Source organism: Achromobacter sp. RW408 (assembly GCF_003184165.1).
GTDB classification, from domain to species: Bacteria; Pseudomonadota; Gammaproteobacteria; order Burkholderiales; family Burkholderiaceae_B; genus Achromobacter; species Achromobacter xylosoxidans.
The window spans coordinates 2,082,309-2,138,816 of the sequence record NZ_QHHO01000049.1; the positions used below are offsets into that span (position 1 = coordinate 2,082,309).

The 56,508-nt window shown below is 63.9% G+C and carries 55 protein-coding genes and 2 pseudogenes (1 of these 57 cut by a window edge); 47 read left to right on the forward strand and 10 right to left on the reverse strand.

The annotated features are described in order from the left end of the window. The 3 genes from DK459_RS30890 to DK459_RS29015 all read left to right on the forward strand — a co-directional run. On the forward strand, positions 1-812 hold an 812-nt coding region (locus DK459_RS30890), incomplete at its 5' end, for a phospholipase domain-containing protein (RefSeq protein ID WP_199234315.1). Positions 813-1,121: 309 nt separating this feature from the next. Continuing rightward, the gene (locus tag DK459_RS29010; RefSeq protein WP_070541635.1) at positions 1,122-2,321 is read left to right on the forward strand and encodes a site-specific integrase; all 1,200 of its coding nucleotides are present in this window, start codon (positions 1,122-1,124) and stop codon (positions 2,319-2,321) included. Then, positions 2,318-3,484: a YhcG family protein gene (locus DK459_RS29015; RefSeq protein WP_070541638.1), complete on the forward strand. Its 1,167-nt coding sequence runs from the start codon at positions 2,318-2,320 to the stop codon at positions 3,482-3,484. Before DK459_RS29010 ends, DK459_RS29015 begins: the two co-directional genes overlap by 4 nt. A 98-nt stretch (positions 3,485-3,582) precedes the next feature. Here the strand turns inward: DK459_RS29015 and DK459_RS29020 are convergent, their stop codons facing one another. Both DK459_RS29020 and DK459_RS29025 read right to left on the reverse strand, forming a co-directional pair. Continuing rightward, the gene (locus DK459_RS29020; RefSeq protein WP_083301395.1) at positions 3,583-5,358 is read right to left on the reverse strand and encodes an ATP-dependent helicase; all 1,776 of its coding nucleotides are present in this window, start codon (positions 5,356-5,358) and stop codon (positions 3,583-3,585) included. Next, a complete protein-coding gene (locus DK459_RS29025) occupies positions 5,355-7,106 on the reverse strand; it encodes an ATP-dependent endonuclease (protein ID WP_110135219.1) in 1,752 nt (583 codons plus the stop codon). The genes DK459_RS29020 and DK459_RS29025 overlap by 4 nt, the downstream gene beginning before the upstream one ends. A 660-nt stretch (positions 7,107-7,766) precedes the next feature. Between DK459_RS29025 and DK459_RS29030 the strand changes: the two genes are divergently transcribed. The 5 genes from DK459_RS29030 (at position 7,767) to DK459_RS29055 (ending at position 15,308) form a co-directional block, all read left to right on the forward strand. After that, on the forward strand, positions 7,767-8,591 hold the full coding sequence (locus DK459_RS29030; protein WP_070541647.1) for a DUF932 domain-containing protein: 825 nt from the start codon (positions 7,767-7,769) through the stop codon (positions 8,589-8,591). 81 nt (positions 8,592-8,672) lie between these two features. After that, a complete protein-coding gene (locus DK459_RS29035) occupies positions 8,673-10,709 on the forward strand; it encodes a ParB/RepB/Spo0J family partition protein (protein WP_110135220.1) in 2,037 nt (678 codons plus the stop codon). Positions 10,710-11,166: 457 nt separating this feature from the next. Further along, positions 11,167-12,894: an ATP-dependent endonuclease gene (locus tag DK459_RS29040; RefSeq protein WP_083301396.1), complete on the forward strand. Its 1,728-nt coding sequence runs from the start codon at positions 11,167-11,169 to the stop codon at positions 12,892-12,894. After that, positions 12,887-14,284 (forward strand): UvrD-helicase domain-containing protein, encoded by a 1,398-nt coding sequence (locus DK459_RS29045; RefSeq protein WP_083301397.1) that lies wholly within the window; start codon positions 12,887-12,889, stop codon positions 14,282-14,284. Before DK459_RS29040 ends, DK459_RS29045 begins: the two co-directional genes overlap by 8 nt. 709 nt (positions 14,285-14,993) lie before the next feature. Then, positions 14,994-15,308, forward strand: a complete 315-nt coding sequence (locus tag DK459_RS29055; protein ID WP_070541656.1) for a DUF736 domain-containing protein — start codon at positions 14,994-14,996, stop codon at positions 15,306-15,308. Between the two features lie 74 nt (positions 15,309-15,382). Here the strand turns inward: DK459_RS29055 and DK459_RS29060 are convergent, their stop codons facing one another. Both DK459_RS29060 and DK459_RS29065 read right to left on the reverse strand, forming a co-directional pair. Next, the gene (locus DK459_RS29060) at positions 15,383-15,817 is read right to left on the reverse strand and encodes a VOC family protein (protein ID WP_070541659.1); all 435 of its coding nucleotides are present in this window, start codon (positions 15,815-15,817) and stop codon (positions 15,383-15,385) included. Position 15,818: 1 nt separating this feature from the next. After that, positions 15,819-16,103: a helix-turn-helix domain-containing protein gene (locus DK459_RS29065; protein ID WP_083301398.1), complete on the reverse strand. Its 285-nt coding sequence runs from the start codon at positions 16,101-16,103 to the stop codon at positions 15,819-15,821. Between the two features lie 243 nt (positions 16,104-16,346). Between DK459_RS29065 and DK459_RS29070 the strand changes: the two genes are divergently transcribed. The 4 genes from DK459_RS29070 to DK459_RS29085 all read left to right on the forward strand — a co-directional run bounded on the left by DK459_RS29070 (position 16,347) and on the right by DK459_RS29085 (position 19,117). Beyond that, positions 16,347-16,697: a DUF2958 domain-containing protein gene (locus tag DK459_RS29070; protein ID WP_070541665.1), complete on the forward strand. Its 351-nt coding sequence runs from the start codon at positions 16,347-16,349 to the stop codon at positions 16,695-16,697. A gap of 347 nt (positions 16,698-17,044) precedes the next feature. Next, positions 17,045-17,821, forward strand: a complete 777-nt coding sequence (locus tag DK459_RS29075; RefSeq protein WP_070541668.1) for a DUF2285 domain-containing protein — start codon at positions 17,045-17,047, stop codon at positions 17,819-17,821. Between the two features lie 115 nt (positions 17,822-17,936). Continuing rightward, positions 17,937-18,233: a helix-turn-helix domain-containing protein gene (locus tag DK459_RS29080; RefSeq protein ID WP_070541671.1), complete on the forward strand. Its 297-nt coding sequence runs from the start codon at positions 17,937-17,939 to the stop codon at positions 18,231-18,233. A 26-nt stretch (positions 18,234-18,259) separates the two neighbouring features. Next, positions 18,260-19,117, forward strand: coding sequence for a replication initiator protein A (locus DK459_RS29085; RefSeq protein WP_070541793.1), 858 nt, complete (start codon positions 18,260-18,262; stop codon positions 19,115-19,117). A gap of 162 nt (positions 19,118-19,279) precedes the next feature. Here DK459_RS29085 and DK459_RS30895 read toward each other — a convergent pair whose 3' ends face one another. Next, on the reverse strand, positions 19,280-19,420 hold the full coding sequence (locus DK459_RS30895; RefSeq protein ID WP_199234317.1) for a hypothetical protein: 141 nt from the start codon (positions 19,418-19,420) through the stop codon (positions 19,280-19,282). Here DK459_RS30895 and parA point away from each other — a divergent pair. The 7 genes and pseudogenes from parA to DK459_RS29130 all read left to right on the forward strand — a co-directional run. Further along, positions 19,419-20,057, forward strand: coding sequence for a ParA family partition ATPase (gene parA, locus DK459_RS29095; protein ID WP_070541673.1), 639 nt, complete (start codon positions 19,419-19,421; stop codon positions 20,055-20,057). The two genes, DK459_RS30895 and parA, sit on opposite strands and share 2 nt — an antisense overlap. Further along, on the forward strand, positions 20,054-20,338 hold the full coding sequence (locus tag DK459_RS29100) for a chromosome partitioning protein ParB (protein WP_070541676.1): 285 nt from the start codon (positions 20,054-20,056) through the stop codon (positions 20,336-20,338). The genes parA and DK459_RS29100 overlap by 4 nt, the downstream gene beginning before the upstream one ends. Beyond that, on the forward strand, positions 20,335-20,886 hold the full coding sequence (locus DK459_RS29105) for a DUF2840 domain-containing protein (RefSeq protein ID WP_070541679.1): 552 nt from the start codon (positions 20,335-20,337) through the stop codon (positions 20,884-20,886). The genes DK459_RS29100 and DK459_RS29105 overlap by 4 nt, the downstream gene beginning before the upstream one ends. Beyond that, positions 20,876-21,475 (forward strand): S26 family signal peptidase, encoded by a 600-nt coding sequence (locus tag DK459_RS29110; RefSeq protein ID WP_070541682.1) that lies wholly within the window; start codon positions 20,876-20,878, stop codon positions 21,473-21,475. Before DK459_RS29105 ends, DK459_RS29110 begins: the two co-directional genes overlap by 11 nt. 460 nt (positions 21,476-21,935) lie before the next feature. Continuing rightward, positions 21,936-23,927, forward strand: a complete 1,992-nt coding sequence (locus DK459_RS29120; RefSeq protein WP_110135221.1) for a relaxase/mobilization nuclease and DUF3363 domain-containing protein — start codon at positions 21,936-21,938, stop codon at positions 23,925-23,927. A 60-nt stretch (positions 23,928-23,987) separates the two neighbouring features. Next, complete coding sequence (locus DK459_RS29125; RefSeq protein ID WP_070541685.1) at positions 23,988-24,701, forward strand: DsbA family protein; 714 nt, start codon at positions 23,988-23,990, stop codon at positions 24,699-24,701. A 99-nt stretch (positions 24,702-24,800) separates the two neighbouring features. After that, positions 24,801-24,938 (forward strand): annotated as a pseudogene (locus DK459_RS29130) (ATP-dependent Clp protease proteolytic subunit); the annotation flags it as partial. A gap of 78 nt (positions 24,939-25,016) precedes the next feature. Here DK459_RS29130 and DK459_RS29135 read toward each other — a convergent pair. After that, on the reverse strand, positions 25,017-26,348 hold the full coding sequence (locus DK459_RS29135; RefSeq protein WP_070541688.1) for a PLP-dependent aminotransferase family protein: 1,332 nt from the start codon (positions 26,346-26,348) through the stop codon (positions 25,017-25,019). A 152-nt stretch (positions 26,349-26,500) separates the two neighbouring features. Between DK459_RS29135 and DK459_RS29140 the strand changes: the two genes are divergently transcribed. From DK459_RS29140 to DK459_RS29160, 5 genes are all read left to right on the forward strand, one after another. Then, a complete protein-coding gene (locus DK459_RS29140) occupies positions 26,501-26,947 on the forward strand; it encodes a DoxX family protein (protein WP_070541691.1) in 447 nt (148 codons plus the stop codon). A gap of 32 nt (positions 26,948-26,979) precedes the next feature. Next, positions 26,980-27,582: an ATP-dependent Clp protease proteolytic subunit gene (locus DK459_RS29145; protein ID WP_070541694.1), complete on the forward strand. Its 603-nt coding sequence runs from the start codon at positions 26,980-26,982 to the stop codon at positions 27,580-27,582. Between the two features lie 73 nt (positions 27,583-27,655). Further along, on the forward strand, positions 27,656-28,276 hold the full coding sequence (locus DK459_RS29150; protein WP_070541697.1) for a glutathione S-transferase family protein: 621 nt from the start codon (positions 27,656-27,658) through the stop codon (positions 28,274-28,276). Between the two features lie 61 nt (positions 28,277-28,337). Beyond that, positions 28,338-28,940 carry a LysE family translocator gene (locus DK459_RS29155; protein WP_070541700.1) on the forward strand — a complete coding sequence of 201 codons (603 nt, stop codon included), beginning with the start codon at positions 28,338-28,340 and terminating at the stop codon, positions 28,938-28,940. 2 nt (positions 28,941-28,942) lie between these two features. Beyond that, positions 28,943-29,635, forward strand: a complete 693-nt coding sequence (locus DK459_RS29160) for an alpha/beta fold hydrolase (protein WP_070541703.1) — start codon at positions 28,943-28,945, stop codon at positions 29,633-29,635. Positions 29,636-29,911: 276 nt separating this feature from the next. Here DK459_RS29160 and DK459_RS30675 read toward each other — a convergent pair whose 3' ends face one another. Further along, positions 29,912-30,064, reverse strand: a complete 153-nt coding sequence (locus DK459_RS30675) for a hypothetical protein (RefSeq protein WP_158288286.1) — start codon at positions 30,062-30,064, stop codon at positions 29,912-29,914. 135 nt (positions 30,065-30,199) lie between these two features. On the opposite strand from DK459_RS30675, the pseudogene DK459_RS29165 reads away from it, so the two are divergent. Beyond that, positions 30,200-30,965 (forward strand): annotated as a pseudogene (locus tag DK459_RS29165) (DUF3363 domain-containing protein); the annotation flags it as partial. A gap of 46 nt (positions 30,966-31,011) precedes the next feature. Here DK459_RS29165 and DK459_RS29170 read toward each other — a convergent pair. Together DK459_RS29170 and DK459_RS29175 are read right to left on the reverse strand one after the other, a co-directional pair. Next, entirely contained in the window at positions 31,012-33,231 is a 2,220-nt protein-coding gene (locus DK459_RS29170) for a TonB-dependent siderophore receptor (protein ID WP_083301401.1), read from the reverse strand. 37 nt (positions 33,232-33,268) lie between these two features. Next, the gene (locus DK459_RS29175; protein ID WP_083301402.1) at positions 33,269-33,802 is read right to left on the reverse strand and encodes a nuclear transport factor 2 family protein; all 534 of its coding nucleotides are present in this window, start codon (positions 33,800-33,802) and stop codon (positions 33,269-33,271) included. Positions 33,803-34,039: 237 nt separating this feature from the next. Here DK459_RS29175 and DK459_RS29180 point away from each other — a divergent pair, with 237 nt between their 5' ends. The 21 genes from DK459_RS29180 to DK459_RS29280 all read left to right on the forward strand — a co-directional run bounded on the left by DK459_RS29180 (position 34,040) and on the right by DK459_RS29280 (position 54,124). Then, complete coding sequence (locus DK459_RS29180; protein ID WP_070541705.1) at positions 34,040-34,978, forward strand: LysR family transcriptional regulator; 939 nt, start codon at positions 34,040-34,042, stop codon at positions 34,976-34,978. Between the two features lie 216 nt (positions 34,979-35,194). Then, positions 35,195-37,234, forward strand: a complete 2,040-nt coding sequence (locus tag DK459_RS29185) for an FUSC family protein (protein WP_233256874.1) — start codon at positions 35,195-35,197, stop codon at positions 37,232-37,234. Next, the gene (locus DK459_RS29190; protein ID WP_070541708.1) at positions 37,224-37,418 is read left to right on the forward strand and encodes a DUF1656 domain-containing protein; all 195 of its coding nucleotides are present in this window, start codon (positions 37,224-37,226) and stop codon (positions 37,416-37,418) included. Before DK459_RS29185 ends, DK459_RS29190 begins: the two co-directional genes overlap by 11 nt. Next, positions 37,411-38,340, forward strand: a complete 930-nt coding sequence (locus DK459_RS29195) for an efflux RND transporter periplasmic adaptor subunit (protein ID WP_070541711.1) — start codon at positions 37,411-37,413, stop codon at positions 38,338-38,340. The genes DK459_RS29190 and DK459_RS29195 overlap by 8 nt, the downstream gene beginning before the upstream one ends. 63 nt (positions 38,341-38,403) lie before the next feature. Continuing rightward, on the forward strand, positions 38,404-39,876 hold the full coding sequence (locus DK459_RS29200) for an efflux transporter outer membrane subunit (protein WP_320565766.1): 1,473 nt from the start codon (positions 38,404-38,406) through the stop codon (positions 39,874-39,876). 33 nt (positions 39,877-39,909) lie between these two features. Beyond that, complete coding sequence (locus DK459_RS29205) at positions 39,910-40,314, forward strand: hypothetical protein (protein ID WP_070541713.1); 405 nt, start codon at positions 39,910-39,912, stop codon at positions 40,312-40,314. 34 nt (positions 40,315-40,348) lie between these two features. Further along, on the forward strand, positions 40,349-41,293 hold the full coding sequence (locus tag DK459_RS29210; protein ID WP_070541716.1) for a LysR family transcriptional regulator: 945 nt from the start codon (positions 40,349-40,351) through the stop codon (positions 41,291-41,293). Then, positions 41,290-41,553, forward strand: coding sequence for an entry exclusion lipoprotein TrbK (locus DK459_RS29215; protein ID WP_070541719.1), 264 nt, complete (start codon positions 41,290-41,292; stop codon positions 41,551-41,553). Before DK459_RS29210 ends, DK459_RS29215 begins: the two co-directional genes overlap by 4 nt. A gap of 235 nt (positions 41,554-41,788) precedes the next feature. Further along, on the forward strand, positions 41,789-43,792 hold the full coding sequence (locus tag DK459_RS29220; protein ID WP_070541722.1) for a conjugal transfer protein TraG: 2,004 nt from the start codon (positions 41,789-41,791) through the stop codon (positions 43,790-43,792). Further along, on the forward strand, positions 43,789-44,265 hold the full coding sequence (locus tag DK459_RS29225) for a CopG family transcriptional regulator (protein WP_070541725.1): 477 nt from the start codon (positions 43,789-43,791) through the stop codon (positions 44,263-44,265). Before DK459_RS29220 ends, DK459_RS29225 begins: the two co-directional genes overlap by 4 nt. After that, positions 44,262-45,308 (forward strand): P-type conjugative transfer ATPase TrbB, encoded by a 1,047-nt coding sequence (gene trbB / locus DK459_RS29230; RefSeq protein WP_070541728.1) that lies wholly within the window; start codon positions 44,262-44,264, stop codon positions 45,306-45,308. Before DK459_RS29225 ends, trbB begins: the two co-directional genes overlap by 4 nt. After that, positions 45,305-45,688, forward strand: a complete 384-nt coding sequence (locus DK459_RS29235) for a TrbC/VirB2 family protein (RefSeq protein ID WP_070541731.1) — start codon at positions 45,305-45,307, stop codon at positions 45,686-45,688. The genes trbB and DK459_RS29235 overlap by 4 nt, the downstream gene beginning before the upstream one ends. Next, complete coding sequence (locus DK459_RS29240; protein ID WP_070541733.1) at positions 45,685-45,969, forward strand: VirB3 family type IV secretion system protein; 285 nt, start codon at positions 45,685-45,687, stop codon at positions 45,967-45,969. The genes DK459_RS29235 and DK459_RS29240 overlap by 4 nt, the downstream gene beginning before the upstream one ends. A 12-nt stretch (positions 45,970-45,981) precedes the next feature. After that, a complete protein-coding gene (gene trbE, locus DK459_RS29245; RefSeq protein WP_070541736.1) occupies positions 45,982-48,429 on the forward strand; it encodes a conjugal transfer protein TrbE in 2,448 nt (815 codons plus the stop codon). Beyond that, entirely contained in the window at positions 48,426-49,163 is a 738-nt protein-coding gene (trbJ, locus tag DK459_RS29250) for a P-type conjugative transfer protein TrbJ (RefSeq protein ID WP_070541739.1), read from the forward strand. The genes trbE and trbJ overlap by 4 nt, the downstream gene beginning before the upstream one ends. 12 nt (positions 49,164-49,175) lie before the next feature. After that, positions 49,176-49,478 carry a hypothetical protein gene (locus DK459_RS29255; RefSeq protein ID WP_070541742.1) on the forward strand — a complete coding sequence of 101 codons (303 nt, stop codon included), beginning with the start codon at positions 49,176-49,178 and terminating at the stop codon, positions 49,476-49,478. After that, a complete protein-coding gene (trbL, locus tag DK459_RS29260; RefSeq protein ID WP_070541745.1) occupies positions 49,475-50,869 on the forward strand; it encodes a P-type conjugative transfer protein TrbL in 1,395 nt (464 codons plus the stop codon). The genes DK459_RS29255 and trbL overlap by 4 nt, the downstream gene beginning before the upstream one ends. 24 nt (positions 50,870-50,893) lie before the next feature. Further along, positions 50,894-51,598, forward strand: a complete 705-nt coding sequence (trbF, locus tag DK459_RS29265) for a conjugal transfer protein TrbF (RefSeq protein ID WP_070541748.1) — start codon at positions 50,894-50,896, stop codon at positions 51,596-51,598. Then, positions 51,595-52,599 (forward strand): P-type conjugative transfer protein TrbG, encoded by a 1,005-nt coding sequence (trbG, locus tag DK459_RS29270; protein WP_070541751.1) that lies wholly within the window; start codon positions 51,595-51,597, stop codon positions 52,597-52,599. The genes trbF and trbG overlap by 4 nt, the downstream gene beginning before the upstream one ends. 2 nt (positions 52,600-52,601) lie before the next feature. Then, positions 52,602-53,885, forward strand: coding sequence for a TrbI/VirB10 family protein (locus DK459_RS29275; protein WP_070541754.1), 1,284 nt, complete (start codon positions 52,602-52,604; stop codon positions 53,883-53,885). Beyond that, the gene (locus DK459_RS29280; RefSeq protein ID WP_070541756.1) at positions 53,882-54,124 is read left to right on the forward strand and encodes a DUF2274 domain-containing protein; all 243 of its coding nucleotides are present in this window, start codon (positions 53,882-53,884) and stop codon (positions 54,122-54,124) included. Before DK459_RS29275 ends, DK459_RS29280 begins: the two co-directional genes overlap by 4 nt. 310 nt (positions 54,125-54,434) lie before the next feature. Here the strand turns inward: DK459_RS29280 and DK459_RS29285 are convergent, their stop codons facing one another. Further along, complete coding sequence (locus DK459_RS29285; RefSeq protein ID WP_233256875.1) at positions 54,435-55,301, reverse strand: LysR family transcriptional regulator; 867 nt, start codon at positions 55,299-55,301, stop codon at positions 54,435-54,437. Positions 55,302-56,070: 769 nt separating this feature from the next. Here DK459_RS29285 and DK459_RS29295 point away from each other — a divergent pair. Further along, a protein-coding gene (locus tag DK459_RS29295; RefSeq protein WP_070541765.1) for a glutathione S-transferase family protein crosses the window boundary here: on the forward strand, positions 56,071-56,508 show its 5' portion. Its footprint extends 174 nt past the window's final position; only the first 438 of its 612 coding nucleotides appear in the window; it begins with the start codon at positions 56,071-56,073; its stop codon lies off the right edge, out of view.

Consider the following 56,508-nt stretch of genomic DNA (forward strand, 5'->3'; position numbering starts at 1 on the left):
GCTTCGGCATGGGGCCGCGCGTGCCGATGCTGGTGGTGTCGCCGTGGAGCCGCGGCGGCTGGGTCAATTCGCAAGTGTTCGACCACACCTCTGTGATCCGCTTCCTGGAGGCCCGCTTCGGCGTGGCCGAGCCCAACATCAGCGCCTGGCGTCGCGCCGTGGCCGGCGACCTGACCTCGGCCTTCGACTTCGCTGGCGACCGCGCCACGCTGCACGCCGACAGCGCGCGCCACACCTGCGCCCTGCCCTATGCCCTGGAGGCCGTGGGCCGCATGACCGCCGACGGCGAACACTACCGCCTGACCTTCCGCAACCCGGGCACGGCGGGCGCGGTGCTGCACGTCTACGACCGCCGGGCGCTGGAGCGCGCCCCGCGCCGCTATACCGTCGGTGCCGGCGCGCGGCTGGATGACGGCTGGCGTCTCGACGCCGAAGGCGCCTATGACCTGTGGCTGCTGGGTCCGGACGGCTTCCACCGCAGGTTCCGCGGCGACACCCGGGATGCCGGCCTGTTGGAAACGCAGCTGGTGCCGGTGACCTCCGGCATTCGCCTGCGCCTCATCAACCACGGCGACACCCACCTGCCGGTGCAGATCGAATCACGCATGGGCGACGGTTGGCGCGCCATGGCCCATGTGCAGGCCGGCGGCGCGCTGGAACTGAAATACGCCGGTTGCGAAGGCTGGTACGACCTGGACGTCAGCGCCCAGGGCCTGCCGGCCTTCGGCCGGCGGCTGGCCGGGCGCATCAACGCCGGCAAGTCGGGCGTACCGGACCCGCGCCTGTGCCAGGGCGCCGAGTTGCCGCTGTAGGCAGCCGGACACGTAAAAAAACCCCAGCGCGCCGTGGCGCCTGGGGTTTTTTGCCGCCGGGCCGCCCCAAGGCAAAAACGCCCCCTCGGGGGGCAGCGACCCGCGCAGCGGCGACGTGGCGGGGCTTTTTTTTGTTTCACGATGACTCCAGTACCGCATTTCGCTGGACTACGCCAAGGCTCTATACAGCAGGTTTATCAATCACTTAGGCGAGTTCAACATATGCCGGTGCTTTCCGAAACTTGACCCGGCTTCCCCTCGCGTGGCTCCCATGCGGCTCTTGGAAACCGGGCTTTCCGAGGAGTCATCATGGCGAAGATCAAGCTCACCAAGTCCGCAGTTGATGCGGCACAACCCCAAGATAAGGCCATCGAACTGCGGGATACCGTGGTGCCCGGCTTCCTGTGCAAGATCACCCCGGCGGGCCGCAAGGTCTTCATGCTTCAATACCGCACGAACGCCGGTGAGCGCCGCAAGCCCGCCTTGGGGCAGTACGGGGAACTGACCGTCGAACAGGCACGCGCCATGGCGCAGGAGTGGCTGGCCGAGGTCCGCAAGGGCGGCGACCCCAGCGCGGCCAAGAATGCGGCCCGCAAGGCACCGACGATGAAGGAGTATTGCCACACCTTCATGGAGGACTACTCCAAGCAGCGCAACAAGCCCAGCACACAGCGCGGCTATCAGGGCGTGATTGACCGCTGCATCATCCCGATCATGGGCCGGATGAAGGTGCAGGACGTGAAGCGCCCGGACGTGGCCGCGCTGATGAAGAAGCTGGCCTACAAGCCGGCCGAAGCAAACCGCACCTTCGGCGTACTGCGCAAGATGTTTAACCTGGCCGAAGTATGGGGGCTGCGCCCTGACGGCACGAATCCGTGCCGCCATGTCCCGATGTATCCGCCTGGAAAGGAAACCCGGCTCATCGTGGACGATGAACTGGTGCGAATCTTCCGCCAGTTAGAGAAGCTGGAAGCCGAGGGGCTGGAGAACTACGTCATCCCACTGGCCATCCGCCTGCAATTCGAGTTTGCCGCACGGCGCTCGGAAATTTGCCCGCTGGAATGGGACTGGTTGGACTTTGAGAACCGGCGCGTGGTGTGGCCAGACAGCAAGACCGGCGGGGTCTCCAAGCCAATGAGCGAGGAAGCCTATCGGTTGCTGTCCTCTGCGCCACGCCGGGAGGACTGCCCCTACGTCCTGCCTTCGCCCAATGATCCGACCCGCCACCTTACCTTTGGCGAGCACTATTGCGGTTGGACGCGCGTGCTCAAGGCAGCAGGCGTGCCGCATGTCGGTACACACGGCATCCGCCATAGGGCGACAACCGACATTGCCAACTCAGGCATACCCACCAAGGTGGGCATGAAACTCACAGGCCACAAGACCGTGGCGATGTTCATGCACTATGTTCATACCGAGGACAAGCCGGTGCGGGATGCGGCCGAATTGGTGGCCAGCCGGCGACAGGCGATTACGGCGGCATCCCGTTCCATGGAGGTGACAGCATGACAAGGAAGACGCCTGTGGCAACGCGGAAACGGGCCACGTTACCGACTGGTTATGCCGGCATCCACGGCGACATCGTGGAACTGCTGGATGCGGCGCGCCAGGCAGCGGCGCGCAGTGTCAACGCGCTGATGACGGCCAGCTATTGGGAGATTGGCCGCCGGATCGTCGAAGCCGAGCAGAAAGGCAGGCGGCGGGCTGGTTACGGCGAACAGCTGATGGAGCGTTTGTCCACCGACCTGACGGCCCGATTCGGGCGCGGGTTCGGCGTCAACAACCTGGAGAGCATGCGGCGTTTTTACCTCGCGTACCCCCAACCAGAGATTTCCCAGACACTGTCTGGGAAATTGGGAAACGAGTCGCTCCCTGGGAAATCCCAGACAGTGTCTGGGGAATTGAGCCTGTCCGAGCTGGCTCAGGTCTTCACCCTGCCGTGGTCAGCCTATGTGCGGCTGCTGTCGGTCAAGGACGACCATGCCCGCCAGTTCTACGAGGCCGAAGCACTGCGCGGTGGCTGGAGTGTGCGTCAACTCGACCGGCAGATTGGCAGCCAGTTCTACGAACGCACGGCCTTGTCCAAGGACAAGGTGGCGATGTTGACCAAGGGGGCGGTGGCCAAGCCCGATGATGCCGTCACGCCCAATAACGCGATCAAAGACCCGTATGTGCTGGAGTTCCTCGACCTCAAGGACGAGTATTCGGAATCCGACCTGGAAGCGGCCTTGATTCAGCGGCTGGAAGACTTCCTGCTGGAGCTGGGTGAAGGCTTTACCTTCGTCGGGCGGCAGCGGCGCTTGCGTATCGACCAGACCTGGTATCGGGTGGATCTGCTGTTCTTCCATCGCAAGCTGCGCTGTCTGGTCATCATCGACCTGAAGCTGGGCAGCCTGACCCATGCCGATGTGGGGCAGATGCACATGTACTGCAACTATGCCAAGGAGCATTGGGCCTACCCGGACGAGAATCCGCCGGTAGGCCTGATCCTGTGCGCCGACAAGGGCCATGCCCTGGCACGATATGCGTTGGATGGCTTGCCGACCAAGGTGATGGCGGCGAACTACCGGACGGTGCTGCCGGACGCCGAGTTGCTGCAAAAAGAGCTGGAGAACACACGGCGTCTGCTCGAATCTCGCGGAACGCTGTCCCTCAAGGACGGAAAACGGTAAGCGCAGACTCAGAGCCTCAAATCATATACACAAAACACTTGCAACAATCAGCGCAAGAGTGGCGCCAGCGATAATCAATGTGGCATTTTGCCAAAGTGCTACAAGTCCCTTCTTGTGTATGGCACTTGACCTGCGATCAGCACGGCAGTGCATCGATCGGCAAAGGCGACGGGTACTGCAAGCGCTCCCAAGTGCTTGGCGCGCGTTAGCCCAACGTAGAGCACGCGTTTGGCCTCCGCATCTGCACGTAATTCCCAAGAGTCAAATAGAGCTTCAATCCGGTTTTGAGGCGCGCGATTCGGCGGAACAACGACGCACACCGCGCCGTACTCACGGCCTTTTACCTCATGAATCTTTGCGCATCTGAGGCCGAGATTAGTCGGAATTTGAAGATGGTTCGACCATTGCGCATTGGTCGGTCGTCGGAAAAAACTACGCACGGTCACGCCGTCCGGTAGTGAAAGCCCCAGTCGTTCCACCCCCTCATGCACATGGGCTATCCAGGAAAGCCGATCAGCATCGGTATCCCCGCACTCCATAGGAAGATTCATGAGGAAACTCAGCGAACGTCTTCGATGTGCTCGACGATCCATGCCAAGGCGTTCCACGGTTTTCAATAGATGCTCATTCGGTTGGCGTAGCCCCATGAGATCCAGCAGCGTCGTCTCCACTGCTTGAAGCACAGCCTCTCTAGATCGTGCCGTTGCTGCGGGCGACCGGAACTCTGCCACTTTCCGAGCCAATGACTCGATCCGCGAGCTTCCGTTCGAGTCATTGGTGGGCGCGCCAACAGCCCGCTGCGCAACTTTGCCTGAGTGCGCCAGGATAATTGCATTCGTCGAATCCAAGCCAAGTTCAGTAACCCGATCAAGGAAAGCCTGACCGACCATCGCTGTTGGGCCTCGGCCACCGTATGTCAGAAGCAAAACTGGATGTTCAACATTCGCATTATTACCGACAGGCTCATCCACCTCGCCAGCGTTCCTAAGTGTGGCGGCTAACCGGCAGACCGCAGGGCTACTGCGAAAATTGCCCGTTAACCTTCGATGCGATTCAACGGGGTACGTTTCCTTGAATTCCTGAATACCCGCAGGATTGCCATTGCGGAATTCGTAGATCGCCTGGTCAGGGTCACACACAAAGGTAACATGCACGCCGTGTGCTCTGAGCCACGAGAGAATCTGTAGATCGAGCGGATTGCAATCCTGGCCTTCATCTACCATAACCTCGTGGAAACGTGCCGCTAGTGCGCGGACTAGCGCTCCGCCATGCATTGGATCACGAATCAACCGCAGCGTTTGAACGCGGGCGTCGCCGGCACTCAGATAGCCTGCCTGCAGCAAGCCGCGTCGCCGGAGTGCCGCCACCTGTTGATATCGAGCTTGATGCTGGCGTACATGATTTTGCAATCCGGCGTGTCTGATCTTTGCTGGATCAATGACATTGGTTTCCGGGTCGAAGAGATCCAGACTTACCGGATCACCTCGGAAGGCGAATTGTCCAGACAATCGGATCTCGATGCCAAGAGTATCCCAGCTATCGAGGATGATTGGTCGCGTCGTGCTTGTTGCCGCGCAACTTGGTAGCACTACGAAACGCCTGACGAAAGCATCAAGTGTCCCCATGAAGCTAGGATGCTTCAAGAGAGAGTCGAGCCCTACGGCCTGGCAGCGTTCGCGAAACTCATCGACGGCAGAGTTTGTGAACGAGAGTACCGCCACACCACGGCGTGGTGGCAACGTGGCGGCAATCCTGGCTAGGCGAGCAATGATCGTGCGGGTCTTTCCGGCGCCGGGGCAAGCATGAACGAAGGTACCGCCAACGTGTGCAGCGAATGCTTCCTGCTCTACTGTTAGACCCTGAATGCCGATCATGCCTGAGCAGCGCCACGAATCGCATCTGCCAGATAGGGCGGGACAACAAAGGGCTCGCCCGCCGCAATACGTGAAGCCATGGCCTGGGCCAAGTCACCCTTGCGGGTCTTCTTCGCCTCTATCAGCCTAAGAAACGCATCGGGACGGTCCTGCACAGGGACTCTCTCGATCCGATCTTCCCAATCACGCCGTGAGTTGCGATGCAGACGAAGAAATGCGCTCTTAAGAAAGGCTTCGTTTCCAGCACTGAAGATCTCGTGCTCCAACGTGTGCTGATTGGTTAGCACGGTCAGTGCCTGCGGCGCGCCATGTATTGCGGCGAGGTTTTCCAGATCAACTTTCCGATTTCCCAACACAGTTGGGTCTGCGTCGGTGATCACAATCAGTCGATCAGCGATACGTGCATCGCCATGTGGGCGTAGCAGCACCTCTACGTAGGGGCGGAAGTCCACACCTTCGATCGGCACGATGACCGTTCCCTTGAACCGGAGCCATCCATCGGCATCACCGACGAGAACAATCTTCTGCGCCAGTACGGGCAATAGCAGCGCCTCCGCAATTCCTTCCACTAAGATGGCCCTGTTGCCGAACAGCAGCGCGGAGCGCGTCACGTCCAGATAGCGGCTGATCTTATCCAGTGTCTTTGGCTTGAGTCCGATTTCGGCAATGGGCACACTGACTGATTCTGAAACCGCCACCCCGTTTTGGTCGCGACGACGCGAACGCATGACCACTAGATGCGTTGGAGAGACCCATGCCGTTAGGTTCGGCGAATGGGTCGTCACGACGATCTGGATGCGGCCTTCCGGCTTGCCAGGATCGATGACACGATTATTCGATTGGCGTGCTTGGTCTAGCAGGAATTCGAGCACAAGCACCTGCAACTGCGGGTGCAGATGCGCTTCAGGTTCTTCGACGAGGAAAATCGTGAGGTCGGTCTCCTTGGCTTTGGCCAATTCAACCACTACCGTGGCCATATAGAGTAGATTGGAGTAGCCCAGACCAGAGGCCCGGATGTCTTCGGGAACCAGACCAGTGTCTGCCAGACGAAACCTCAAATCGCGGGCGACGTCGAATAGGGTTTCGGCGCCGAAGTCCAGCGCTGCCGTTTGCGGGCGAACCCCATTGGTCAGCAAGCCTAGGGCTGTACCGATCTCCGTGTTCATCGTGGTCAGGATGTCGGGCCGTTCATCCGCGCGCCTGACGCCAGCGAGGAAATCCTGTTCTTGATCCTTGGGTAGGAAGTTGCGCAGCAGCGCCATGACCCGTGTGCCACTGCCAGTGCCAAGCGCTTGATGCGCATCGCGTAAAGGAGGAAGGTAGACATGTCGGATCAGTTCAGAGGAGCCGGCCTCCGGCTCGTTGGTGTCGAAGCGCCCGGCCCAAACCGTGGTCTTCCCACGCGGCGCGCGCTCGGATCGTGACTCATACCGATAGCCGAATACTGCTTCGTTCGTAGTGGGATCTGGAACTGCCGAGATCAGCAGCCCTTTTAGGGTGTCGCCGAGTTCTCGGAAAACACCTTCGATCTGGAAGTTTGGCGCAGTCGCGTGGCGTCGTACATCTTCGTCCTCCGGATAACGCTCCCGTCGTCCACTCAGCGGTAAGGTAAGCAACCGGATTGCGTCTATGACGTTGGATTTGCCACCATTATTCTCACCGACCAAGACTGTCAGGTCGGGACGGAAACTGACGGTCACATTGTCGCAAGACCGAAAACGCGAAATTGTTAAACCGCCCAAATACATAAAGCCCCCCTGCTGACTAAACGAGCCTAGATATCCTATTTGCGTTGCCTTCTTATAGGCTGACAACGACAACTATCCGTCGTCAATACTTACATTTTAGAAGATTTACGCCTATTGGCATCTGACCTGTCGCGTCCGTCGCTGCCAATACCACTGGGCGTCCCCGGCCAAGAAATATGGCCGGTCGCGCTGTCGTGCGTGGCATCGAGCCTCGCTGCGCGAGTCTCGCCCCTGACGGGCTTCCATCGTTTCCTCGCTCCGCTCGGCTGACGCCTACGGCCCGGCTTCCAGATCCGGGCCTGCGCGCTTGCGCTTGCGTGCGGTTTGCACATCGCGGCGGCCGTTGCCATGTCCAGCCGTCTCTCCTGACTCCATCACCTTGCTCGCGACTGTAGCCCGTGGCCGCGTGCCGTCAAGGCGCGCCAGGCCGTGTCCTCGGCTGCGCCTGCGGGCCGCTCCACCCTGACGCTTTCCTCCTTGACGGCCCCCGTCCGTGGGCTCCTGACCGTCGCGGGCGATGAACTCAGGAAAGACGGTGGCAACAGGGCCAACCGGGTTCTTCGTGCCAACCGCACCGAACAGCCACAAAGGCTGGGCTCCGAATCTTGGAATCCGGTGCGCGGTTTGAACAGCAAACCCTTTTCGTCAGGAGTAAAGACCATGCTTGCATCCCGTTTCGCTTCCCATTCCCCGGTCCTGCGCAGCGACTATCCGCTGCCCGATGACCAGATTCACCGCGTGGCCCCGTCCATCTTCGCGGACGCCCCGCATGAGAGCCGTTCCGAGCGGTACAGCTACATCCCCACCGCCGCCGTGCTGACCGAACTGCGCAAGGAAGGGTTTCAGCCCTTCATGGTGGCGCAGACCCGCACCCGCGTTGCCGACCGGCGCGACTTCACCAAGCACATGATTCGCCTGCGCCACGCCAGCCAGATCAACGGCGCGGAAGCCAACGAAATTGTGCTGTTGAACTCGCACGACGGCACCAGCAGCTATCAGATGCTGGCCGGCATGTTCCGCTTTGTCTGCGCCAATGGTCTTGTCTGCGGCGACACCGTGGCCGATGTGCGCATTCCCCACAAAGGCGATGTGGCCGGTTCCGTGATCGAAGGCGCTTACGAAGTCTTGAGCGGCTTTGAGCGTGTGAAGGAAAACCGCGAAGCCATGCGGGCCGTCACGCTCGACGAGGGCGAAGCCGAGGTATTCGCCCGCGCCGCCCTGGCCTTGAAATACGACGACCCGGACAAGCCCGCGCCCGTTTCCGAATCGCAAATCCTGATGCCGCGCCGATTCGATGACCGCCGCCCGGACTTGTGGAGCGTGTTCAACCGCGCCCAGGAGAACCTGACCAAAGGTGGCTTGTCCGGGCGCAGCGCCAACGGACGCCGCCAGCGCACCCGCCCGGTGCAGGGCATTGATTCCGATGTGCGCCTGAACCGCGCCCTGTGGCTGCTGGCCGATGGCCTGCGCCAGTTGAAAGCCTGATTCCCCTACGCGGCAAGGGCAGGCAGCAACCCTTGCCGCGTCATTTGCTGCTGCATTCCCTCATCGCAAGGAGTTTTCACCATGAACGCCATCAACCACACCGAAGCCCAAGCCATCCACGCCGCCGCCAGCGCCGCGCCTGCCATGCCGCTGGAAGCCGCCGACCCCACCAAGAACCTGATTCTTGTCCCGCTGTCGCGGCTGGTGTCCCGCCCCAAGGGCCGCAACGTGCGCAAGACCCCGCGCATGTCCATTCCCGAACTCGCCGCCAGCATCCAGCGTGTCGGCCTGCTGCAAAACCTGATCGTCACCGCAACCGCCGATGGCGAACACTACGAAGTCGTGGCCGGTGGCCGTCGCCTTGCCGCCTTGAAGCTGCTGGCCAAGAAACGCCGCATCAGCAAGGAATGGGAAGTGCCTTGCCTGCGGGTGGCCGATGCCACCGCCCGCACGGCGAGCCTCACCGAGAACGTGCAGCGCGAAGCCATGCACCCGGCAGACCAGTTTGAAGCCTTCGCCGCGCTGGTGCTGGAAGGCCGCAGCATCGAGGACATTGCTGCGGATTTCAGCGTCACGCCGCTGGTGGTGCAGCGCCGCTTGAAGCTGGCGAATGTCTCGCAGCGCCTGCTGGCCGACTACCGGGCCGAAGCCGTGAGCCTTGACCAGTTGATGGCCCTTGCCATCACCGACGACCATGCCGCACAGGAAGCCGCGTTCTACGATGCGCCGACATGGCAGCGCAGCCCGCACAATCTGCGCGAACGCCTGACCGAGCGCGAGATTGACGCCTACCGGCATCCGTTGGTGCGCTTCGTCGGGCTGGACGCCTACGAAGCCGCAGGCGGCGGCATCCGCCGCGACCTGTTCGCGGATGATGATGCAGGCGTGTACCTGACCGACGCGGCACTGCTGGAACGGCTGGCGCAAGACAAGCTGGCCAGCCTTGCCGCCGAGGTGAAGGCCGAAGGTTGGGCATGGGTGGATGCCACGCCTTCTGTCACCCATGCCGACCTGCACGCCTTCCAGCGTGCCCCCAGGGAGAGCCGTGAACCGAACAAGCGCGAAGCCGCCCGCATCGAGACGCTGCAAACCAAGCTGCACGCACTGGCCGAAGCCGTGGATGCCGCGCTGGACGCCGAGGACGAGGACAAGGCCGACGCCTTGCAGGAGGAAGGGGAACGCCTGGGCGAGCAGTTGCAGGCGCTGGAAGATGGCTTGCAGGACTACAGCCCGAACGTGAAGGCCGCAGCCGGTGCCATCGTCACCATCGACCGCAGCGGCGCAGCCGTGGTGCATCGTGGCCTGATGCGCGAAGCCGAAGCCCGCGCACTGCGCACGCTGGAACGCTTGCGGCAGGGTTTCGGCAGCGACGGCGAAGCCGGGAATGACGACGAAGGCGAGGAAGCCGACGACACACCCAAAACCGCCGCTTTGTCCGACCGGCTGGCGCAGCGCTTGAGCGCCCACCGCACCGCCGCGCTGCAAATCGAAGTCGCCCGGCATCCGCAAGCCGCGCTGGCTGGCGTGGTGCATGGGATGGTGCAGACCGTCTTGCAAGGCAGCCATTACGGCCACGATCTGCCGCTGGGCGTGAAACTGACCCAGCAAGACAGGCTGGAAGGCATGGCCCCGGACTGGCCGGAATCGCCCGCCGCCGTCGCGTTGCGCGAACTGCAACAGGTGGCAGGCGACGCCTTGCCGCAGGACAGCGCCGAACTGTTCGCCGCGCTGCTGGCAAAGCCGCAGGATGAACTGGTGCGGCTGCTGGCGGTGTGCGTGGCGTCCACGGTGGATGTAGTAACGCCACGCGCCACGGCGCAGCAACCGGGCGCGGAGCTGGCGCAGGCCGTAGGGCTGGACATGGCCGCATGGTGGCAACCCACGGCAGACGGCTACTTCAAGCACATTTCCAAGGCCGCGATTCTGGAGGTCGTGGGCGAGTTCGCGCCGGAGCATGTCACCCGACTGGCGAAGTTGAAGAAGGCCGACATTGCCAGCGAGGCCGAACGGCTGGCCGATGGCATCGGCTGGATGCCCGCCATCTTCCGCGCCGAAGGCCCGCAGCAGGACGCGCAAGCCGTGGCAGAAGATGAAGACGCCGAAGCACTGGCCGCGTGATCTTGCATCGCTGATGGCGCCCCGGCTCGATCGGGGCGCTTCACTTTGAGAAGTCACCATGAACCAACCTCTCAAACTGCTCCGGCAATGTACTCGCCCGCAGCTGGACGCCCGTCCCTGCCTGACAGACATTCACCCCATCACGGGTTACGCCTTGCCGCGTGGTGGATCTTCGAAACGAAGGACCAAATCCAATCCGCAACGTGCCTACGCCATTCTGGCCTGAGCGCGGCGAGTACCAAAAATCCGGGCGCGGCAGTGGCCGCGCCCGGTGTTCAAAGCCAACAGCCGAAGCAGAACGCCACTACACCTTCGCAGTGCGGGTTAAAAGGTATCGCAGTAATGAGTGATAGCTTCTGGCTCTTCCCCCTACATGGCTAGTATCATGAAAACGCCTGACACACTGTTCACAAATTGAAGGATACAGATCGACCTGGCGTACATCGAAAGGGAGAGCATGCAAATCCGACAACTCAAGATCTCGAATTTCCGAGGCATCTCTGCACTGGACTGGAAGCCTGATTCTTCCTTCTGCTGTCTCATTGGCCCCGGTGACTCGGGAAAATCCACTTTGCTCGATGCCGCCGAAGCGGCACTTTCGTCTCGCTGGTTCTCGTTCACCGAGCCGGACTTCCTCGCCTGTGACACTTCCAACTCCATCGTCATCGAAGCCACAGTTGGCGAGCTTTCCAAATCTCTGAAATCAGACGAACGTCTCGGCCTTTACATCCGAGGATGGACGGCTGCTGGCCAGCTACGCGATGAACCCGAAGATGATGATGAGCCCGTATTGACAGTCCGCCTCACTGTTGATGCCACTATGGAGCCTGTTTGGGAACTGGTATGTGATAGGAGTGAGGAGCCTCGCACTCTGTCCAACCGCGATCGCGCACTTTTCGGCCTTGTTCGATTGGCCGGTGAAGACGCGCGGCATTTGGCTTGGGGTCAAGGATCGGTTCTGTCTAGACTGACAGGCGACAATAAAGAGGCAGCAGCCCGTCTTGCAGAGGCATATCGGGCTGCCCGAGCGAGCGCCAATCTGAACGACATTGAAGCACTCGCCGACACGGCAGAATTGGCCGAGGGGTTCGCCAAGGGACTGGGTGCATACGTTGAGGGCAGTTATGAACCCGGCTTGGAGCTTGGGCGATCCGGGCTGTCTTCGGGCTCTATTGCTCTCCATGACAGTGGTGTCCCGCTTAGGTTGTCCGGCCTTGGCACTCGACGGCTCGCCACCTTGGCAATTCAGAAATCTGCTATCGCTGAAGGGGCTATTGTCTTGATTGACGAGATTGAGCATGGGCTTGAGCCACATCGGATCATCGGCGCGATTGCGCAACTCAAGAGTGATCAATCAAAGGCAAAGGAGACAGGCAAGCCGGTTGGGCAAGTCCTAATGACTACACACTCCGATGCTGCACTCGGAGAGGCCGGCGCGACCAGCTTGCGTGTGATCCAAACATATCGACCAGGACGAACAGCTACGGTCGCTCATTCTAATTCTCCTGATCTTATCCGCGCTCTGATGCGCTTTACGCCTAGAGCGCTGTTCGCACGCCGAATATTAGTGACTGAAGGAAACACCGAGCTTGGTCTTCTCCTTGGTTTGCGCGAGAACTGGCCAGCGCGTCATGCAAATCGGCCAATTGAACAACTGGGAGCTGCCCTCGCCGACGGCAATGGTGAGCAGGCACCCTCAATGGCTCTTGCGCTCGCCGGCCTGGGCTATACGACTGCAATCTATCGAGATTCGGATACGGTTTTGCCCCCTGCCACCACAGCTGCGCTGGCGGCAGCTAATGTTCCTATTTTCGAATACGGCGGTGGACTCAACACCGAACAAGTTGTTTTTTCGACCGCGAGCGATGCTCTGGTTCAAGAACTGCTGGTCTACGCTCGCGAAGAACGGGGCGACGATGCCATCGACAACAATCTCGACATCAAAATTCCCGACCTAGATATTGCGACGATCAGAGGCGATTTTGCAGCCTGGGAGTTTTTTTCTGAAATGGATGGCGCTCAGCTTCGGGAAGCAGTTGCCGAAGTGGCTAGCAGGAAAAAGTGGTTCAAAGATCAAAGAATCGGTCGAGGCTTGGCGCCAATAGTTTGGCGGATCGCTGCCGAGAATCCCGAATCACCGCTTGCGACGGCCTTGACTCAAGCCGAGGTATGGCTGTATGCCTGACGCCGTCGATCTCTTCGCTTTGGGCAACGCGGCAGTGGTGGCGCCTGCCGGGCATGGCAAAACGGAGATCATTGCCAATGTTGCGGCCTTGGGCGGTCGCGCGCTGATCTTGACCCACACGCATGCGGGCGTGCATGCCATTCGGGCGCGCATAAAGCGCTTGGGCGTTCCTCATTCGCTCGTTACTGTCGATACCATTGCCGGGTGGTGCATGCGCTATGCCCATGCATTTCCTGGCGCGGCCCAACCGCCTGATGGCCTGCCACAAACAGGCGAGCAATGGAACCAACTCTATCGTGGTGCGACCGCAACTCTCGGGGTCAAGGCTGTCCGCGAGGTCATTGCAGCCTCCTACGACCGCATCTTGATTGACGAGTATCAAGACTGTCATAGCTTGCAGCACCAACTCGCAGTTGCGCTCTCAGGCATTGTGCCCACCTTGATCTTTGGCGACCCGATGCAGGGTATCTTCGAATTTGCTGGCGCGACATTGAGCTGGAGCGACGATATCCATCACGGCTTCCCGTTTGCTGGGACACTCGAAACGCCTCACCGCTGGGTTGGCAAGAATCCAGAACTCGGACAGTGGATCGCGGAGACTCGCTTGAAGCTCATGCGCGGCGAAGTTATCGACTTGTCTGACCCTCGCATTAGCTATCGTGAATCAGATGATGCCTTCGACATGGGAACACTCTTCGAGGGTATCGACGGAAAGGATGGCAGCTTCGCCGCCATCCATTGCAACAAGACCATCTGCTATAGACTCGCCAAAGCCGCCAATGGTGGATACCAGGCTATCGAGGAAATCGCCGCGAATCGACTTCGGGATTTCGCGTCCGCGTGGGATCGAGCGGCTGACGGTACTGGGAGGCTTCGGTCGTTCACTTCTCTAATTGAAGATTGCTTCCACAAAAAACCAGTTGTCGAGGACGAACTGCCTGATCCCGAGGACACTGCGCTTCAGCAAGCAATGCGGGATCTGGTACCTACGTTGGCCCAAGGTAGTGGAGCGGAAGCTGTTACCCAGATGTTCGGGTTGGCCCGCAAACGCCCAAGATGGAAGCTTTATCGCAATGAGCTATGGCGAGATGCCGAACGGGCCGCGACCGAGGTTTCTGCTGGTCGAGCCGAGACAATGACAGCAGCGACTCTCAGCATTCGCCAGCGAGTCAGTAATTCGGGTCGAAGGTTACCTAAACGCACTGTCTCGACTCCGCTGCTATTGAAGGGGTTGGAATTCGATCATGTGGTCATCCCTGACGCGAGCCACTTCGCGAATGAGCGTCAGGCTCAGGCGAAGCTCTTTTATGTGGCCATTTCTCGGGCCACTCAATCACTGACAATTTCGTCACCAGCACGTTTTATCCAGCTTCCTGTTCCCAACGTCTAGCAGCAAGAAAATCACAAGCGAAGCGTGGCGGCACCATGCGCCGCCGGGCTTTCGGGCTGCGCCCCGTGCCGGCAAGCCGTCACGGCCATGAGGCATCAATCCCTCACGCCTTCGCGCCTGCGGCGCTGCGCGCTACCGCTTGCAGGACAAGCGCCCCGCCGCAATGGGCGGGGCTGGTGGGGCTACGTCCCGGCTTGCTGCGGCAGGTTGTGGGAAAGCGTGCCGTGCCCGACGCTGACGGTTCGTTGCCTGTTCGTCACGAAGGACGGTTCACCGACACGCCGCCCGGCCTCGCTATGGAGCTTTCACGCCACGCCTCAAGTACGTCGCCGCAAGCTGCGGCGGGGGCCGTTTTCGCCTGTCGTTGGGAGATTGGCCTTGCCCGCGTCAAAGCACAAACCAGTGTAGCCGTCACGCGGGATGCCGAGTCGGCCATGTCTCCATTCGGGCGCGGTCGGCCTGTACGTCCTTGTCTTGTCGTGAATCCTGGCGGTGGCGCGGCTGCGCCTTGGGCTTTATGGCCGCAACCTTGCAGCGCAAACAATTTCCCCTGCGCTGCGCGCATTCCTCGCGGGGCAAATTGTAGGCGCTTCCAGATTCTCCACGGTGTTGCGACCGCTGCGCGGTGCGGCCAGCCCATCCCCCGCCGGACGGATCACAACAAGGACGCACTGGCGCGACCTTGATTCACCCGAAAGGAGTAATTGCAATGGCTAACATCGGCACCTTCACCGCAGACAAAGACGGCTACACCGGCACGCTTCGCACCCTGACGCTCAACGTCAAGGTCAAGCTGGTTCCCAACGACAAGGGCAACACCGAGAGCGCCCCCGACTTCCGCCTGCAAGCGGCGGGCCACGATTTCGGCGCAGGGTGGCGGAAAGTCAGCGAAGCCGGACGGCCCTATGTGTCCGTGTCCCTCGACGATCCTTCGTTCCCGGCGACGGTCTATGCCCGCCTGATCGAAGGCGAGGACGGCGCGCACGACCTGATCTGGTCGCGCAGCAAGCCCAAGGCGGCCTGAAGGCCACCCACCGCGCCCCGCCCCTTGCGGCAGGGCGCTTCCTTGTACAGCCCGGCTCCGGCGTTCGCCGTTGATTACCGACCCTGTGGGTCGGGCCGATGATGGACGTACTCGACAACGGTGCCATCCGGGTGAACGGCATTGAATGCCGCGCCTGTGGGAACGACTTGCAGAGGAAAAATGATCTTTGCCCCGGCAGCCACCAGTTTGTCGTAGTAAGGCTGCACATCATCGACCAGGAGCGTGCCCGTGGTCGAAGTGAAAGGCGCCAATGCTTCGGGCGTTCCCTCGATCAGCAGGAACGCGCCGACCATCGCCAAGCGCAAACCCGCTTCGGGGAACGGAAAGCCACCGTCGGCGGTCACGCCTTGTAGGTCTTCATAGAAACGAACGCTGCGTTCAAGCTCCCCCGGCCCGACGAACACCCGGATCAGCACGCGCGGTACGCGCTGTTGCGAGGTGTCGTTGCGGTCGCGCCACAGATGGTCGAAGTCGCGGGGTTCAGTCATCTCATTCACCAAAAACGATTGCATCCAGTTCCTTCTGGATTTGTACCAGAAGCTGCTGGGTTTTGCGTTTGTCTTCGCCGGCATAGGCCAGCGTCAGCAGCGTGAGCGGATGCACGTCCATCACCTCGCACAGCTCGGCCAGCTTGCTGATGGTGGGGCTTTTCAGGTCGCGCTCCAGGGTGCTCAGGTAGGTACGGCTCGACACGTCGGAGAACGCTTCCTGGCTCAAGCCACGCGCTTTCCTGACTGTCTTCAATGCCTTCGCCAATGAGTATGCTGCCGCCACCTATGGTTTCCTCTCAAAAACCAAGATGACATCGCATTGCGCCCTATAGGGCTACAATCTATAGTGTTCATTTGGTGTTGCTCTACGCTTTTGTGCTTCTACGGGAATCAACATCTACGGATGGCTCCAAATCCAGGGAACTGTATTTGTGCCTCTACTGACTTGCACAATCCCGCTTCGCCGGTTCCGCGCATGGGCACAAAAGCGTAGCCACGTATCCTCGGTTTTGTGGGAATTGCGATCATGACCTTGCCGCTTGTCACCGCCGATGAACGCGCCCGGCTGCTGGCCTACGGCGCTGCACGCGCTGCCGGCCAAGTCATCGACCCGCTGCCCGTGGTGCGGCTGTTCACGCCGGATGCGCACGCGATCTGGCTGCTGGCGTCGCTCGATCCTGCGGATGGCGATACGACCTATGGCCTGATCGACCTCGGCATCGGGATACCGGCGCTGGGCACGATCAAGCTATCCGATCTGGCGTCCATCGTCGGGCCGCGCAAGCAACCCGTGATGCGCGACCGTTACTTTCAGCCGACGCGGCCGCTGTCGGAGTATGTGCGGCTGGCCGAAGAAGACGGTTCGATACCGGACTGATGCAGGCCCGCGCAGCGAGGCCAAGCGCAGCGCATTGTGACTATTTCCGTCTCACTCAAGACCCGGCCGGTCTGAATCCGCACTCTTGCACCGAAGCGGTGCAAGAGTGCTGCAAACAGTCATGGTCTTTGGCCCGGGCTGCGGCACGGTATCGACTGCTGACCGTCGATTCCTTAGCGGTGCAGCCGTCGCATTCAGACGATTTTCGCAATGCACCGGAGCCAATTGGACTTGACACCCGCAGTTTCAGCTTAACCCGATCACGATGACGTTTTGATGTTGAAACGGTAGCTCCCGCACGCCGAAAACCGTGGCGACGTTCCTGCTGACTGACAGGAGGTTGCGTCATGGCTGGCCCGAGTGCCGAACATCGAGAACACTGGTATCCGACCGCCGCGTATCTTTACACGCTGCACCTTGATGGCCCGGCCTTGGCCTGGGAGTACCTGCGCCGCAATCCCGACTACCGGCACGACTGGCTGCGCCGTCGCCGCCGTCCGGATGCGGCGCACCGCTGGGGCCTGCGCCTGCTGGAAGACCCGGCCCTGGACGCGCGCGACGCGCATCCGGCCTGGTTCCCCGATCACGACGGCGTGGTCCAGCTCTACCCGGACGCCGACCCGCCTCCCGATGCCTATGCCTTCGCGTTCTGGCGCGTCCCCGGCCGCAAGCACCTGATCCACGATGGCAAGCGCCTGGTGCTAGTGTCGCGTTGGCCCGGCTGCTGCCTGCGGCTCGCGCTGGCGCCGGGCTTGGAAGACGGTATGGCCTATCTCTATGCCACCCGCGCCTGCGCCACGCCCTGCGCGCGCTATCGGGCACTGATGGCCGAACTGGACAAGCTGGCGGTGCTGCCGGACTCCATGCCTGCGGCAGTGGCCCGTTCCCGGCCCACGCTCGCGGCGGTGCAGGAACTGCACACCTTGCAGGCGCTCGATGCGACCCTGGCGGGCGCGTCCCTGCGCGAGATAGCCGAAGGGCTGTTCGGCGTGGATGCCGTGGCCACCGACTGGCACGCCGACAGCGCCTTGCGCGCCCGCGTGCGGCGGCTGGTGCGTCGTGGCGAGGCGCTGATGCGCGGCGGCTATCGCAGCCTGGCGCAGCTTGAGCCAGTTGCATCGTAGTAAGGGGGGACGTTTTGCGCTCGCTGCAATTCGTCCCTTAGCAGGAAGCCTGAATTTCTCGAAAGTGCCTCTATCCGGCTGCGTGGTGTGGCCGGGCTTGATGGAGGTAAATCCCATGCGACCCGCTCCCTTGCGGCCCTCTGTAACCGCTTCTTCCGCTGCAGTCGCTGCGCCCGCGCAGCCCCAGCGCTATCTCACCAACGACGAAGCCGCCGACTACCTGCGGCTGTCGCCCCGCACGCTGGAGAAACAGCGCGTGATCGGCGGCGGGCCGAAGTTCCGCAAGTTCGGCCGACGCGTCATGTACGCGGTGGCCGACCTGGATGCCTGGGCCGATGCGCGCAGCTTTGATGCCACCTCCGACCCGGAGTACGCCGAGCGCCATGCGGGTGACTACCGTGACCGCCGCTGATCGCAGGTTCACGGGTGGCCGCCGTCATGTCCAGTCCCGCGCTGCCGCCCCGGCAGCGGCCGGTGCAGGAGCGCAAACAGCTCGACCTGTTCCGCGCCTTGCCGGGCGACATGGCGCCGCGCGACAGCCAGGACCTGATGGCCTATCCGTTCTTCTCGCTGGCGAAATCCAAGCGGGTCAAGCCCATCGACTTCCGGGCTGGCAACGTGACGATACGCGTGGAAGGCACGCAGGAGCACGGCATCGCCACCATCTGGGATGCCGACATCCTGATCTGGGCCGCCAGCCAGATCGTGGAGGCGCAGGACGCGGGGCTGCGGCCGTCGCGGCTGATGCACGCCACGCCTTACGAGATCCTGCGCTTCATCGGGCGCGGCAAGTCGCTACGCGACTACCAGCGCCTCAAGGCCGCGCTGGATCGGCTGCAATCGACCACCGTGGCCACGTCCATCCGCGAGACGACCGGACGGCGGCTGCATCGCTTCTCATGGATCAACGAGTGGAAGGAACTGGCCGACGCCAACGGCACGCCGCTGGGCATCGAACTGATCCTGCCGGACTGGTTCTATGCGGGCGTACTCGACGCCGCTCTGGTGCTGACCATCGACCCGGCGTATTTCCGGCTGACCGGCGGCATCGAACGTTGGCTGTACCGCCTGGTGCGCAAGCACGGTGGCAGGCAGGAATACGGCTGGCAGTTCGACTTTCGACACCTGCATCGCAAGTCGGGCAGCAGCACGCGATTCTCGGATTTTGCCTACGACTTGCGTGCCCTGGTCGCCCGGCAATCCCTGCCAGGGTACGAGCTGGATATCGTGCGGATACCCGAGGACGACGTGGAATTGCTGACCTTCCGGCCCGTGCCGTCCACGGCACGGGGATAACTGTGGGAAAGCCTGTGGACGGCCTCGTGCTATCAGGAGTACCGGGTATCGTGCTATCGGGAGTACGCCTATCGTGCTATCAGGAGTACGAGAACGCCGGAAAGCCAATAACGGCGCGGGTTTGCGCGCTTCCTAACATACCTAACTTAAATTCTCTAACTTTTAGTAGAGAAGCGCCGTTTCGGTGGACAACTGCCGAAAAGCAAAAATCGCCACCAATCCGAAGGCAAGAACAGCCCCAACACCAACCCCGTTCGGCAAGGCAAAACCACGCTGGCTTTCCAGGTCGGAGGGCCGCGTCATGATCGTCGCCTTGCTCAACCAGAAAGGCGGTGTGGGCAAGATCACGCTCGCCACGCACATCGCCGGAGAACTGGCGCTGCGCGGCCAGTCGGTCATTCTGCTGGATGCCGACCCACAGGGTTCGTCGCTGGACTGGACGCAGCGCAGAAGCCAGCAAGGCTTGCCCCGGCTGTTCAGCGCCGTGGGCCTTGCCCGCGAAACCCTGCACCAGGAAGCCCCAGAACTCGCCAGGCGGGCCGATCACGTCGTCATTGACGGCCCGCCCAGGATTGCCGCCTTGGCGCGCTCTGCGCTCCTGGCGGCCGAGCGCGTGCTGATTCCGGTGCAGCCCAGCCCGTATGACCTATGGGCCAGTGCCGAGATGGTGGCGCTGATCCGCGAAGCCCAGGTGTTCCGGCCGCAGCTAGCAGCGGCCTTTGTCATCAACCGGCGCGTCAGCACCACCATCATCGGCCGCGAGGCGCGGCAATCGCTGGCCGAACAGCCGCTGCCGGCGCTGCGCAGCGAAGTGCGCCAGCGCATCGTGTTCGCCGACAGCGTGGCCGCTGGCCGGCTCGCACGCGAGACAGCGCCCGACAGCGCTGCCGCCCGCGAAATCACCGCCCTGGTGGACGAACTGCTGCGGCGGCCGATATGACAGCGAAGCTGCCACCGAACAGCAAACGCACGGCCAAGCGCGTTGGCATCGGTGCGCGTCCGCCCGCGAATCCGCACGCAGAGGCGTGGATTCGCCAGGGCGACGCCGATGCGCTCAACAAGGGCGACCTCTACACCGCCCGCCTGACGCTTGATGTGACGCCTGCGCTACGTGCGCGCATCAAGATCGCCGCCTTCGGCCAGGGCGTGACCGTGGCCGAACTGCTGCGCGGTCTGCTGGAACGGGAGTTTCCAGCGAACCGTGGGGAGAACACACCATGAATACATCCGCTTTGCCTGCCGCGAACGCGGCACCGGCTACGCCGTTGCCTGCGCTTTCGACACTCGCCGGGCAGGCCAGCAACGTGCCGCTGACGCGCGTTTCGCTGGCATACCTCGAACACCGCTTCAAGCTCTACCTGCGCTTCGGCGAACCTGCGCGCACGCTGCGCCTGGACGACTGGCGGCGCAGCGCGGTATTCCTGCCGGGCGCGATGCTCTGCCGCATCCGCTGGCAGGCCAACGACTACGGCACGATCCGCTGGCAGCTCATGGTGATGCAGGCTGGCACGCCGCTGGATGCCTTGCAGCGCATCCCCGGCGTGCGGCCTGGCGCGCGTCTGCTGCTGCACGCTGAAGGCGAGAACTCGGTGCGCGCCGTGCTGGAACGCATCGACGCCATCGAGGCGCTGGGCATCGCCCCGTCTGCCGTCTCGCCCGCGTACTGGCGCACGCTGGGCAACCGTCTGGCGGCGCGCTTGCCGCTGCCTGAATACACCGCCGAACGGCATGCCGCCTGGCTGTCCGGAGGGTGCCGCCATGACCGCTGAATCCATCGCTGCGCGCACGCCCGAAGCCGCGCTGCTTCCTCGCTCGCGCCTGCGCGCTCGCATCGCTCTGGCGGGCTTCGCCGCCATCGGCCTTACTGCGCTGGCCTGGGCGGCTTTCGTGCAGCCGCTGCCGCGCCTGATCTACAACCCGTCCGACAGCGTTCCGGTCGGCTGGTATCGCGTGCAGCCGCTTGACCATCGGGCCGTCTCGCTGCCACGCACTTTGTCCGTGGGTAGCATCGTCCTGACCCGATTGCCCGCTGATGCTGCCGCACTCGCTGCACAGCGCGGCTACCTGCCTACTCACATTCCGCTGCTCAAACGTGTGGGTGCGGTCGCGCCGCAACACGTCTGCATTGTCGCTGGGCAGGTACGCATCGACGGCGTGCCTGCGGCCGCCGCGCTGCCTGCCGACCGGCTGGGCCGGCCGCTGCCATCCTTGCAGCTTTGCCGCCGCCTCGAACCGGGCGAGTTGTTCCTGTTGAGCGTGACCAATCCGGCGTCGTTCGACAGCCGGTATTTCGGCCCGGTCAGCGCATCCTCCGTGATCGGCGTCGCGCATCCGGTCTGGCTGGAGACACGCCCATGATGGCCGCCGATTCGCTGCACGTTGCCGTGCCTCTCATCGTGCCATCGGGCATGTCGTTCCGGCTGCTGTTGCCGTGTCGTCGCGCGTGCAGTGCGAGCGCATCCGCGCCGCACTTCGCGCTACCTTCGGCGCAGCCGTCCAATGTGCAGGCGTCTTGCCTCGAACGTGCCTGGCCTGCGGCCATCGGCGCGTCCATCTGCGTGTTCGCCGGCGGGCTGGCTGCAAGCAGCACAGCGCCGCCGGGCCGCCGACGCCTGGAGCACCAGCGACAGGCAAAGGCGGAAGGCAAGACAAAAGGACGCGGCACCGGGCCGCGTCGAAAGCCTGTCTGCACATGGGGGTGGCGCGGCACGCAGCGGCTTAGCCGCCGTGCCGCGCAGGAAGCGAGGCTCGCGCCAATGCAGGCATGTCCGCGTGCTTTGCACGACGGGACACGCCAGAGCTTGCAGGTAGAGCGGTCATGACCGGCCGCCGCGGCGACGATTTCCGGGCGCGTCCCAGCGCCCCGAAGAACCGGGGCAAGGGCCAGGGCCAGAGCTTCGTTTCCAAGGTGCTCAAGCAGGCGAGCAAGGCCAGCGGCGGCAAGTCCTCGATGCGCCATTCCGCAGCCGGCGGCGGCGCACGCGCCGGCCAGCGCCCCGGTTCACGGCTTGGGCGCGGCCACACGGCGGCGCGTTTCGCGGGCGCGAAGCTGACGCCCATGTCGCGGCGCGTGACCATCAAGACCCTGCTGGTCAACCAGCGCAACGCCAGCCCGCAGTCGCTCGTCAAGCACCTGCACTACATCGAGCGCGACGGCGCCGGCCGCGATGGCGAACCGGGTCGCGCCTACGAGCCGCAGACCGACGAAGCCGACCTGGATGCCTTCAAGGAGCGGGCCGCCGACGACCGGCACCATTTCCGCTTCATCATCTCCCCGGAGGACGGCGCCGAGCTGGACGACCTGCGCACCTACACCCGGCATCTTGTGAACCGCATGGAAGCCGACCTGGGGACGCGGCTGGATTGGGTGGCGGTGGATCACTGGAACACCGACAACCCGCACACCCACCTGATCGTGCGCGGGCGCGACGACACCGGCAAAGACCTCATCATCGCCGGCGACTACATCGCCCACGGCTTCCGCCATCGCGCCGCCGAACTGGCGACGGAATGGCTCGGCCCGCGCACCGAACTGGAGATCCAGCAGACCTTGCAGCGCGAAGTGGAGCAAGAGCGGTGGACGAGCCTCGACCGCACGTTGCAGCGCGAGGCCGGCGAGGATGGCCGGGTGCAGACCGAACGCTTCAGCGAACCCCGGCTGCAACGCCAGCGCCTGCTGCTGATCGGCCGCCTGCAACGCTTGCAGCGCCTGGGCTTGGCCGACGAGACGCAGCCCGGCACCTGGGCCGTCCATGGGGACGCGGAAAAGACCTTGCGCGCCCTGGGCGAGCGTGGCGACATCATCCGCACCATGCAGCGCGCCATGAGCGGCCAGCCACGCGAGCTGGCGGTGTTAGAGCCGGGCGACGACGGCCGTACTGTCATCGGCCGAGTGGCTGCAAAGGGGCTGGCCGACGAGCTGCAGGACCGCGGCTATCTGGTCATCGACGGCGCGGACGGCAAGGCCCACTACGTTGCCTTGAACGCCCGCGACGAGCTGGCGAACTACCCCACCGGAGCCGTGGTCGAAGTACGCGGTTCCGCCGAGGCGCGGGCGGCCGACAAGAAGATCGCCACGCTGGCGAGCGATGGCCTGTACCGCACCGATCATCACATGGCGATCGAGCAAGGCCGGGCCAAGCGCGGCCGCGACCCGCAGGAAGTCGTCGCAGCCCACGTCCGCCGGCTGGAAGCCCTGCGCCGGGCCGGCATCGTGGAGCGCGTGGCCGAAGGGCTATGGAAGGTGCCGGACGACCTGGCCGAACGTGGCCGCCAGTACGACGCGCGGCGCCTGGGCGGCGTGGCGGTGGAGCTGAAATCGCACCTGCCCATTGAGCGGCAGGCCCGCGTCATCGGTGCGACCTGGCTGGATCAGCAGTTGATCGGCGGCGGTAAGGGGCTGGGCGACCTGGGCTTTGGCGGCGAGGTCAAGAACACCCTGCAACAGCGCGCCGACTTCCTGGCCGAGCAGGGGCTGGCCGAGCGGCGCGGGCAGCGCGTGATCCTGGCGCGTAACCTGCTGGGCACGCTGCGCAACCGGGAATTGGCGCATGCAGCGAAGGACATTGCCGCCGAAACAGGCCTGGAGCATCGGCCGGTGACCGATGGGCAGCGCGTAGCAGGCATCTACCGCCGCGGCGTCATGCTCGCCAGTGGCCGATATGCCATGCTCGATGACGGTATAGGGTTCAGCCTGGTGCCGTGGCGGCCGGTGATCGAACAGCGGCTGGGACAGCAGCTCGCTGCGACGGTGCGCGGCGGCGGGGTATCGTGGGAGGTGGGACGGCAGCGCGACCCATCTATCAGCTAATTCCAGTCTCGAACCACCTCGCCAAGCCGGTCCCAGGCCATTCGCAAGCGCTCCGGGCGCATGCCATGGCTGCTGTGGGTGGTCACTGGCATCCTTGTGGCCGGCCTGCTGGGCTGGCTCCTATACCGCACGCCCGGTGCGCCGGCGCCGCGCACGGGGCCCGAGGTCGCGCAGGCGCATCCGGCCGGCCCACTCTGGCGCCGCGGCCCAGCCGATGCGCGCTTCACGCTGACGCTGTACGCCGACCTGGAGTGTCCGTTCTGCAAGGCCTACTACCCGACCCTGATGGCCTGGATCGATGCCCATCCCGAGGCCAGCCTGCGGTGGCATCACCTGCCGCTGGCGATGCAGGATCCCGAGGCGAGTCGGCTGGCCCGCGTGGCCGAGTGCGCAGGCGAGGCGCAAGGCCACGAGGCCTTCTTCGATGCCATCGCATGGCTCTACCAAAACACCCGGGGCGATGGCCAGGGACTGCCCACCGATCAGGCCTGGCCAGGTCTGACGACCGCCATGTGGACCTGCCTGGACAGCGATCGTCCCGCAGCCATCGTTCGAGCGCAGGCCGACGAGGCCTTGCGCAGCAGCATCAACGCCACGCCCACCGTGCGGCTGGAAGACAGCCTGACGGGAAGATCACTGCTGCTGCATGAGCCGGTCGAGGGCGATACGCTGCTGTCGGCACTCGATCTGGTCGCCAGCGATGCGTCGCGCGCTCCAGGGCCCACACATGCCGCCGACGCGGCACTCAGCGGAGATACCTGCACTTCGCAATGACGACCATCCGGTGATGTCGTCACCCGCACGCGAGTTCGCGGCCTGTCCGGGCCTTGCCATGGGTCCACGCGCGAAGGTCGCTTCGCGAGGATGTGGCTGATCGCCATGATCGTGTCCTCCCCGGGAAACCATCTCGAATCGGGCGATTTGATCCATGATGTCGTGCGCTTCGTTTCCTCGCCCGTCAACATGGTGGGCACAGGCTGGGTCGGCAATGCAGCCACCCATCGCTACATTGCGCCTGAATAGATCAGTATCCGTTGCTGTTATCGCAATCCACAAAGAAGGTATTGCTGGAGGGTATTGAAATGCGGATCAATACGCATACTCGATGATGTCCCGCACCGTACCTAACGCATGCTTTAACGTGGCAAGTTCGACGGATCCCAACGCGATACGCAAGGCATGGGGAATGCGCGGCCCCACGGAAAAAGGCGTAGCGGTAGATACCGATATCTTTCGCTCCAGAAGCGACAAGGCCACTGACTCGGCACGCACATCTTCGCCAAGTGGCAGCCAGATGAAGTAGGAAACCGGATGGCTGACCGGATTCAATCCGGCGAGCACCTGCGCCGCCACCGCTTGCCGGGCTGCGGCATCCCGGCGCTTTTCGGTAATCAATCTATCCACCGTTCCATCTGTCAGCCACGCGCAAGCCAGCGCGGTCATCGCCGCGGGCGTATTCCATATCGTCGCCCGGATTGCGCGTTCGAGCCGGGCAATCCAGTCTGCTGGCGCGGCGACCAAACCCACGCGCAGTCCGGCTGCCACGCTCTTGGAGAGCGTAGTGACGTGAACGCATCGCTCTGGTGCCAGCGCCGCAAGCGGTTCGGGTGGATTCGGTTCAAGAAAGGCGTAGGGAGCATCCTCGATCAGGATCAAGTCATGCTTTCGGGCAAGCTTGACCAGCCGCTGGCGGCTATCGGCAGATTGGACCCATCCCAGCGGGTTGTGGATGGTCGGCATGGCATAGACGGCGCGTACGGGTCTTTTGCGGCACAAGCGCTCCAGTTCATCCAAGTCGGGCCCCAGGCCGGAAACTGGAAGCGTGACCAGATCCAGCTTGCACTGATCGGCCAAGGCCTTGAACCCTGGATAGGTTAGCGCATCGATGGCAACTACGTCGCCGGGTTGCAGCAACGCCATCACCACGACGGCCAAGCCATGCTGAGCGCCATTGACCACCAATACGTGTTCTGGTTTCACTTGCAGGCCAGACCGTGCCAGATACGCTGCAAAAACCGTTCGCTCATGTGGCCGGCCGCCATGCGGGTGGCAACGCAAGAACGCGTCCAGATCGCCAGCGCTGGCCAGCTGCCGCAAGGCTGTCCGTAGCAGCTCGGTTTGCCCCGGCAAGGCGGGGTAGTTGAAGTTTAGATCAACGATATCCGCAGCGATCGCCTGCTGATCCATACCCAGCCCAGCCGGAAGCGCGATCTCCCGCACGAAGGTGCCACGCCCGGCCTCGCCTATTGCAAGTCCCATTTCCTCCAATTCGGCGTAGACACGGGTGGCAGTGACCAGCGCGATCTTCTCTTTTGCAGCCAGTTGCCGATGCGTGGGCAGACGGGTGCCGGGCGGTAACTGACCAGATCGAATCTCGGCGGCGAATCTATCAACCAAGCGTTTGTAGCGTGCAATTGGCATCTTGCGATGTATCCATGACAATTTTTTGATTGTAATGTCATCTGGCACTTATAGTGTGGCGCGCCGGTCAAGCGCACCTGCCCGCACCTGCGTTAGTTGCTCGTAGGTTCCGTTTCTCAGGAGCTTGACACCATGGATTTGGAGCGAAGTACATGCGTGAACGCATCGGGTTTGCATTGGATAGCCGGGCGCTTTGGATCGTCGCCCGCGTGTTGTTGGCCTCTGCCTTTCTTTTTCTGGGGCTGGCCAAGCTGATAGATTTTCGGGGTGGTCTGCTCGAAATGCGAGCCGCTGGCTTGGAGCCGGCATGGCTGTTCAATGTCGGATCGGCCATAGTGCTGACCAGCGGTGCGGTACTGATAGTCCTGGATAGGGCCCTTTGGCTGGGCTCCGCTATGTTGGCCGCGTTTTCGTTGCTGACCATTCTGCTTGCGCATCATTCCGGCGCGTTCCACCCCCCCGGGCCTGTCAAGGCCATGTACTGGAGCTTGACGCATTTATCGCTTCTCGGTGGTCTGGTGGCGGTGGCCATTGCCAGCCGCTCTAGGAAGCGACTGCAGGTCGCGCTGGAGCTCTACTGCGGTGTCTTGCAGCGTTGAGGTTGTTTTTTTAAAAATGGGAGTTTCAATCCATGTTTCTTGCCGGCAATGCAGACTCTCCACCGGTCGCCCCGACTGGTGGGGCCAGCGTATTTCTCGAAGAGAAAGCCTTTCGCGCACGCACAGTACTCGTGTTCGGGACCGTGACCGATGCGCTAGCCTCGGAAACCGTCCGCAAGCTCCTGGCGCTGGACGCGGAATCCAGCGCGCCGATCACCATGATCGTCTCCTCTCCGGGAGGCCACCTCGAATCGGGCGATGCGATCCATGATGTCGTGCGCTTCGTTTCCTCGCCCGTCAACATGGTGGGCACGGGGTGGGTCGGCAGCGCGGCCACCCATCTCTACCTGGGGGCGCCACGCGAGCGGCGCTTCTGCCTGCCACAGACGCGTTTCCTGATCCACCAGCCGAGCGGCGGGGCCGGCGGACCCGCAAGCGATATCGCGATCCAGGCCAAGGAAATCATCAAGGCCCGGGAGCGCATTGCTCGCGTCATTGCCCGAGAGACCGGACAGCCCCTCGAACGCGTACTGAAGGACATCGAGCGCGACCTTTGGATGCCGGCCGAGGAAGCGGTTTCCTACGGGCTCGTGTCGCGCATCATCCAGCACCGCGAGGAACTCATGCCCGCCTGACGTCCGGCCCCTTTCGGCTCCCGTTCGCAAAACCACGGAAGCCATTGCGCCCTGACTCCCACTGGGACAGCACATGCTCAAGATCCTTGGAAAGCGATCCTCCATCAACGTCCGGAAGGTCCTTTGGGCTTGCGCCGAACTTGGCCTACCGTTCGAGCGGGAAGACTGGGGCAGCGGCTACAACGACGTGAACACGGACATGTTCAAGGAACTCAACCCCAACGCGATGGTACCCGTGCTGATCGACGGGGATTTCGTGCTGTGGGAATCGAACACCATCCTGCGCTACCTCGCCAATCGCCATGGCAACGGCGCGCTGTATCCACGCGATGCCATGGCACGCGCCCGCGTCGACCAGTGGCTGGACTGGCAGGCGTCGGACCTCAACCGTGCATGGAGCCATGCCTTCATGGCATTGGTGCGACGCTCGCCGGAGCACGCGGACGCCCAGCAGGTCCAGCGATCCCTGGAAGACTGGCATCGGTTCATGCGCGTACTGGACGGCCAACTGGTCGACACGGACGCCTACGTCGCGGGCGGGGACTTCAGCCTGGCGGACATCGCCATTGGGCTGTCGGTCCATCGCTGGTACCAGACGCCCTTCGAGCATCCCCGCCTCGATGCGGTGGACGCGTACTACCGCCGCATCGAGCAGCGCAGCGGATTCATCGCGCACTGCATCGGGGTACCGTGACCCGGCGCAGCGATCGACCTCAACCACCTTCCTCTTCCATGAACGCGATGCCCCTGTGCCCATGCGCCCCGACCTGCTCCTTGCCTTCATGACCTATGCGTTCGTGACTTCCATCACGCCCGGTCCCAACAACACCATGGTGCTCGCCTCGGGACTCAACCATGGATTCGTTCGCAGCGTGCCGCACATCCTTGGTATCAGCCTCGGCTTCGCGGCGATGGTATTCGGCGTGGGGGCGGGACTCGGGCGCCTGTTTCTCGCGTACCCATCCCTGTACACCACGTTGCGCGTGGTCGGTGCGATCTACCTGCTCTGGCTTGCCTGGCAGATCGCGACCTCACAGCCGTTGCAAGAGACGGGGGCCCCCGGTCGGCCATTCGGCTTCTGGAAGGCTGCCGCCTTCCAGTGGGTCAATCCCAAGGCGTGGATCATGGCCATCGGGGCCATCGCCACCTACGCCCCCGCAGAGGGCGGCGTGCCGGCGGTGATCGCCATCGCGGTCCTCTATGCCGTTGTCAATGCCCCCAGCGTCGCCGTCTGGGCCGCATTCGGCACGACGCTGCGCCGCTGGCTCACGGACCGGCGCCACCTGCGTATCTTCAACATCGCGATGGCCGTGCTGCTCGTGATGTCCCTGTATCCGCTGCTGTCCGGCCACGCGTGACAATGACACGATCGCCAACAAAAAGTGATTTCGTCCTCGTCCACGGTGCTTGGCATGGTGGCTGGTGCTGGGAGCGCCTGATTCCCGTGCTTGCCGCTTCGGGGCGGCATGTGGTGGCACCAACCCTAAGCGGCCTGGATGGCGAGCCGGGGCGGTTCGGGCTGAGTAGTCACGTCGAGGATATCCTTGCCGCTGCCGAAGGACTTGCATCGATCACGCTCGTCGGCCACAGCTATGCCGGATTCCCGGTCTGTGTTGCCGCATCACGGCTGGGCGAGAGGATCGACCATCTCGTGCTGCTCGACGCTTTCCTGCCAGCCAACGGAGAGAAGTTGCTCGACCACGCGCCCCATCTCATTGATCGTTACGCCAGGGCCGTGGCCACCGATCCTGACTGGCGTATCCCTCCACTGCCCGCATCGGAGTTCGGGGTATCCCTCTCCGACCAGGCTTGGATGAATACGCGCCTGAAGAGCCAGCCTCCACACAGTTACTTCGAGTCTGTCCGTCTGGAAAGTCCATTGCCTGGCGGCCCCAAGACCTACATCCGCTGTCGCCAGGCGTCCGGCGATCTGCTCGCGCGCTCCGTCGCCCGGGCCAGGAACGACGGCTGGAACTACCTGGAATTGGATGCGCCACACGATGCGATGCTCACCCATCCGCAGGCACTGGCCGACCTACTGCTGGCGCTGTGAGCAGTCGCGTGTCAAAACACGCCAACCCAATAACAACATCCACCAGCGGACTACCGTGTCGAACGACGTCTACCGAAAGCGTTGAATTCCATGACTTGCCGGACAGACACCACGTCAGAGACTTCCCGTACGGGTATGCGCGACCGTCACTGCCGCCGGGCACCGATGCGCCGTACTGGTGACGAGGATCGACTCCGCAGCGCGGGCGACGGGTAGTATCGACAATCCACGGGTTCTTCCGGTTTTTCAGTGGACAGCCCTCTTGACTCGCGTAGTTCAAGCCGCCGGCTGAAGGCGTAGTCCACCACAATAGAACAGGGCTGCAATGTGGAAGCTGGTGTGGCCGCGGAAGCCACGCGCGTTGCACTGGATGGTCAGCAGCTTGATGTTGATGCCTTCGGCCTTGTCGGTGGGATCGGGTGCGCGCACTAGCGAATGATCGCTTCGAGCTTCTCCCGCACTAGCAGCAAGAACGAGTGCATCGGGCCTTGCAGATGTTCGGCCACGTACTTATGCGAAGCGATGACGTGTTTGCGAGCAACTCCCGCGGTGGGCTGCTGCCAAGTGGAGGCGCGCGGTTCCGCCGTGGTACGCACCGCTAACAAGGACATCGCCGCGCTGGCGGGCGATGGCCCGTACCGCGCCGATCACCACCTGGTCATCGAACAGGGCCTGGCCAAGCCTGGACGTGACCCGCAGGAGGTTGGCGCCGCCCACGCCCGGCGGCTGGAAGCGTTACGCCGAGCCGGCATCGTGGAGTGCGTGGCCGAAGGGCTATGGAAGGTGCCGGACGACCTGGCCGAACGTGGCCGCCAGTACGACGCGCAGCGGCTGGGCGGTGTGGCCGTGGAGCTGAAATCGCACCTACCCATCGAGCGGCAGGCCCGCGTCATCGGCGCGACATGGCTGGATCAGCAGTTGATCGGCGGTGGCAAGGGGCTAGGCGACTTGGGCTTTGGTGGCGATGCCAAACAGGCCATGCAGCAGCGCGCCGACTTCCTTGAAGAACAGGGGCTTGGCCCAGCGACGCGGGCAGCGCGTCATCCTTGCACGCAACCTGCTGGGCACACTGCGCCATCGAGAACTGGCGCAAGCCGCCAAGGACATTGCTGCCGAAACCGGCCTGGAGCATCGCCCGGTGGCCGACGGGCAGCCCGTGGCTGGCATCTACCGGCGCTCCGTCATGCTCGCCAGCGGGCGCTACGCGATGCTCGATAACGGCATGGGCTTCAGCCTGGTGCCGTGGCGGCCGGTGATCGAACAGCGACTGGGACAGCAGCTTGTCGCGACGGTGGGCGGCGGCGGGGTGTCGTGGGAGGTTGGACGGTAGCGCGACCCATCTATCGGCTAATTCCAGTCTCGACCCTCCCAGTGTTCTACAGCTTATAGTTGAGCGTCACCATGAAATTGCGAGGTTCTCCGTAGAGCACTTGGTTATAGAAGCCGCTCATGACCGAGTATTTCTTGTCGAAGACATTGTTGACGTTGACCGTAATGTCTGCTCGATTGGTCAGCGCATAACGTGCCATCAGCGAGGTCAGCCCATACGGCTTCTGCTCTACCGTAGCGGCCCCGCTAGGGCTCGTCGCCGACTGGTAGAAGCGGCTTTGCCAAGTCACGCCACCTCCCAGCGTCAGCTTGCTCCATTCCCCAGGCAGCCGGTATGTCGTGAACAGTCGCGCCGTCGTTCGCGGCAGTTGGGTACTCAGCCGCGCGCCTGTCGCATCTGATGCGGTGTAGTGAGAGACGCCAGCATAGAGATTCCAGCCGCGGAACAGTTCGCCCTGCAAGTCAAAGTCTATGCCGCGAGACTTGGTACCACTCGCGGCGTAATAAGCCTGCGTTCCATCGGGCAGGACGTAACCCATGTCGGTTTGGGCTACGTTGTCCAGACGTGTCTCGAACAAGGCGACGGCGGCATTGAGGCGGCCATTGAGGTACTCGCCTTTGATGCCAACTTCTGTATTCTTGCCGGTTGTCGGCTTGAGTACCTGGTTGTCGCGGTCGCGGTAGGATTGGGGATTGAATATCTCCGTGTAGCTCGCATAGACCGAATACGTATTGTTCAAGTCATAGACTAGGCCGGCATAGGGCGTGAATTCGCTGGTTTTCTTGTAGTGAAAATTAACGCCGCTGGCGTCTTGGTTGATTTCATAGTTGCTGAACCGGCCGCCGATGATGAGCTTGAGCGGATCAGCCAGCGAAAAGCGCGCAGCGCCGTAGAAGCCGCTCTGTTTCGTCACGGCATGCGTCAAGGCATAGCCTGCCCCGTCAAAATCCGGTTCAGGATAATTCCCGCTCCAGTTGTAGAAATTGCCGATCGACGTGCTGGGGAAAACGAACCCCGTGCTGTGGTCGTTGGACACACGGCGCGATCCCATCGCCCCAAGCACCAGTTCATGCTTGCGGCCTAACAACTCGAACGGTCCCGAAGCCATGACGTCGAAGCTGTTTTGCCGCGTGTCTGCGTAGTTGGCAAGCGCAACGGGAATCAAGCCCTGCCCAGTCATCGGATTGGGATAACCGAGGCCGGAAAACAGCCGGGAATCAGAGTCGGTGCGTTGCTGGTTAAAAGCTGCGCGGAACGTCCAATCGTTGTCGAAGCGATGTTCCAGATTGGCGAAAGCGGTCTTGATCGTATTGTCCCAGCGATTCCATTTTGTCGCCAGTGTCTTGGAGCGCGACCAATCGGTTCGCGTACCGTCGCTGAACCACAAAGGCAAGCCTCCCCAAGTTGTGCCTTTGGGCTTGATGTCCTGATAGTCGAAGCCCAGGCTCAACGTCGTGTCAGGCGTCAGATCAGCGTCGATGACGCCGTAAATAGCCTTCTTCTTCTGCTGGTACAAGTCGATGTAGGAATCGCGGTCCTGATACACGCCAACCAGGCGCGCCCGAATTCGGCCGTCCATGGTCAGCGGTGTGGAAATGTCCGCCATGCTACGGTAGTTATCCCATGAACCGGCACTGAGGGACGCCGAGGCAGAAAAATCTTCGGTCGGGCGTTTGCGCACGAGGTTGACGGATGCGCCTGGATTGCCCGCACCCGTTAGCAGGCCCGTTGCGCCCCGAACGACCTCGATGCGGTCGTAGAAAGCGGTATCCAGGAAACTCGCGCCCTCCAGGAAGGTCGTCGGAATGCCGTCGTACTGGAAACTGTCGATCGAGAAACCACGCGAATAGAAGCTGACCCGTTCGCTGTCCAGCGTGCGCGATGAAATGCCTGTGGTACTTTCCAGCGCGTCCTGCACGGAGTTGAGCTGCTGATCGTCCATGTGCTGCCGCGTCACGACGGTCACTGACTGTGGTGTTTCGCGCAACGACAGGGGCAGGCGTGTAGCGGCCGCTGTCTCGCTGGTGGTGTAGGACTGGGTGCCTTCGGTCGTGGCTTCCGCCTTTGTCCCCGTCACCGTCACAGCCGGCAGGATGATTGGACCTTGTTGCTCCTGCGCGGTGTCATTTTTGGTGGGGCTTGATTGCGCTAGAACCGGCAACGGTACAGCCAGCGCCGTTGCCAATGCGGTTGTAAGCCGGGTGTTTCGGAACAGACGGGCGCAGCGAGCCGGCCCGCGAGCCGGTTGCGGGTTTGAGAACGTCATGGGATATACCTCAAAGAAAGGAAAGCGAAGGAAGCCGTCATGGCGCCAACTGTTCGCGCATGGCCTGTCCGTTGTAGTAGTCGGCGAAATAAACGATCCGGCCATGCTCGACGCGGGCGAAGCTGGCGCCTCGCAATCGAATCGGCCGATTCTTTTCGGTGTGGGAAGCGTCGGCAGGTAGACGGGCATTGCCGGAAAACTCCCACTCGAAGGCAATTCCGTCCCCTTGGGCGACGGGCTCTCCAACCACTTGCCAGTGCAGATCGGGAATCAGGCCCAGCAAACCCTCGACGACATGGCGCACCACATCGCGGCCCTGGCGAGGGGCCGCCGCGCTCGTGTTGAAGTAGGTCACATCGGCAGCAAGCGCTTGAGTGGCGGCTTGAGCGTCATGGGCGTTCCATGCTGCCATGTATTGCTGCACCACCCGCCAAGGCTGCGATGCAACTGCATCCGGCTGCCGGGCATCGGCTGCACCGACGCTGCCGAGCAGGACGACCAGCCACAGCAGGGCGACCACATGCCAAGAACTTCGCCCGTGCGTTGAGCGCAACACGGCCACTGGTTTCATGAGGACTCCTCCTTGATAGGACTAAAGGGAGGCATGTCGCGCTGGCTGATGGCGTGGCGTGCTGACTGGCACATGCCTTTAATGAAAACGACAATCATTTTCGATTGAGCTGAAAAAGGCGGTAAATGCCTTTCCATGCACTTCATGAGTGCGTGAAACGCATGGCTCTTTCTTTGCTTCTACTTGCACCGATATGGAGTTAGGATTTCATTTAGTGCAATCAAAATAAGGTGCGCGATGGATCATCCGGATCTGAACCTGCTACTCGCGCTAGACATCCTGCTGGAAGAAGGCAGCGTGGTCGGAGCGGCCCGGCGCATGAACCTGAGCCCTCCGGCCATGAGCCGCACGTTGGGCCGCATCCGCGAAACTCTGGGCGATCCGGTGTTCGTGCAGGCCGGGCGCAAGCTCGTCCCTACGCCGCGCGCCCTGGCGCTGCGGGAGCAGGTGCGCGCAGCGGTCGAACAGGCGACCCAAGTGCTTGCGCCCACCGCCGACGTCGATCTGAAGACGTTGGAGCGGCGCTTCAACGTGCGCGCCAACGACGTCTTCGTTGGCATCCATTCGGGCCGACTGCTGGAGGCAGTGGCGGCTGACATGCCGCGCGCCATGCTGCGCTTCTCGCCCGAGGAAGACGACGTGGACGACGAGGCGCTGCGTAGCGGGCGCATCGACCTGTTCATCAGCGCATCGCGCAAGCTCGGGCCGGAAATCCGCGTGCAGCCCTTGTTCACCACCACCTTCGTCGGCGTTGCCCGCGCGGGGCATCCGATCTTCGAGGACGACATCACGGCTGAGCGGCTCACGCGCTGGGGCCACATCGGCGTATCCCGGCGCGGCAAGTCCGCTGGTCCGATCGACACGGGCCTGGAAGCCCAAGGGCTGCACCGCCATGTCGCGCTGGTCGTATCCACGCCTTTCACGGCCCTCTTTGCCTTGCAGGATTCCGACCTCCTGCTGCCGTTGCCCGAGCATCTAGCGCGCAGCGCGCTCGCGGCTGGCCTGCGCATCCGCTTGTTCGACCTGCCGGTGCCGCTGGAAACGGTGTTATTCACCCAGGCGTGGCATCCACGTTTCCAGAGCGACCCTGCGCACCAACGGCTACGCCGCACGATTCGGGCACTTTGCGATGACGGCGAGGCTCCGAATTCCAGACCCAGCAAGAGCAAGGCATAGAAGCGGAGCACGCCGGGCTCAATCGGTGCGCCAGACGCAATCATTGATTCGAATAAAGTCACTTTTCTGAATCAAACGCCCGACCTAAAGTGATGCGAACCATCACTTCAGGAAAGTATGATCGTGCGTCCAGCGACAGTGCCGCAGGGGCCTTCGCCCCCCCCCGTTCCGATCCGCCGCCGGCTGATCGCCCGGCGGGCTCGCGGACTGGCGCGATTGGACCTCACCACGCCGCGCGCCACCTATGTCCTGCGCTCGATTCTGGCGGCCTGGCTGGCGCTGACGGTGGCCTATCTGATCGAACTGGATATGCCGTACTCGGCCGCATCGACCGTACTGCTGGTCATCCACCCGGTGCAAGGCGCGGTCATCGGCAAGGGCACCTGGCGCGTGCTCGGCACCTTGGTCGGCATGGTCGTGGCGATCGCGTTGATGAGCGCGTTTGCACAGATGCCGTGGCTGTTCCTGCTGGGGTTCGGCTTTTGGCTGGGGGCATGCGTTGCCGGGATGACGCTGCTGCGCCACTTCCGCGCCTCCGGCACCGTGGTTGCCGGCTATACCGTAGGACTGGCGACCTTCGGTGCTCTCCAGCACCCACAGCAGACTTTCGAACATGTCGTCGGACGTGGTTCCACGGTCCTGCTGGGCGTGGCCTGCCTGGGATTGGTGTCCGCGCTGTTCAGCCGGCGCAGTGTGCGCGGCAAGCTCGAAGCCCTGCTCGGGCAAATGGCTGCCGAGACGGCAAACGTCATCGCGTCCCAGCACGAAGCCGTGGATGGCGGTAACGGCCCCGCCGCAACTTCACGGGTTGCGCCGGCACGGCGCAGCCTCATGGCCGAGATCTATGGCGTGGATGATCTGCTGGCACTCGGCAAGGCCGAATCGGCCGATCTGGCGCAGCGCGCCTTGGCGGTGCGTCATGCGATGGCTGCGCTGTTCGCCGCGCTGGTCGGCGGCGCACCGCCGTTGCCGCCGCATAGCGCCAGCGCGCGGGCGCTACGCACCTTGCACCCCGCACTGGAAGACGCATGGCGTCAAGCAGAGCAGGCGCTTGACGGTGGCGCGCAAGGCATCGAACTGGCGATACATGCGCTGCGCCAGGCCCGCGCACGCCTGATCGCAGCCCTTGTCGGACCGGCCCTGAACGAGCCGGCCGAGGAAGCCGCGCTTCTCATCGCCGGCGACCGGCTGATCGAGCAGATCGACGACTTTCTGGCCGCGCTGGACGGCATCGCCGCACTGCATCATCCGCGTCCCCGCAGCGCACGGCCAACCGTGCACTTTCACCGTGACATGACGGCGGCGCTCCAGAACGGCTTGCGCGCGATGCTGACCCTGGTGCTGGGCGGCGCCTTCTGGATCGTCACCGGTTGGCCGCATGGCGACATGATGCTGCTGGTGCTGGCGCCGTACTGCGCGCTGCTGGCGACCGCCGGCAATCCCGCTGCCGGTGCGGTCGAGTTCGTCAAAGGCACGGTAGTCGCCGTGCCGATGGCGTTCGTCTGCGCGTTCGGCGTGCTGCCGCACATCAGCGGCTTGCCGCTGCTGCTGTTGGTCCTGGGCCTGTTCTGGATGCCGGGCATCTATGCCACGAACTTCCCGAAGTACGGCTTGGCAGGGCTGGCCTACCTGGTCGGGTTCAACACGCTGACCGCTGCGGCCAACCCGATGCACTACGACCTGGGGCTGTTCCTGAACTGGTCGGTGGCCTGGGTGCTGGCGACACTGTTCGCCCTGTTGGGGTTCCGCCTGCTGCTGCCGCGCAATCCCGCCCGCGACATTGAGCGGCTGCGCCGCCGCATCCGCGACGAAGCGGTGGCCGTGTTGCGTGGCGCCCAGGCCGATCGCCGCCTTTGGCAACTGCGCCAGCAACATCGCATGGCGCAGCTCGGCGCCATGCTCAAAATCCAGCCGGCCACGATGGACCGCGCGATTGGCGACGCGCTGGCCAGTTTGCATCTGGGCCGCGAACTGCTGCGCCTGCGCCTATGGCTGCGGCACGCACCGCCTGCGTCGCCCCTGCGCCCGTGGGTGGCGACCGCGTTGCAGCGGATGGCTCGCCGGGCGCATGCCCCCATCCAGGCGGCCGGCCACGCACGCCGCGCTGCGCGCGGCCTGGGCCGAATCGTCAGCGACCCAGCCCCTGGCGGCGACCCGCAGCGCTTGGCCGCCGCGCTGATCGACATTGCCGCGCTGCTCGAAGGCCATGCCGGCTATTTTTCCTCGCTGCCCCGGAGCCCTGCCCATGCTCAGTGAAATCGCCGTGGCCGGTATCTACCTGCCGCCGTTCTTCATCTATGCCTGCATCGCCGTCCCGCTTTTTCTGGGGCTGCGCTTCGTGCTCGCCCGCAGCGGCGTGCTGCGCTGGGTCTGGCATCCCGCGCTGTTCGAGTTTGCCCTTTCCCTTTGCCTTGTTTCGGTTCTGATCCTGTATGTCTAGTGCTATCTCGCTCTTGAAACCCGCCGCGAAGGCAGCCGTGACGCTGTTGGCGGTCATCGCCGCGGTGATGCTGGTCATCGCGCTCTGGCGGGCCTACGTGCTCGCGCCCTGGACCCGCGATGGCCGCGTCAGCGCGCAGGTCGTGCGCATCGCACCCGAGGTCAACGGCACCGTGGTCGAAGTGCCGGTGACCGATGCCCAGTACGTCAAGCGCGGCGACGTGCTCTATCGCATCGACCCCGAGCGTTTCCAGCTCGCCGTTGCCCAGGCCGAGGCGCAACTGGCGGCGGCAACGGCCGCATTGGGCCAGAAACGTGACGACGCGCAGCGCCGCAAGGGCATGGAGGATCTGGTGCCGCGTGAGGACATCCATCGCGCGAACCAGGCCGTCGCCATTGCCCAGGCCGAACAGCGCCGCGCGCAGGTCGCGCTGGACGTGGCGCGGCTGGACCTGGCGCGCACGATCTTGCGGGCACCCGTGGATGGCTACGTGACGCATCTGCGGCTGCGCCAGGGCGACTACGCCGTGGCCGGGCATCCCAACATCGCTTTGCTCGATGCGCACAGCTTCTGGATTACCGGGTATTTCGAGGAAACCAAGCTCCGCGGCATCCATCCCGGCGCGCCTGCGCAGATTCGCCTGATGGGGTTCGACGACCTGATACACGGGCATGTCGCCAGCATTGGGCGCGGCATCGCCGATGCCAACGAACAGGCCGATGCCCAAGGCTTACCCAGCGTCGAGGCGAGTTTCAGTTGGGTGCGTCTGGCCCAGCGTATCCCGGTCCGGGTCGAAATCGACCAGGTGCCCGCCAACATCGTCCTAGCGGCAGGAATGACGTGCAGCATTGAGGTCGGCCAGACGGGACGCGACCGCGTACCCCAAGGGCGTCTGACGACGCTGCTGCACCGCTGGATGTAGGCCGCGATCATGGCACGCACATTCCTTCATGCCTCTCGCCAAGCAGGCACTTTCGGCCCTCGGTTGACCGCCATCACCACCATGTTGCTGACAACCTGGCTGTCAGGCTGCGCGACGGTAGGCCCCGACTACCACCCTCCGCAGGTCACGACGCCATCGCAGTGGAGTGAAGCGCACGGGGAGTTCACGGCCGCGAATCGCGAGCGCCTGCGAACATGGTGGCGCGCGTTCAACGACCCCATGCTCGATCGGCTGGTCGATCAGGCGTTGGCCAGCAACCAGGACCTCGGCATCGCCCAGGCGCGGTTGCAACAGGCGCGCGCCGAGCGCATCCAGATCGCATCCGGCCTCGGGCCGACTGTTTCGGCGGGCGGAATAGCGCAGGCCCTGCGGTCCAGCAAGACCCTGGATTGGCCACCGGGCATCGGTCAATCCCGTACCTGGCGCGCCGGCCTCGATGCGAGCTGGGAGTTGGATCTGTTCGGTGGCACCCGGCGAGCCGTGGAAGCGGCCGATGCGGGCATCGACGCTTTGACCGACGACCACCATGCCTTGCAGGTGAGTTTGCTGGCCGAACTCGCTGCCGACTACGCCGAACTGCGCACGGCGCAGGCGCGCCTTGCCATCGCACGCGACAACATCGGCAATCTGCGCGAAGGCGAGCAACTGGCCGAGCGGGCATTGCAACGCGGCCTGGGCACGTCCGCCGAGGTCGCACAGGCCCGAGCCGAGCGTGAAGCTGCCGAGGCGCAGCCTCCCGTGCTGGAGGCTGCGATCGCACGCCTGAGCCATGCCATCGGCGTGCTGGCCGGCGGGTTTCCCGGCGATTGGCGAGCCGCGCTGGTCGAATCCGCGCCCATGCTACCCGTGGCGCCGTCGCTGCCGCTGGCGTTGCCTTCGGAAGTCATTCGCCAGCGTCCTGACCTGCGAGCGGACGAACGGCGCCTGGCCGGCGCCACGGCGCGGATCGGGGTAGCCGAGGCCGCGCGGCTTCCGCACTTCGCCATTCCGTTGAGCTTCGGCACCACCGCCAGCCTGTTGCACGACCTGTTCTCCGGCGCGAGCCTGGCGTGGTCGGCAGGTGTGCAGGCGAACCAGACGCTTTACGACGGCGGCCGCGCACGTGCCGGCGTCACAGCCGCTCAGGCCGGTGCTGATGCCGCGCGGCTGGCCTACGAACGTGACGTGCGGCTGGCGCTGCGCGACGTGGAAGACGCCTTGACGGCGCTGAACAGCGAACGTCAGCGCCGAGCATCGTTGGCCGCAGCGGCCGATGACAGCCAACAGGCGCTCGATCGCGCGACCCGGCTCTACCGCAACGGTCTGAGCGCCTATCTGCCGGTACTCACTGCCCAGCGCGCGGCCTATCAGGCCCGTGACGCGCTGGCCTTGAGCCAAGGGGGAGAAGTGCTCGGCGCCATTGCGCTCTACAAGGCGCTGGGCGCGGGCTGGCAGGACGAGCCCGCTGCCGACTTTACCGGCAACTCTAGTCCAATCGAACAGCATCCAGTGACCGAAACGGCCGCTGGCCCATGAGCACCATCCCATTGTTTCAAGGAGTCCATCAATATGAGCCTCGATCCTAAAACCTTCACCATTCACGATATCCGCGAGTTTCCATTCGTGGTGTTCGACCAGGCTGCGGCACAGCCGGGTTATGCGTCCCAGTGGGAGGCCGAAATGGTGGCCCTTTTGCAGAATGGCCAGCCATTCGTCGTGGTGTACGACCAGCTTCGCAGCGACGAAACCCACGAGGATCGCAAGCATCGTGGTGTTTGGCTCAAGCACAACAAGGAACCGTTGGGCCAGGTCTGCAAGGCGCTCATCAGTATAGAGCCGGACGACGCGCGCCGCGCCGAGGTCGCAGCCATGTCCGAAATTGCCGTCAAAGCCTTCGGTATTCCACATGAGGTGGTTGCCACACGCGATGAGGCTCTGGTTGCTGCGCGTCGGTTGACGGCCAGCGAGGCCTGAGAAGCCGTTTTCGTGAGCGGGAGGACGTACACCTATGGAATTACGTCATCTTCGCTGTTTCTTAGCCGTTGCCGAAGAACTGCACTTCGCCCGCGCAGCCGAGAAGCTGCACATCGAGCAGTCGCCGCTGTCGCGCGCCATCAAGGACCTGGAAGAAGAACTTGGTGTGGTGCTGTTCGCCCGCACCACGCGTAGTACGCGGCTGACCCGTGCCGGCAAGCTGTTTCTCGATCATGTGCCGCGCGTCTTCGCCGCCTTGCAGCAGGCGCGCGACAGCGTGAAGGCGGCGGCCAATGGCTTCCACGCCCAGCTACGCATCGCCCTGTCCGACGGCATCACGCCGTCGCGCCTGCCGTCGTTGCTTGCGCTGTGCCGGCAGGAAGAACCCGAAGTGGAAATCCGCCTGACCGAAGTGCCACTGTCGCAACAGATCAAGGGCCTGCACGACGACCTATACGACGTGGGATTCGCTCGCGCCGACGAGGTGGGTGACGGCATCGTGGCCTCGCCCGTCTGGGGCGATCCGCTGCTGGTGGCGGTGCCGGCGCGGCATCCCTTGCTGGCGCATAAACGCATTCCGTTGGAAGAACTGCTTCGCTATCCGCTGGTGCTGTGCGACCCGCAGGCGTGCGAAGGCCATGCGCGGCAGGTGGATCGCCTGCTGCGCCGTGTGGACATGGAGCCGCTGGTGGCGGAGCGGGTGGCGTCCTGCGACCTGATGATGGCGCTAGTATCGGCCGGTTTCGCCCTGGGGCTGACTGGTGCTGCGCACATCACGGCCAGCCGCGAACAGGGCGTGGTCGCGCGGCCGCTGGCGGGATGCGCGCCATTGCTGACGACCTATCTGTTGCGCCTGGATGCCGAACCATCGGAAACGCTGACTCGTTTCATCGACCGCGTGCAGGCCATCGACTCGCCCGAGGCCGCAAAGCCGATGCGGGGCGATGGCCCTGATTTCCCCGAGGAACCCGAATCATGAAGAAGACCATCCCGTTCCTGTTGGCTGCGGTGCTGACGGCCTGCGGCCCCACTGACACGCCAGAGAAGACGGACGTTCCCACGGCCGAAGAACTGGCATCCGATCCTGCGCGGCTCAAGGAACTGCGCCAGCAATGCAAGACGGACCGCCCCAACCTGGGCGATGTGCTGTGCAACCGAGTCGCCGAAGCCACGCGCAAGCGTTTCTATGGCGACCGCAATACACCCTACACTCCGCCGAAGGAACCTCCCAAGTTCTGACCATAGGCGATCCGCCACGAAACTTCCGTTTTTCCGCTCGACACGCCGCAATGCGCCCTCGCTTGCGGCGTTTTTCTTTGGTGCGATGCAGCCCTAATTCTTTCCAATTACTCGACCTTTCTCCCGATAACGGTCTTTGACCGGCACCGACCCGGCACCGATCCTCACGCCATGCGGCACGTCCTTGTGCCGCGCTTGAACGAGGAATCAGCACAGGGGAAATCGGAGGCCAGTCATGCAAGGTCAGGGCGTGCTGTTCGGGCAGATCGCCGCCGTCTTCGGCATCGTGATCGCCGGCGTATGGAGTGCAACGCAATGGACAGCCGCCGCCCTGGGCTATCAACTACGCCTTGGCTCGCCTTGGTTCGACCTCTTCGGCACGCCGGTCTATCACCCTTGGCGGCTGTTCGAGTGGTGGTTCTTCTTCGATGCCTATGCGCCACATGTCTTCGACATCGGTGGGGCCATCGCTGGCGGCAGTGGTTTGGTGGCCGTGGTCGCCGCCATCGCCATGTCGGTGTGGCGCTCGCGGCAAGCGCGGCTCGTCACCACCTACGGATCGGCGCGCTGGGCCGAAGCGGACGACATTCGCAAGGCCGGGCTGACGCAGCCGGCCGGCGTCTTTCTCGGCAAGTATCGCAACGAGTACCTGCGCCATGAAGGCCCGGAACACGTCCTGACCTTCGCGCCCACGCGCTCAGGCAAAGGTGTTGGCCTGGTGGTGCCCACCTTATTGAGCTGGCCAGCGTCCGCCGTCATTCACGACATCAAGGGCGAGAACTGGCAGATCACGGCTGGCTGGCGTTCGCGCTTCTCGCATTGCCTGCTGTTCAACCCCACCGATGCAAAGTCGGCCGCCTACAACCCGCTGTTGGAGGTTCGGCGCAGCGCCCATGAAGTGCGCGACGTGCAGAACATCGCAGACATTCTCGTTGACCCCGAAGGCGCGCTGGAGAAGCGCAGCCATTGGGAGAAGACCAGCCATGCGCTACTGGTGGGGGCCATCCTGCATGTGCTGTATGCGGGCGAGGACAAGACCCTGCGCGGCGTCGCCAATTTCCTCTCCGACCCGGCCAGCCCGTTCGAGCTGACCTTGCATCGGATGATGACGACGAAGCACCTGGGCGATGCACCTCACCCGGTCGTCGCATCCGCTGCCCGCGAAGTGCTGAACAAGTCGGACAACGAACGCTCGGGCGTGTTGTCCACGGCCATGTCGTTCCTCGGCCTGTACCGCGACCCCACGGTGGCCGAAGTCACCTCGCGCTGCGACTGGCGCATCGCTGACCTGATCGCGTCCGCATCCCCTGTGTCGTTGTATCTGGTGGTGCCGCCTTCGGACATCAGCCGCACCAAGCCGCTGATTCGGCTGATTCTCAACCAGATCGGGCGACGACTCACCGAATCGCCGGATGGCAGCGACGGCATTGAGCGCCGGCACAAGCTGCTGCTGATGCTCGATGAGTTTCCGGCGCTGGGGCGCCTGGACTTCTTCGAGACGGCGCTGGCCTTCATGGCCGGCTACGGCATCCGCAGCTTCCTGATCGCACAGTCGCTCAACCAGATCGACAAGGCCTACGGCCAGAACCATTCGATTCTGGATAACTGCCACGTCCGCGTGACGTTCGCCACGAACGACGAACGCACCGCTAAGCGCATTTCCGAATCGCTCGGCACGGCCACCGAACTGCGCGCGCAGCGCAACTATGCCGGGCACAGATTGGCCCCGTGGCTGGGGCACCTCATGGTGTCGCGCCAGGAGACGGCCCGCCCGCTGCTGACGCCCGGGGAAGTCATGCAACTACCGCCCGACGAATCGGTGGTGATGGTGTCCAGTGTGGCACCGATCAAGGCGAAGAAGCTGCGCTACTACGCCGACGCCAATTTCAAGCGGCGCGTGCTGCCACCGCCTGCGCTCGTGGCCGGGCAGTACGCCGACGTGCCACCGGCCCGCGCCGACGACTGGATCGGCCTGGCAATCCCCGCCGTGCCCGCCGCATCAGCCACGGCATCCGCCGCTGAACTGGGCGGCACCGACGACGGCGGCCCGCGCCGCCAACCCGAACTCTCCGAATCCGTCGCCTACGACCCCGAGCTGGATGCGCCCTATGACCTGGCGCTGCTCGATGACGACGACGACCTGCCGCTGCCGCTGCCGCTCCCAGGGCAGCTTGACCCGGCCATGCAGCGCACGGCGCGGCTGGCCTCTCTCGACCCCAACGACGGAATCGACTTATGAGCCAATACCGCCTCAACCTGTTCATCCAGCACGAGCACGCCAAGCGGCTGGAAGAACTGGCCGCCAAGAAAGGCGTCTCGAAATCCAGCATCGTCGCGGCGGCGCTGGCGTCCTGGCTGTCGCCGGACGCGGGCGACCAGCGTGAGGCCGCCATTGCCAAGCGGCTGGATCGCCTGTCGCGGCAGGCCGAGCGCCTGGAGCGCGACCAGAACATCCAGATCGAAACGCTGGCGCTGTTCATCCGCTACTTCCTGACGGTCAGCACGCCGGTGCCCGAGGCGCATCAGGACGCGGCCCGTGCCCACGGCAAGGCGCGTTTCGAGCAGTTCATCGAACAGCTTGGCAGGCACCTGCTGCGCGGCCGGAGCCTGGTGCGCGACGTGGTGGAAGAACTGCATTCCGATCCGATGCGGATGGATGACGCGGCGGCGCTGGCCGAAGCCCATGAACGTGCGGCGGAGCGTGCCTCATGAGCGCCGTTCCACAGATCCCGCCCGAACCACGCTCGTCGGCCACCACTTCACAGGATCGCCGCATCCAGATGCTGCGCACGGCAATGGGGCCGCTGATCGCCGCCGCGCTGGAAGACTCGGACGTGGTGGAAATCATGCTCAATCCCGACCGCACCCTCTGGGTAGATCGGCTGTCGTCGGGCCGCATCCCACTGGGTGTCGAACTGCCCGAAGCCGACGGCGAACGCATCATCCGCCTTGTCGCCGCCCACGTCGGCGCGGAAGTGCATCGCGGCCAGCCGCTCTTGACCGCCGAATTGCCCGAGACGGGCGAGCGTTTCGAGGGCATCTTGCCGCCCGCAGCACCGGGGCCAGCCTTCGCGCTGCGCAAGCGGGCCGTGAGCATCATCGGCCTGGATCGCTATGTGGCCGACGGCATCCTGACAGCTGGGCAGGCGGACTTCCTGCGCCGCGCCGTGCGCGAGCGGCAGAACATCCTGATCGCCGGCGGCACCAGTACCGGCAAGACCACGCTGGCCAACGCCTTGCTTGCAGAGATCGCCGCTACTGGTGATCGCGTGCTCGTGCTCGAAGACACTATCGAGCTGCAATGCGCCGCCCGCGACCATGTGCCGCTGCGCACGCGCGCCGGCGTCGTGTCGATGCAGGAGCTGGTGCGCGCCACGATGCGCCTGCGCCCTGATCGCGTGATCGTCGGCGAGGTGCGCGGCGGCGAAGCGCTGGATCTCATCAAGGTGTGGGGCACCGGCCACCCCGGCGGCATCGCCACGATTCACGCCGGTTCCGCCTTGGGCGCGCTGCTGCGCCTGGAGCAACTGATTCTCGAAGTGGCGGTGAATCCGCCGCGCGCGTTGATCGCCGAGGCCATCAACGTCGTCATCCACATCGCCGGGCGTGGCCGCAAGCGCCACGTCGAAAGCATCGCACGCGTCGTCGGCTTCGACGGCGTGGGCTATCGCATGGCGGATGCGCTGGAAACGCCGTTTCCCGAGCTGCCGCCAGTTCCTTCCCCGTCCCCTGAACCCTCTGGAGAACTGCCATGACGCAGATGCACATTCATGCTTTCCGCATTTCCGTAAATCCGGCTTCGGCCTTCGCGCGTATGCGGCGCCTGGCCGCGCCGGCGCAGCACGGCCTGCTACTGGCCGCCGTCATGCTGATGACGGCTGGCACCGCGCAGGCCGCCGGTTCCAGCATGCCCTGGGAAGGCCCGCTGACCTCCATCCTCGAATCCATCCAGGGGCCGGTGGCACGCATCGTCGCGGTCATCATCATCATTTCCACCGGCCTGGCGCTGGCCTTCGGCGATACCAGCGGCGGCTTCCGCAAGCTGATCCAGATCGTGTTCGGCCTGTCCATCGCGTTCGCCGCGTCCTCGTTCTTCCTGTCGTTCTTCTCGTTCTCCGGCGGGGCCGTCGTATGAGCACCGCCAACGAAGGAGCGCCGGGCTTCGCGCCCGGCTTCGAGATCCCGCTGCATCGCTCACTGACCGAGCCGATCCTGCTGGGCGGCGCGCCACGCACCGTGGCGATCGCCAACGGCACGCTGGCCGCCGCCGTCGGGCTGGGCCTGCAACTGTGGATTCCCGGTGCGGTGCTCTGGATCGTCGGCCATTCGCTGGCGGTCTGGGGCGCGCGCGTCGATCCGCAGTTCATGCAGGTCTTCGCCCGGCACATCAAGCACAAACCGCTGCTGGACGTGTAGGGGGACGCCGCCATGCTGAACCTTGCCGAATACCGCCAGCGCCCGGCCTTGCTCGCCGACTGGCTTCCGTGGGCCGGGCTGATCGCGCCGGGCATCGTCTTGAACAAAGACGGCAGTTTCCAGCGCACGGCGCGCTTTCGCGGGCCTGATCTGGACAGCGCCACGCAAGGCGAGTTGATCGCCACATCGGCGCGGCTCAACAACGCGCTGCGCCGTCTGGGTTCGGGCTGGGCCTTGTTCATCGAAGCCGAGCGCCGGTCGGCGGCGGACTACCCACACTCCGACTTTCCCGAGCCGCTGTCGTGGCTGGTCGATGAGGAACGCCGTGCCGCCTTCGAGGAATCGGGCCACCACTTCGAGAGCGGCTATCACCTGACGCTGGCTTACCTGCCGCCGGAGGAATCGCGCGCCCGCGCGGCCAAGTTGCTCTATGAGAACTCGACGGGCGACGGCGTGGACTGGCGCGGCCGGCTCGATGCCTTCGTGGCGGAAACCGATCGTGTCTTCGACCTGCTCGATGGCGTGATGCCCGAAATCGCCTGGCTCGATGACGCCCAGACGCTGACCTACCTGCACGCCACGGTGTCCACGCGGCGCTATCCGGTGGGCGTGCCGGAGGTGCCGTTCCATATCGACGCGCTACTGGCCGACTCCGCGCTGGTCGGCGGCCTGGCACCGATGCTGGGCGACCAGCACCTGCGCGTGGTGTCGGTGCGGGGCTTTCCGACCTCGACCTGGCCGGGTCTGTTGGACGACCTCAACCGCCTGGGCTTCGCCTACCGCTGGAGCACGCGCTTTCTCTGCCTGGACAAAGCCGAAGCAGAAAAGGAACTCGGCCGCCTGCGCCGCCAGTGGTTCGCCAAGCGCAAGAACGTCATCGCGCTGTTGCGCGAAACGATCTTCCAGCAGGAAAGCCCGCTGGTCGATACCGACGCCAACAACAAGGCGGCCGACGCCGATGCCGCCTTGCAGGAACTGGGCAGTGATCAGGTGGCCTTCGGTCACTTCACTGCCACGGTGACGGTGCTCGATGCCGATCCGGCCGCGGCCGACGAGAAGCTGCGCATGGTGGAGCGCGTCATCCAGGGCCGGGGGTTCGTCACCATCCCCGAAACCCTCAATGCGGTCGATGCCTGGCTGTCGTCCATCCCCGGCAATGCCTACGCCAACGTGCGCCAGCCCATCGTCTCGACGCTGAACCTGGCGCACATGATGCCGCTGTCCGCCGTATGGGCCGGGCCGGAGAAGAACGACCACCTGGACGGCCCACCGCTGATCGTCACCCGCACCGATGGCGCCACGCCGTTTCGCTTGGTGACGCACATCGGCGACGTGGGGCACACGCTGGTCGCCGGCCCGACCGGCATGGGCAAGTCGGTGTTGCTTGCCATTCTGGTGCAGCAATTCCGCCGCTATCGCGGCTCGCGCGTGTTCGCCTTCGATATGGGCGGCTCGATGCGCGCCACCATCCTGGGCCTGGGCGGTGAGCACTACGACTTGGGTGCCGACGGTGGCATTGCCTTCCAGCCGCTCGCGCGGATCGACCGGGAAAGCTATCGCTCCTGGGCGGGGGAATGGGTGGAAGGCCGCCTGCTGCACGAAGGCGTGACGGTCGGCCCGGACGAGAAGGCGGCCATCTGGTCGGCGCTGGGCAGCCTGGCCGGTGCGCCGGTGGAGCAACGCACGCTCACCGGCCTTTCCGTGCTGCTGCAATCGAACGCGCTACGGCAGGCACTTGCGCCCTATGTGCTCGGTGGCGCGCACGGCAAGCTGCTGGACGCGGACACCGATCGTCTCGGCTTCGGTGACGTGCAGGGCTTCGAGATGGAAGAACTGATGCACAGCCCCGCCGCCGTGCAAGCGGTGCTGCGCTACCTGTTCGCCCGCTTCGATGAACGTTTCGACGGTGCGCCCACGCTGCTGATTCTCGATGAGGCGTGGCTGTTCCTCGATGAGCCGTCTTTTGCCGCTCGCATTCGCCAATGGTTGAAGACGCTGCGCAAGAAAAACGTGTCGGTGATCTTCGCCACGCAGTCGCTCGCCGACATCAAGGATTCGAGCATTGCGCCAGCGATTATCGAGAGCTGCCCGAGTCGGATTTTCTTGCCCAACCCGCAGGCGACCGAACCGCAGATTCGCACGATCTACGAGGGCTTCGGCCTCAACAGCCGGCAGATCGAAATCGTCGCCACCGCCCAGCCCAAGCGCGACTACTACTACCAATCGCGTCTCGGCAATCGCCTGTTCGACCTCGACCTGGGGCCGGCCGCGCTCGCCTTCGCGGGCGCTTCCACACCGCAAGACCAACGCGACATGGATCGCGTTCTGGCGCAGGCCGGCGCTCCCGGCTTCGCCGGTGCGTGGCTGCGCCATCGCGGCCTCGATTGGGCCGCCGACCTGCTGCCGTCCTCACCGGCGGCTTCTTTCCTCGCTTCTCAACCGCTGGAGGTTTCTCCATGAAGACCCGTGCTCTTTCCGTATCCCTGGCCGCCGTGCTGTCGGTGACGCTGCTGACCGCGCAGCCCGCATCGGCGCTCACGTTCATCGACCCCGCCAACCTTGTGCAGAACACGCTGACAGCAATCCGCACGATGGAGCAGATCAACAACCAGATCAATCAACTGCAAAACGAGGCGCAGATGTTGATAAACCAGGCCCGCAATCTGGCGAGCCTCGATTTCAATATCGTTAACCGGCTGCGCTCCACGCTCGCCACCACCGAACGCCTGATCGCCGAGGCGCAGGGACTGGCCTACGACGTGCAGAGCATGGATGCCACGTTTGCCCGTCTGTACCCGGAGCAGTACGCCGCGACCATCAGCGGCGACCGCATGGCGCAGGACGCCCGCGAACGCTGGAAGAATACGCTCGATGGCTTGCATACCGCGATGCGGATGCAGGCGCAGGTGTCGCAGAACCTGGCCCAAGACGAAGGCGCGCTGGCCGATCTGGTTAGCCAGAGCCAATCTGCCACCGGCGCCTTGCAGGCGCAGCAGGCAACCAACCAGCTTCTGGCCTTGCAGGCCAAGCAGTCCATCCAGTCCCAGCAGCTCCAGATCACGCAAGACCGCGCCGCGTCGCTGGAACTAGCGCGGCAGGCGGCGGCCACCGAGCGCGCCCGCGAAGTGCGGCGGCGCTTCCTCGGCAGCGGCACGCCGTACACGCCGCAGTCTGTCAATTTCTACAACAACTGACGGGAGACGGCCATGCGATGCGCTCCCGTCTTGCCGGTTTCGCTGCTGGCCCTGCTGCTGACCGCGTGCGGCCAGCAGTCGGTTGAGAACCTGGCCGACGCTTTGACAGTCGATCCCGTGCGGCTCAAGCCGTTGCGTGCGCAGTGCGCGGCCGACCGGCAGTGCGTGGGTGACGACGACTGCCGCGCCGCCGCCGACGCCTTCCGGCGGCGCTTCTTCTCCGGCCAGGCCGGGCCGGATGAATACCGGACGCTGGCCGAGCTGCCGCCGATTCCGGCGAGCTTCGATGAACTCATTGGAGAGGACACGCCATGAACGACGTGACCATCATCGACCGCTTCCTCGATACCTTCTCGCGCTACATCGACTCCGGGTTCGGCTTGCTGCAAGGCGAAGTGGCGTTCCTGACGGCCACGCTGATCGTCATCGACATGACCATCGCCGGCCTGTATTGGGCGATGAGCCACGCCACCGGCCAGGGCGAGGACGTGATCGCCAAGCTGCTGCGCAAGGTGCTCTACGTCGGTGCCTTCGCCTACATCATCGGCAACTTCAACTGGCTAGCGGGCATCGTGTTCCGCTCGTTCGCCGGGCTGGGCCTGACGGCCACCGGCTCGGCCATGACGATGGAGAACTTCCTGCAACCGGGGCGGCTGGCCAAGACCGGCATCGACGCGGGCGCACCGATTCTGGAGCAGATCGGCGACATGGCGGGCTTCCCCGAAGTCTTTGTGAACATCGACCCCGTCGTAGTGATGTTCCTCGCCTGGCTCACCGTCATCCTGTGTTTCTTCGTGCTGGCGATCCAGCTTTTCATCACGCTGATCGAGTTCAAGCTGACCACGCTCGCGGGCTTCGTGCTGGTGCCGTTCGCGCTTTGGAACAAGACCTCGTTTCTCGCCGAAAAGGTTCTCGGCAATGTGGTGTCGTCGGGCATCAAGGTCTTGGTGCTGGCCGTCATCGTCGGCATCGGCTCGGGCCTGTTCGCGGAGTTTCAGGTTCATCCCGCCGAACCCTCCATCGACCACGCCCTTGTCGTGATGCTGGCCTCGCTCGCGCTGCTGGCGCTGGGCATCTATGGGCCGGGCATCGCCACCGGCCTGGTGTCCGGTGCGCCGCAGCTCGGCGCCGGCGCGATGGCCGGTGCTGCCATTGGCGCCGCCGGTACGGCCGTTGCCATCGGTGCTGCCGCGACCGGCGTGGGCGGTGCGGTCATGGCTGGAGCACGCATGGCACCGGCGGCCGCCAAGCTGGCCGGCGCCGGTGCGCGTGCCGCCACCTCGGCGGCCGGTAGCGCACGCTCGGCGTTCCAGGCCGGTTCCGCCGCTGCGGGCGGCGGCGCCAAGGGCGCGATGGCCGGCTTGGGCAATGTCGCCAAGACCGGTGCGCAGGCTGCCGGGCGCAGCGCCGCATCCGGAGCTTCCGGTGCCGCGCAGAAGATGACCGGCGCCTTCCGTGCTGGATGGAACGGCACAGAGGCCGGAGGCGGCGGGGCGTCGGGTGCGACTGGCTCCGGCCAAGCGGCCGCAGGCGAAGCCGCATCCGACGCCGCCAGCTCGCAGAAGCACGAGCAACCCGCATGGGCGAAGCGGATGCACCGCCGCCAGCAGATCACCCATGCCGCGACCACTGCCGCCCACACGCTGCGCGGGGGCGATGGTGGCGGCTCCGGGCAAGGCCCGAGCCTGCGTAGCTCCGACGACTAAAGCGATTCACAAGGAGAACTGACCATGCGATTCAAACGACAGCAGGTGCGCTATGCCGATACGCCGCAGCCTGCCACTCCATATCAAGCCGCCGCCCAGGTGTGGGACGAGCGTATCGGCTCGGCGCGCGTACAGGCGAAGAACTGGCGGCTGATGGCCTTCGGCTGCCTGGTGCTGGCCTTGCTGATGGCCGGTGGCTTGGTGTGGCGCTCGGCGCAGTCCATCGTGACCCCCTACGTGATCGAAGTCGATCAATCCGGCCAAGTGCGCACCGTCGGTGAGGCCGCCACGCCGTATCGGCCTGCCGATGCGCAGATCGCGCATCACCTGGCGCGCTTCGTGACGCTTGTGCGCTCGCTGTCCATCGACCCCATCGTGGTGCGGCAGAACTGGCTCGATGCCTACGACTACACCACCGACAAGGGCGCGGCCGTGCTCAACGACTACGCGAGCAAGAACGATCCGTTCGCCCGCGTCGGCCGCGAATCGGTGACGGTGCAGATCACCAGCGTCACGCGCGCCAGCGATGCCTCGTTCAACGTCCGTTGGACGGAACAGCGGTTCGTCAATGGCGCACCCGCTGGCACCGAGCGCTGGAACGCCGTGGTGTCGATCGTCCTGCAAACCCCGCGCACCGAACAGCGCCTGCGCAAGAACCCGCTGGGTATCTACGTCAACGGCCTGTCGTGGAGCCGCGAACTGGATTCTTCCGAAGGAGCCAAACCATGAACGTGCCTTTCCGCTTTTACGCTTTGGCATTGACGCTCGCGGCTACCACGTCGTCATTGCTGGGCTGCGCCTCGCAGGGCAAGCCGCCGCCGACCATCTCGCTCGATGAGCCGGTGCAGGCGCAGCCGCTACCCGAACCGCCCAAGCCGGTGGAAGTCGTCGCCGTGCCCGAGCCGCTGGCGCTGCCGGCGCAGTTGAAGCCGCTACCGGAGCTGGACGAGGCAGCGACCGTGCCGGAGCCGACCGACGAGAAGGTGCGCGTCTCGCGCGCCAATGCAGAAGCGCGCATCGCGCCGACCCGAGAGGGCTACGTCAACGCGATTCAGGTGTGGCCGTATAGCGACGGCGCGTTGTATCAAGTCTATGCCGCGCCGGGGCGCGTCACCGTGGTTTCGCTCCAGCCCGGCGAGGAACTGGTGACGGTCGCCGCTGGCGATACCGTGCGCTGGATCGTCGGTGACACGTCCAGCGGCAGCGGCGAGGCGCTGCGCGTCAATGTGCTGGTCAAGCCCACCCGCTCGGGCCTGAAAACCAATCTGGTCATCACCACCAGCCGGCGGACGTACCTGCTGGAACTGACCTCGACGGAAAAGGCTTGGATGGCCTCGGTGTCCTGGGACTACCCGAAAGACCGGATGCTGGCCTTGCAACGCCAGTCGCAGGCCGCACAGACAGCCGCACCGGTCGATACCGGCTTGGCGTTGGAGAAGATCCGCTTCCGCTACGCGATCAGCGGCAGCAATCCGCCGTGGAAGCCGCAGCGGGCCTTCGATGATGGCGAGAAGGTCTATATCCAGTTCCCGCCGGGTATCGCCCAAGGCGAACTGCCGCCGCTGTTCGTCATCGGCGCGCAGGGTGACGGCCAGCTCGTCAACTACCGCTTCCGTTCGCCGTACTACATCGTGGATCGACTCTTTGGTGCGGCCGAACTGCGCCTGGGTGGCGATGGTGGTGACGTGGTGCGGATCGAGCGCACTGACGGCGTGGCGCGGAGGAACTGACCATGAGCCAGGACGACACTCCCGATCTCACCGCGCCGCAGGCGGCGGGCAAGATCGCACCCGAAGCGGTGGCGCTGCGCGCCCAGCCGCGCCCGGTCACGCGCTTGAACCGGCGCACGCTGGCCATCCTCGCTGGCGTCCTGTCGGTCGCCGTGCTCGGCGCGCTGATGTGGTCGCTGCAACCGCAGCGGCGGGGCGCTGGCGAGCAGACCGAGCTTTACAACGTCGATCGCGTCTCCAAGTCCGAAGGGCTGGATGCGTTGCCAGCGGACTACTCCAAACTGCCGCCGGCCTTGCCGCCCAAGGTGCCCGAGCTGGGGCCGCCGCTGCCGGGCGATCTCGGCCCGGCCATCGTGAAGACGCAGCAGCCGGTGACGGCCGCCTATGCGGCCCCCGGCCACGACCCGAACGATGCCCTGCGCAAGGAAGCCGAAGCGGCTGCGGGTTCATCGGTGTTCTTTCGCTCTGGCACGCAGAAGGCCGCGCCGGTGGCGCAGTCGCAGGCCGGCGCCGCGCCGGGCTTCGCCGCCAATGCGGCGTTCGACCCGATGGCGGCCGGGCCAGCCTCGACGGCAGCGCAGCCTGCCGACCCGACGGCGGTACAGAACCGGCAAGACCAGAAAGAGGCGTTCCAGAAAGCCGGTACCACGGAAACCCGTAATTCCGGCAATCTGACCCTGCCGGCTTCGCCGTATCAGGTGATGGCCGGGACGGTGATCGCCGGTGCGCTGGTGACGGGCATCAAGTCGGATTTGCCGGGCGATGTGATCGCCACGGTGACGGAGCCGGTCTATGACACGGCCACCGGGCGCTTTCTGCTGATCCCGCAGGGTTCACGCATCCTGGGCCGCTACAACAGCCAGGTCAGCTACGGACAAAGCCGCGTGCAGGTGGTGTGGAACCGGATCATCCTGCCCGACACGTCTTCGCTCACGCTCGACAACCTGGTCGGAGCCGACCCGGCCGGCTATGCCGGGCTGGAAGACGACGTGGACTACCACTGGGGCCGCATCTTCGCTGGCGCAGCGTTGACCACGTTGCTGGGCGTCGGAGCCGAGTTGGCCGCGCCCGAGAACCGCCAGGATGGCGACCGCATCATCATCGCCGGGCGCGACAGCGCGCAGGACAGCATCAATCAGGTCGGGCAGGAGATGACCCGGCGCAACATGAACATCCAGCCGACGCTGACCGAGCGGCCGGGCCTGCCGGTTCGCATCATCGCCAACCGGGATCTGGTGCTGCGGCCCTACCAGCCGTTGTTCTTCAACAAGGGGACTTCACGATGACGACGCGCAAGCTGCGGCTCGGGCCGCTCCCGAAAACCGAATCCACGAAGTTAACCTTCGCCTGCCCAGCCAGCCTGAAAGCCGACCTCGACCACTACGCCGCGCTGCACGCGCAGGCGTATGGCGAGGCCGTCGATGCCGTGACGCTGATCCCGCACATGCTTGAGGCGTTCATCGCGGGCGATCGGGGATTTAGGAAGGGAGGGGCGAGCAAGGTGCCACCGCCGAAGCCGAGTTGACGATGCGGACACATCCACCATCCGCCCTCTCAAAGCGAAATCGATCAACTGCCCTTGCTTTGCCATCGCCAACTCCTATTTGATGGCAACATCGCAGCAATCTTCAGGCCGATTAATTTCGTCTACACCCTCTAAGACGCATCTCGAATCCGTGCGTGATGTGCCGCATGAACACTAAATAAGATCCTCAGTCGAGGAAGACGTGTCTGAACCGCTCCGAGACAATTCAGAAAATACTTTTCGATGAACCTTACTGATCGATCAGCATCGTTGCTCCACAACATCGAAGTGCGGCGAAACTTGCGGCGACCTATGTTGCGTAGGTCAGTTGCTCTTTCAGGTACTCAATGAAGCGCTGAGTCTTCGCTGGCAGCAGACGGGTCTCGGTGATCGCATGCACAGCAATGGGAATGGGGCGCCATTCGGGTAAAACTGGCTGCAGGCTATGGCTATCTTCGGCCATTGCCATCAGCGCGCCTTCCTTTGCAAGCATGGCGATCCCGAGCCCTTCCATCGCCAGGCGCTGCATCATGCCGACGTTGTTGAGGCGAAACCTGCCGTCTACAGGAACCTCGCGCACCACCGCGTCTTGTCGAAGCGTCCAACTCAACTCGTTGGGGAACAGCAGACACTGATGCTGGGACAGGTCGTCCGGCACCTTCGGTTCGCCGTGGACGTCGAGATAGTCTTGCGACGCATAGAGTAAACGCGGTACCTCCGCGATCTTGCGCCCGATAAGGTGTGAATCGGGCAACTGGCCCATCCGAATTGCCACGTCGAACGGCTCAGCGACGAGGTCGACCCGGCGCGGTGTCAAGTCGAACTCAAATTGGATGCTAGGGTAGCGGCGGCCGAACTCCGGCAGGCAACGCGCCAGGAACATGATGGCGAAGTCCACGGGCAGCGAGACCCGCAGCACGCCCTGCGGCTGCGAGACGATTTCGCCAAGTTGTTCGTGCGCCAGCCGCGCTTCCTCGACGATCCGCTGGCTGCGCTCGAAATAGATCTGGCCCGCTTCCGTGAGCTCGATCTGGCGTGTGGAGCGATGTAGCAGGCGCAGACCGATGGCCCGTTCCAGTGCGAGGATCCGGCGCGAGAGGGTAGAACTCGGCATACCGAGCGCCTGGGCGGCGCGACGAAAACTCATAGCACGCGCCACCTCGACAAACAAGCTCATGTCTCTCAGATGATCTGCTTGCATTGATCAAAAAATGGCATTCTCAATCCATTTTTTCCATGTGTTTTTTTATATATACGACAAATATGGTCTGGTGGATAGTGGTACCGTGAAACGGCGGACGCAGTGTGCACCGCCGCGAATCAAGGAGAGCCCAATGGCAGAGGAACGCGCTACCTGGCGCAACGCCGCCGTCCTGCTCATCGGCCATAAGGTCGACACGATGATCTGGGTGCAATCGATGCCCTTGGAGGAGATGAAGCGCAACATATTTATGCTGGCCAGAACCTCAAGGATTGTGGGGCCGCCTGTGGTCCTGCATCGAGCATGGAAGGCCGTGCCCAGGGGGCGCTGTTGGGCGAACTCGAAGAGATCCTGCTTGACGAATCCCAATCCCGCATCCGGCGGGCAGGCATCGTCAACGCCATGCATGACGAGAGGTTCGCCGCAGCAGTCCAGAAGACAGGCCGCAAGACCCTCATCATCCGGGCATCACGAACGACGTCTGCTCGGTGTACCCCGTGTTGGCTCTGCTCGAACAAGGCTACGAAGTATTGGTCGTCGCCGATGCTGGCGGTTCACCGGATAAGACAGCCAACGATCTGTCATTGAACGCGAGGACGCCACGCTGTTGGGCACCAACCAACTGCTGGCCGATTTGGTGGGCGACTGGTCGACGCCGGAAGGCAGCCAGATCGTAAAGTCATGGATCAGGCCCTGCGGGCCTCACAAGCCTAGATGCAGGCACGGACATCTGGAGAACGACCTCATGAAGCTCTATTACGCACCCGGCACTTGTGCCGTCGCTTGCTGGATCGCTCTGAAATGGGCAGGCGCAGACTTCGAGGTCGAGAGAGCCGACTACGCCTCGGAGACGTTCCGGCGCGTCAACCCGCTGGCCATGGTGCCGGCGCTGGACATCGGTGGCACCCGCGCCATGACCCAGGCCGATGCGATCCTGGCGTACATCGCGGAACTCCATCCACACGCGCGACTCGGCCCAGACGACAATGCGCCGGGCCGCTTCGAGTTTGGCGAGACCATGGCCTTCTTGACCGGCGATTTCCACCCCGCGTTCTGGCCCTTCTTCACGCCCGAGCGCTTCACGACCGACCACTCGCAGCAGGCGCTAGACCACGTCCGCGCTGCATCGCACGACCGCATCGACCGCGTAATGCAGCACCTCGACCGCCTGATCGGTCCGGGT

Bases quoted from the DNA above. Each gene is read 5' to 3' on its own strand.
- DK459_RS29235 (WP_070541731.1), top strand. From the start codon at position 45,305: ATGACGCAGATGCACATTCATGCTTTCCGCATTTCCGTAAATCCGGCT.
- DK459_RS29170 (WP_083301401.1), bottom strand. From the start codon at position 33,231: ATGACGTTCTCAAACCCGCAACCGGCTCGCGGGCCGGCTCGCTGCGCC.
- DK459_RS29195 (WP_070541711.1), top strand. From the start codon at position 37,411: ATGTCTAGTGCTATCTCGCTCTTGAAACCCGCCGCGAAGGCAGCCGTG.
- DK459_RS29275 (WP_070541754.1), top strand. From the start codon at position 52,602: ATGAGCCAGGACGACACTCCCGATCTCACCGCGCCGCAGGCGGCGGGC.
- trbF (WP_070541748.1), top strand. From the start codon at position 50,894: ATGCGATTCAAACGACAGCAGGTGCGCTATGCCGATACGCCGCAGCCT.
- DK459_RS29280 (WP_070541756.1), top strand. From the start codon at position 53,882: ATGACGACGCGCAAGCTGCGGCTCGGGCCGCTCCCGAAAACCGAATCC.
- DK459_RS29225 (WP_070541725.1), top strand. From the start codon at position 43,789: ATGAGCCAATACCGCCTCAACCTGTTCATCCAGCACGAGCACGCCAAG.
- trbB (WP_070541728.1), top strand. From the start codon at position 44,262: ATGAGCGCCGTTCCACAGATCCCGCCCGAACCACGCTCGTCGGCCACC.
- DK459_RS29205 (WP_070541713.1), top strand. From the start codon at position 39,910: ATGAGCCTCGATCCTAAAACCTTCACCATTCACGATATCCGCGAGTTT.
- DK459_RS29175 (WP_083301402.1), bottom strand. From the start codon at position 33,802: ATGAAACCAGTGGCCGTGTTGCGCTCAACGCACGGGCGAAGTTCTTGG.
- DK459_RS29145 (WP_070541694.1), top strand. From the start codon at position 26,980: ATGTTTCTTGCCGGCAATGCAGACTCTCCACCGGTCGCCCCGACTGGT.
- parA (WP_070541673.1), top strand. From the start codon at position 19,419: ATGATCGTCGCCTTGCTCAACCAGAAAGGCGGTGTGGGCAAGATCACG.
- DK459_RS29100 (WP_070541676.1), top strand. From the start codon at position 20,054: ATGACAGCGAAGCTGCCACCGAACAGCAAACGCACGGCCAAGCGCGTT.
- DK459_RS29150 (WP_070541697.1), top strand. From the start codon at position 27,656: ATGCTCAAGATCCTTGGAAAGCGATCCTCCATCAACGTCCGGAAGGTC.
- DK459_RS30895 (WP_199234317.1), bottom strand. From the start codon at position 19,420: ATGACGCGGCCCTCCGACCTGGAAAGCCAGCGTGGTTTTGCCTTGCCG.
- DK459_RS29030 (WP_070541647.1), top strand. From the start codon at position 7,767: ATGCTTGCATCCCGTTTCGCTTCCCATTCCCCGGTCCTGCGCAGCGAC.
- trbL (WP_070541745.1), top strand. From the start codon at position 49,475: ATGAACGACGTGACCATCATCGACCGCTTCCTCGATACCTTCTCGCGC.
- DK459_RS29015 (WP_070541638.1), top strand. From the start codon at position 2,318: ATGACAAGGAAGACGCCTGTGGCAACGCGGAAACGGGCCACGTTACCG.
- DK459_RS29120 (WP_110135221.1), top strand. From the start codon at position 21,936: ATGACCGGCCGCCGCGGCGACGATTTCCGGGCGCGTCCCAGCGCCCCG.
- DK459_RS29105 (WP_070541679.1), top strand. From the start codon at position 20,335: ATGAATACATCCGCTTTGCCTGCCGCGAACGCGGCACCGGCTACGCCG.
- trbJ (WP_070541739.1), top strand. From the start codon at position 48,426: ATGAAGACCCGTGCTCTTTCCGTATCCCTGGCCGCCGTGCTGTCGGTG.
- DK459_RS29110 (WP_070541682.1), top strand. From the start codon at position 20,876: ATGACCGCTGAATCCATCGCTGCGCGCACGCCCGAAGCCGCGCTGCTT.
- DK459_RS29040 (WP_083301396.1), top strand. From the start codon at position 11,167: ATGCAAATCCGACAACTCAAGATCTCGAATTTCCGAGGCATCTCTGCA.
- DK459_RS29080 (WP_070541671.1), top strand. From the start codon at position 17,937: ATGCGACCCGCTCCCTTGCGGCCCTCTGTAACCGCTTCTTCCGCTGCA.
- DK459_RS29020 (WP_083301395.1), bottom strand. From the start codon at position 5,358: ATGATCGGCATTCAGGGTCTAACAGTAGAGCAGGAAGCATTCGCTGCA.
- DK459_RS29085 (WP_070541793.1), top strand. From the start codon at position 18,260: ATGTCCAGTCCCGCGCTGCCGCCCCGGCAGCGGCCGGTGCAGGAGCGC.
- DK459_RS29190 (WP_070541708.1), top strand. From the start codon at position 37,224: ATGCTCAGTGAAATCGCCGTGGCCGGTATCTACCTGCCGCCGTTCTTC.
- DK459_RS29220 (WP_070541722.1), top strand. From the start codon at position 41,789: ATGCAAGGTCAGGGCGTGCTGTTCGGGCAGATCGCCGCCGTCTTCGGC.
- DK459_RS29155 (WP_070541700.1), top strand. From the start codon at position 28,338: ATGCGCCCCGACCTGCTCCTTGCCTTCATGACCTATGCGTTCGTGACT.
- DK459_RS29135 (WP_070541688.1), bottom strand. From the start codon at position 26,348: ATGCCAATTGCACGCTACAAACGCTTGGTTGATAGATTCGCCGCCGAG.
- DK459_RS29075 (WP_070541668.1), top strand. From the start codon at position 17,045: ATGGCTGGCCCGAGTGCCGAACATCGAGAACACTGGTATCCGACCGCC.
- DK459_RS29180 (WP_070541705.1), top strand. From the start codon at position 34,040: ATGGATCATCCGGATCTGAACCTGCTACTCGCGCTAGACATCCTGCTG.
- DK459_RS29240 (WP_070541733.1), top strand. From the start codon at position 45,685: ATGAGCACCGCCAACGAAGGAGCGCCGGGCTTCGCGCCCGGCTTCGAG.
- DK459_RS29210 (WP_070541716.1), top strand. From the start codon at position 40,349: ATGGAATTACGTCATCTTCGCTGTTTCTTAGCCGTTGCCGAAGAACTG.
- DK459_RS29255 (WP_070541742.1), top strand. From the start codon at position 49,176: ATGCGATGCGCTCCCGTCTTGCCGGTTTCGCTGCTGGCCCTGCTGCTG.
- DK459_RS29140 (WP_070541691.1), top strand. From the start codon at position 26,501: ATGCGTGAACGCATCGGGTTTGCATTGGATAGCCGGGCGCTTTGGATC.
- DK459_RS29055 (WP_070541656.1), top strand. From the start codon at position 14,994: ATGGCTAACATCGGCACCTTCACCGCAGACAAAGACGGCTACACCGGC.
- DK459_RS29070 (WP_070541665.1), top strand. From the start codon at position 16,347: ATGACCTTGCCGCTTGTCACCGCCGATGAACGCGCCCGGCTGCTGGCC.
- trbE (WP_070541736.1), top strand. From the start codon at position 45,982: ATGCTGAACCTTGCCGAATACCGCCAGCGCCCGGCCTTGCTCGCCGAC.
- trbG (WP_070541751.1), top strand. From the start codon at position 51,595: ATGAACGTGCCTTTCCGCTTTTACGCTTTGGCATTGACGCTCGCGGCT.
- DK459_RS29125 (WP_070541685.1), top strand. From the start codon at position 23,988: ATGCCATGGCTGCTGTGGGTGGTCACTGGCATCCTTGTGGCCGGCCTG.
- DK459_RS29215 (WP_070541719.1), top strand. From the start codon at position 41,290: ATGAAGAAGACCATCCCGTTCCTGTTGGCTGCGGTGCTGACGGCCTGC.
- DK459_RS29160 (WP_070541703.1), top strand. From the start codon at position 28,943: ATGACACGATCGCCAACAAAAAGTGATTTCGTCCTCGTCCACGGTGCT.
- DK459_RS29045 (WP_083301397.1), top strand. From the start codon at position 12,887: ATGCCTGACGCCGTCGATCTCTTCGCTTTGGGCAACGCGGCAGTGGTG.
- DK459_RS29025 (WP_110135219.1), bottom strand. From the start codon at position 7,106: ATGTATTTGGGCGGTTTAACAATTTCGCGTTTTCGGTCTTGCGACAAT.
- DK459_RS29285 (WP_233256875.1), bottom strand. From the start codon at position 55,301: ATGAGCTTGTTTGTCGAGGTGGCGCGTGCTATGAGTTTTCGTCGCGCC.
- DK459_RS29035 (WP_110135220.1), top strand. From the start codon at position 8,673: ATGAACGCCATCAACCACACCGAAGCCCAAGCCATCCACGCCGCCGCC.
- DK459_RS29010 (WP_070541635.1), top strand. From the start codon at position 1,122: ATGGCGAAGATCAAGCTCACCAAGTCCGCAGTTGATGCGGCACAACCC.
- DK459_RS29060 (WP_070541659.1), bottom strand. From the start codon at position 15,817: ATGACTGAACCCCGCGACTTCGACCATCTGTGGCGCGACCGCAACGAC.